52 protein-coding genes (2 of these 52 cut by a window edge) are annotated in these 55,957 nt (G+C 68.6%); 16 read left to right on the top strand and 36 right to left on the bottom strand.

The features are described 5' to 3' along the window. On the bottom strand, positions 1-381 hold the 5' portion of the coding sequence (locus FZ983_RS19010; protein ID WP_149225084.1) for an amino acid ABC transporter substrate-binding protein. It extends 393 nt beyond the left edge of the window; only the first 381 of its 774 coding nucleotides appear in the window; it begins with the start codon at positions 379-381; the stop codon falls past the left edge of the window. Positions 382-724: 343 nt separating this feature from the next. Here FZ983_RS19010 and FZ983_RS19005 point away from each other — a divergent pair, with 343 nt between their 5' ends. From FZ983_RS19005 to FZ983_RS18960, 10 genes are all read left to right on the top strand, one after another. Beyond that, positions 725-1,684 (top strand): ChuX/HutX family heme-like substrate-binding protein, encoded by a 960-nt coding sequence (locus FZ983_RS19005; RefSeq protein ID WP_149225083.1) that lies wholly within the window; start codon positions 725-727, stop codon positions 1,682-1,684. Between the two features lie 19 nt (positions 1,685-1,703). Then, a complete protein-coding gene (locus FZ983_RS19000; protein WP_247883828.1) occupies positions 1,704-2,609 on the top strand; it encodes an ABC transporter substrate-binding protein in 906 nt (301 codons plus the stop codon). Next, positions 2,606-3,691 (top strand): iron ABC transporter permease, encoded by a 1,086-nt coding sequence (locus FZ983_RS18995; protein ID WP_149225081.1) that lies wholly within the window; start codon positions 2,606-2,608, stop codon positions 3,689-3,691. The genes FZ983_RS19000 and FZ983_RS18995 overlap by 4 nt, the downstream gene beginning before the upstream one ends. An 11-nt stretch (positions 3,692-3,702) precedes the next feature. Continuing rightward, on the top strand, positions 3,703-4,536 hold the full coding sequence (locus tag FZ983_RS18990) for an ATP-binding cassette domain-containing protein (RefSeq protein WP_247883827.1): 834 nt from the start codon (positions 3,703-3,705) through the stop codon (positions 4,534-4,536). Between the two features lie 27 nt (positions 4,537-4,563). Beyond that, positions 4,564-5,235, top strand: a complete 672-nt coding sequence (locus FZ983_RS18985; RefSeq protein WP_149225079.1) for a response regulator transcription factor — start codon at positions 4,564-4,566, stop codon at positions 5,233-5,235. Next, positions 5,222-6,649, top strand: a complete 1,428-nt coding sequence (locus FZ983_RS18980; protein ID WP_149225078.1) for a HAMP domain-containing sensor histidine kinase — start codon at positions 5,222-5,224, stop codon at positions 6,647-6,649. The genes FZ983_RS18985 and FZ983_RS18980 overlap by 14 nt, the downstream gene beginning before the upstream one ends. A gap of 141 nt (positions 6,650-6,790) precedes the next feature. Next, positions 6,791-7,333, top strand: coding sequence for a heme utilization cystosolic carrier protein HutX (gene hutX, locus FZ983_RS18975; protein WP_149225077.1), 543 nt, complete (start codon positions 6,791-6,793; stop codon positions 7,331-7,333). A 251-nt stretch (positions 7,334-7,584) separates the two neighbouring features. Beyond that, positions 7,585-9,888 carry a TonB-dependent hemoglobin/transferrin/lactoferrin family receptor gene (locus FZ983_RS18970; RefSeq protein WP_149225076.1) on the top strand — a complete coding sequence of 768 codons (2,304 nt, stop codon included), beginning with the start codon at positions 7,585-7,587 and terminating at the stop codon, positions 9,886-9,888. A 119-nt stretch (positions 9,889-10,007) separates the two neighbouring features. Beyond that, positions 10,008-11,171 (top strand): HlyD family secretion protein, encoded by a 1,164-nt coding sequence (locus FZ983_RS18965; protein WP_247883826.1) that lies wholly within the window; start codon positions 10,008-10,010, stop codon positions 11,169-11,171. Further along, the gene (locus FZ983_RS18960; RefSeq protein ID WP_149225075.1) at positions 11,168-12,763 is read left to right on the top strand and encodes an MFS transporter; all 1,596 of its coding nucleotides are present in this window, start codon (positions 11,168-11,170) and stop codon (positions 12,761-12,763) included. Before FZ983_RS18965 ends, FZ983_RS18960 begins: the two co-directional genes overlap by 4 nt. Before the next feature lie 61 nt (positions 12,764-12,824). On the opposite strand, the gene FZ983_RS18955 is transcribed toward FZ983_RS18960, so the two are convergent. From FZ983_RS18955 to FZ983_RS18925, 7 genes are read right to left on the bottom strand one after another with little or no spacing between them, the layout of a single operon-like run. Continuing rightward, positions 12,825-13,172, bottom strand: coding sequence for a RidA family protein (locus tag FZ983_RS18955; RefSeq protein WP_149225074.1), 348 nt, complete (start codon positions 13,170-13,172; stop codon positions 12,825-12,827). Between the two features lie 30 nt (positions 13,173-13,202). Then, positions 13,203-13,967 (bottom strand): transporter substrate-binding domain-containing protein, encoded by a 765-nt coding sequence (locus FZ983_RS18950; RefSeq protein ID WP_149225073.1) that lies wholly within the window; start codon positions 13,965-13,967, stop codon positions 13,203-13,205. A 33-nt stretch (positions 13,968-14,000) separates the two neighbouring features. Further along, positions 14,001-14,348 (bottom strand): RidA family protein, encoded by a 348-nt coding sequence (locus tag FZ983_RS18945; protein ID WP_149225072.1) that lies wholly within the window; start codon positions 14,346-14,348, stop codon positions 14,001-14,003. A gap of 19 nt (positions 14,349-14,367) precedes the next feature. Next, positions 14,368-15,495 (bottom strand): FAD-binding oxidoreductase, encoded by a 1,128-nt coding sequence (locus tag FZ983_RS18940; protein ID WP_149225071.1) that lies wholly within the window; start codon positions 15,493-15,495, stop codon positions 14,368-14,370. Positions 15,496-15,508: 13 nt separating this feature from the next. Then, positions 15,509-16,972, bottom strand: a complete 1,464-nt coding sequence (locus FZ983_RS18935; RefSeq protein WP_149225070.1) for an NAD(P)/FAD-dependent oxidoreductase — start codon at positions 16,970-16,972, stop codon at positions 15,509-15,511. After that, positions 16,969-17,271 carry a (2Fe-2S)-binding protein gene (locus FZ983_RS18930; RefSeq protein ID WP_149225069.1) on the bottom strand — a complete coding sequence of 101 codons (303 nt, stop codon included), beginning with the start codon at positions 17,269-17,271 and terminating at the stop codon, positions 16,969-16,971. The genes FZ983_RS18935 and FZ983_RS18930 overlap by 4 nt, the downstream gene beginning before the upstream one ends. Next, complete coding sequence (locus FZ983_RS18925) at positions 17,252-18,385, bottom strand: FAD-dependent oxidoreductase (protein WP_149225068.1); 1,134 nt, start codon at positions 18,383-18,385, stop codon at positions 17,252-17,254. The genes FZ983_RS18930 and FZ983_RS18925 overlap by 20 nt, the downstream gene beginning before the upstream one ends. A 339-nt stretch (positions 18,386-18,724) precedes the next feature. Here FZ983_RS18925 and FZ983_RS18920 point away from each other — a divergent pair, with 339 nt between their 5' ends. From FZ983_RS18920 to FZ983_RS18900, 5 genes are all read left to right on the top strand, one after another. Then, positions 18,725-19,678 (top strand): LysR substrate-binding domain-containing protein, encoded by a 954-nt coding sequence (locus FZ983_RS18920; RefSeq protein ID WP_149225067.1) that lies wholly within the window; start codon positions 18,725-18,727, stop codon positions 19,676-19,678. Positions 19,679-19,922: 244 nt separating this feature from the next. After that, positions 19,923-20,978, top strand: a complete 1,056-nt coding sequence (locus FZ983_RS18915; protein ID WP_247883825.1) for an ABC transporter substrate-binding protein — start codon at positions 19,923-19,925, stop codon at positions 20,976-20,978. 170 nt (positions 20,979-21,148) lie between these two features. Next, complete coding sequence (locus tag FZ983_RS18910; protein WP_149225066.1) at positions 21,149-22,234, top strand: ABC transporter ATP-binding protein; 1,086 nt, start codon at positions 21,149-21,151, stop codon at positions 22,232-22,234. Then, positions 22,231-23,169, top strand: a complete 939-nt coding sequence (locus FZ983_RS18905; protein WP_149225065.1) for an ABC transporter permease — start codon at positions 22,231-22,233, stop codon at positions 23,167-23,169. Before FZ983_RS18910 ends, FZ983_RS18905 begins: the two co-directional genes overlap by 4 nt. Then, a complete protein-coding gene (locus tag FZ983_RS18900; RefSeq protein WP_149225064.1) occupies positions 23,166-23,966 on the top strand; it encodes an ABC transporter permease in 801 nt (266 codons plus the stop codon). Before FZ983_RS18905 ends, FZ983_RS18900 begins: the two co-directional genes overlap by 4 nt. On the opposite strand, the gene FZ983_RS18895 is transcribed toward FZ983_RS18900, so the two are convergent. The 13 genes from FZ983_RS18895 to FZ983_RS18835 form a co-directional block, all read right to left on the bottom strand. Then, on the bottom strand, positions 23,924-24,268 hold the full coding sequence (locus tag FZ983_RS18895) for a DUF3325 domain-containing protein (RefSeq protein WP_149225063.1): 345 nt from the start codon (positions 24,266-24,268) through the stop codon (positions 23,924-23,926). The two genes, FZ983_RS18900 and FZ983_RS18895, sit on opposite strands and share 43 nt — an antisense overlap. Then, on the bottom strand, positions 24,265-25,893 hold the full coding sequence (locus FZ983_RS18890; RefSeq protein WP_149225160.1) for a PepSY-associated TM helix domain-containing protein: 1,629 nt from the start codon (positions 25,891-25,893) through the stop codon (positions 24,265-24,267). The genes FZ983_RS18895 and FZ983_RS18890 overlap by 4 nt, the downstream gene beginning before the upstream one ends. Positions 25,894-25,913: 20 nt before the next feature. Further along, positions 25,914-26,195: a DUF3649 domain-containing protein gene (locus FZ983_RS18885; RefSeq protein WP_149225062.1), complete on the bottom strand. Its 282-nt coding sequence runs from the start codon at positions 26,193-26,195 to the stop codon at positions 25,914-25,916. Further along, positions 26,192-26,920 (bottom strand): DUF4198 domain-containing protein, encoded by a 729-nt coding sequence (locus tag FZ983_RS18880; RefSeq protein ID WP_149225061.1) that lies wholly within the window; start codon positions 26,918-26,920, stop codon positions 26,192-26,194. Before FZ983_RS18880 ends, FZ983_RS18885 begins: the two co-directional genes overlap by 4 nt. Positions 26,921-26,951: 31 nt before the next feature. Then, positions 26,952-29,447: a TonB-dependent receptor gene (locus tag FZ983_RS18875; protein ID WP_149225060.1), complete on the bottom strand. Its 2,496-nt coding sequence runs from the start codon at positions 29,445-29,447 to the stop codon at positions 26,952-26,954. A 291-nt stretch (positions 29,448-29,738) separates the two neighbouring features. Continuing rightward, a complete protein-coding gene (locus FZ983_RS18870) occupies positions 29,739-30,530 on the bottom strand; it encodes an SDR family NAD(P)-dependent oxidoreductase (RefSeq protein ID WP_149225059.1) in 792 nt (263 codons plus the stop codon). Between the two features lie 14 nt (positions 30,531-30,544). Next, a complete protein-coding gene (locus FZ983_RS18865) occupies positions 30,545-31,759 on the bottom strand; it encodes an alpha-hydroxy acid oxidase (protein ID WP_149225058.1) in 1,215 nt (404 codons plus the stop codon). Between the two features lie 28 nt (positions 31,760-31,787). Next, a complete protein-coding gene (locus FZ983_RS18860) occupies positions 31,788-32,663 on the bottom strand; it encodes an IclR family transcriptional regulator C-terminal domain-containing protein (RefSeq protein ID WP_149225057.1) in 876 nt (291 codons plus the stop codon). A gap of 110 nt (positions 32,664-32,773) precedes the next feature. Then, on the bottom strand, positions 32,774-33,706 hold the full coding sequence (locus FZ983_RS18855; RefSeq protein ID WP_149225056.1) for a dihydrodipicolinate synthase family protein: 933 nt from the start codon (positions 33,704-33,706) through the stop codon (positions 32,774-32,776). A 50-nt stretch (positions 33,707-33,756) separates the two neighbouring features. Then, positions 33,757-35,544 carry an ABC transporter permease subunit gene (locus FZ983_RS18850; protein WP_149225055.1) on the bottom strand — a complete coding sequence of 596 codons (1,788 nt, stop codon included), beginning with the start codon at positions 35,542-35,544 and terminating at the stop codon, positions 33,757-33,759. 1 nt (position 35,545) lies between these two features. Next, entirely contained in the window at positions 35,546-36,673 is a 1,128-nt protein-coding gene (locus FZ983_RS18845) for an ABC transporter ATP-binding protein (protein WP_149225054.1), read from the bottom strand. A 210-nt stretch (positions 36,674-36,883) separates the two neighbouring features. Further along, the gene (locus tag FZ983_RS18840; RefSeq protein WP_149225053.1) at positions 36,884-37,966 is read right to left on the bottom strand and encodes an ABC transporter substrate-binding protein; all 1,083 of its coding nucleotides are present in this window, start codon (positions 37,964-37,966) and stop codon (positions 36,884-36,886) included. A gap of 54 nt (positions 37,967-38,020) precedes the next feature. Further along, on the bottom strand, positions 38,021-39,442 hold the full coding sequence (locus FZ983_RS18835) for an FAD-binding oxidoreductase (RefSeq protein ID WP_149225052.1): 1,422 nt from the start codon (positions 39,440-39,442) through the stop codon (positions 38,021-38,023). A 299-nt stretch (positions 39,443-39,741) separates the two neighbouring features. On the opposite strand from FZ983_RS18835, the gene FZ983_RS18830 reads away from it, so the two are divergent. Further along, positions 39,742-40,680: an exonuclease domain-containing protein gene (locus tag FZ983_RS18830; RefSeq protein WP_149225051.1), complete on the top strand. Its 939-nt coding sequence runs from the start codon at positions 39,742-39,744 to the stop codon at positions 40,678-40,680. An 85-nt stretch (positions 40,681-40,765) separates the two neighbouring features. On the opposite strand, the gene FZ983_RS18825 is transcribed toward FZ983_RS18830, so the two are convergent. From FZ983_RS18825 to FZ983_RS18755, 15 genes are all read right to left on the bottom strand, one after another. After that, positions 40,766-42,799: an ELWxxDGT repeat protein gene (locus FZ983_RS18825; protein WP_149225050.1), complete on the bottom strand. Its 2,034-nt coding sequence runs from the start codon at positions 42,797-42,799 to the stop codon at positions 40,766-40,768. Between the two features lie 452 nt (positions 42,800-43,251). After that, on the bottom strand, positions 43,252-43,929 hold the full coding sequence (locus tag FZ983_RS18820; protein WP_149225049.1) for a TerC family protein: 678 nt from the start codon (positions 43,927-43,929) through the stop codon (positions 43,252-43,254). A gap of 538 nt (positions 43,930-44,467) precedes the next feature. Beyond that, positions 44,468-46,171: a methyl-accepting chemotaxis protein gene (locus tag FZ983_RS18815; protein ID WP_149225048.1), complete on the bottom strand. Its 1,704-nt coding sequence runs from the start codon at positions 46,169-46,171 to the stop codon at positions 44,468-44,470. A 206-nt stretch (positions 46,172-46,377) separates the two neighbouring features. Then, complete coding sequence (locus FZ983_RS18810; protein WP_149225047.1) at positions 46,378-46,791, bottom strand: hypothetical protein; 414 nt, start codon at positions 46,789-46,791, stop codon at positions 46,378-46,380. A gap of 114 nt (positions 46,792-46,905) precedes the next feature. Then, complete coding sequence (locus tag FZ983_RS18805; RefSeq protein WP_149225046.1) at positions 46,906-47,646, bottom strand: TetR/AcrR family transcriptional regulator; 741 nt, start codon at positions 47,644-47,646, stop codon at positions 46,906-46,908. Between the two features lie 79 nt (positions 47,647-47,725). Further along, complete coding sequence (locus FZ983_RS18800; RefSeq protein ID WP_149225045.1) at positions 47,726-48,340, bottom strand: N-carbamoylsarcosine amidohydrolase; 615 nt, start codon at positions 48,338-48,340, stop codon at positions 47,726-47,728. Then, positions 48,337-49,383, bottom strand: coding sequence for a 2,5-dihydroxypyridine 5,6-dioxygenase (locus FZ983_RS18795; protein WP_149225044.1), 1,047 nt, complete (start codon positions 49,381-49,383; stop codon positions 48,337-48,339). The genes FZ983_RS18800 and FZ983_RS18795 overlap by 4 nt, the downstream gene beginning before the upstream one ends. Positions 49,384-49,409: 26 nt before the next feature. Further along, entirely contained in the window at positions 49,410-50,216 is an 807-nt protein-coding gene (locus FZ983_RS18790; RefSeq protein WP_149225043.1) for an alpha/beta hydrolase, read from the bottom strand. 12 nt (positions 50,217-50,228) lie between these two features. Then, complete coding sequence (locus tag FZ983_RS18785; protein ID WP_149225042.1) at positions 50,229-50,984, bottom strand: Asp/Glu racemase; 756 nt, start codon at positions 50,982-50,984, stop codon at positions 50,229-50,231. Positions 50,985-50,996: 12 nt separating this feature from the next. After that, positions 50,997-52,217, bottom strand: coding sequence for an FAD-dependent monooxygenase (locus FZ983_RS18780; protein ID WP_149225041.1), 1,221 nt, complete (start codon positions 52,215-52,217; stop codon positions 50,997-50,999). Between the two features lie 225 nt (positions 52,218-52,442). After that, positions 52,443-53,147, bottom strand: coding sequence for an ABC transporter ATP-binding protein (locus tag FZ983_RS18775; RefSeq protein ID WP_348771065.1), 705 nt, complete (start codon positions 53,145-53,147; stop codon positions 52,443-52,445). A 50-nt stretch (positions 53,148-53,197) separates the two neighbouring features. After that, positions 53,198-53,986, bottom strand: coding sequence for an ABC transporter ATP-binding protein (locus FZ983_RS18770; protein WP_149225039.1), 789 nt, complete (start codon positions 53,984-53,986; stop codon positions 53,198-53,200). Further along, complete coding sequence (locus tag FZ983_RS18765) at positions 53,983-54,942, bottom strand: branched-chain amino acid ABC transporter permease (protein ID WP_149225038.1); 960 nt, start codon at positions 54,940-54,942, stop codon at positions 53,983-53,985. Before FZ983_RS18765 ends, FZ983_RS18770 begins: the two co-directional genes overlap by 4 nt. Before the next feature lies 1 nt (position 54,943). Next, on the bottom strand, positions 54,944-55,816 hold the full coding sequence (locus tag FZ983_RS18760; RefSeq protein WP_149225037.1) for a branched-chain amino acid ABC transporter permease: 873 nt from the start codon (positions 55,814-55,816) through the stop codon (positions 54,944-54,946). 39 nt (positions 55,817-55,855) lie between these two features. Continuing rightward, positions 55,856-55,957 carry the 3' end of a penicillin-binding protein activator gene (locus tag FZ983_RS18755; RefSeq protein WP_149225036.1) on the bottom strand. It continues 1,050 nt past the right edge of the window, so 102 of the gene's 1,152 nt are visible here — the last part of the coding sequence; the start codon falls outside the window, past its right edge; the stop codon is at positions 55,856-55,858.

Below are 55,957 nucleotides of genomic sequence, written 5' to 3'. Positions count from 1 at the left end.
GCGCACGATCAGCACCGCGCGGCTGGTGATGTAGGGATCGGAGAAGTCGTACTTGGCCTTGCGTGCCTCGGTGATGCCGACCTGATTGATCACGGCATCGTAGCGGCGGGCGTCGAGGCCGGCGATCAGGCCGTCCCACTTGCCTTCCAGGAACTCCGCCTTCACGCCGATGCGTTTGGCGACCTCGCGCCCGATCTCGACGTCGAAGCCGACGAGCGCGCCGGAGGCGTCGTGATAGGTGAAGGGGGCATAGGTGCCCTCGGTCCCGATCTTCATCACGCCGTCCGCCTTGATGCGGTCGAGGTCGCTCTGGGCCTGGGCGGCGGAGACGGCGGCGACCTGCAGAAGGCCGGCGACGAGAAGCGATTTCAGCCAATTCATCGGTTGGTGCCCGGTGTTTATGGAGTGGATCTTGGGTTGGTCCGCCACCTTGGGCGCAGTTTTGCGCTGGACGGTTGCCCTCACGCTACAGGAAAGAATATTCCCTAACAAGGGAATCCAATACCTATTTAGCACATATCAACTGTGCTTTGTGTGTACCGCAAACGGATCCATCTGGGAAATCACGCACCCGTTCGGCTTTCACCGCCATCGGCGTAAACACCTTGGAACCGGAATTAATGCGGGTTAATGAAGCCCGCCTTGTCATTGATAATGACTATCATAATCATCTGGGAAACGTCACCGGCCGGCGCCGCGCCAGCCCTCGCGAGGATTTTCCCCGATGCCCGACACCTCCCTGCCTTCCATCGAGGCGCCCACCGTCTCCAACACCGCGACCGGCCTTCTGCGGCTGGAGGTGGACTGGCCGGCGGTGCTGCCGCGCCTCGACGTCCTCGGTCAGGTCCGGGTCGTCACCACCAACAGCGCCATCACCCATGAGAAGATCGGCCGCTTCGGCAATGTGTCCGGCAACGGCCATGCCGTCATCGTGCTGAACCGTGACGTCGATCTGCGGATCTTCCCCCGTCACTGGCGCCGGACCGCTTACGATCCGGCCGCCGGCGCCATCCTGATCCGCAATGCGGCCGGCCATCTGGTCCACGCCATCCATCGCACGGCGGAATCCGACGCCGCGGCTTGGGACACTTTCCTGGACGAGTACCGGGCGGATGGCGACGTGGCCGACGAGGTCGAACGCGGCGAACCGCCGGTCCGGACGGTCGCCACTGTCCCGGCCGACATCGACGTCGCCGGCCTGCGCACCGCCTGGGCGGCGATGGCCGACGTGCATGAATTCCACGGGATGCTGAAGCGGTTCGGCGTGGCCCGTCTCGACGCCATGCGTCTGGCCGGCGGCGACTTCGCCCGCGAAATTCCGCTGGCCGCAGTGACCGGACTTCTGGAGTCCGCCCGCGACGACCGGATGGAGATCATGATCTTCGTCGGCAATGCCGGCTGCATCCAGATCCACACGGGCACGATCGCCACGCTGCGGACGGATAGGGCTCTGCTCGGAATCGACGATCCCGGCTTCCGCCTGCACTGCGACATGGCGCGCCTGTCCAGCGCCTGGGTGGTGTTCAAGCCGACCGACAAGGGCGGCATCACCACGGTCGAACTCTACAACGCGCAAGGGGAGAACTGCGCCATCCTCTGCGGCCAGCGGGACGAGGACAAGCCGGAACGGACGGAATGGCGAACGCTCGCCCGGTCGATGCCCGACCTGCCGGGCGTCGCCTGAGGTGCGGGAGCCGATGATGATGCGGGCATTCCCCCGCCGACTGCCGGGCCGCCGACTGCTGGCCGCTCTCGCCCTAGGCATCGCCGCCTGTTTGACGGCGCCGGCTGCCGGGGCGGCGGAGGGGATGGCGAAGATGCGCCTCGTCACCATCGGGGCGCCGGTGACCGAACTGGCCTTCGCGCTGGGGGCCGGCGATGCGGTGGTCGGTCGCGACACCGCCAGCCGCCAGCCTGCCGCGGCGGCGGCGAAGCCCGATGTCGGCTACATGCGTACCCTGTCGGCGGAGGGGCTGATGTCGCTCGCCCCCACCCATGTGCTGGCCGTCGAGGGGGCCGGGCCGCAGACCGTCTTCGACCAGCTTCGCGCCATGGGCGTGACGGTGGAGATGGTGCCGGAGGTCTCCGACCCGGCCGGTCTGACCGCCAAGATCGCCGCCGTCGCCCGCGCCCTGGGCCGTGAGGAGGCGGGCCGTCGCCTCGCCGCCGAACTGACCGGCCAGCTGACCGCCCTGTCGGCCGAGGCGCAGCAGGCCGCCGGTTCCGGCAAGGCGGGTGCCCGCATCCTCTGTCTGGTCGGCGGCGGTCCCGGCGGCATGATGGCGGCCGGGCGCGGCACCGTGCCGGATGCCCTGATCGCGCTGGCCGGTGGACGCAACGCCATCGACAGCGACCGCGACTTCCCGCCGCTGTCGGCGGAAGCCGCCCTGGCGGCCGAGCCGCAGATCCTGCTGGTCAGCCGGACGCTGGTGGAACGGTCCGGCGGGCTCGACGGCCTGCTCTCCTTGCCGCAGCTGGCGATGACCCCGGCGGCGCGCGACCGCCGCGTCGTCCAGATCGACGGCGCGCTTCTGGTCGGGCTGGGTCCGCGCACGCCGGAAGCGGTCAAGGCGCTGCTGCGCGCGCAAACTGGGAAGGACGGGCCATGAGCATCGGCATGTCCATCGTCGGCGTGCCCCCGGCCCGCCGCCCCCGCCTCGGTCCTGCCCTCGGGCTGCTGGGCGTTGCGCTGACCGCCGCGGTCCTCATTGCCCTGTCCACCGGCAGCATCGCCCTGCCGCTCGACCGGGTGCTGTCGCATCTGGCGCAGGCAATCGGCCTGCCGGGCGAGCCGCTGGGCGCCCGCGACGCGGCGGTCCTCTACACCCTGCGCCTGCCGCGCATCGTGCTGGCGGCGGCGGTCGGCGTCACGCTGGGCGTCGCAGGGGCTTCGCTGCAGGCGATCTTCCGCAACCCGCTGGCCGATCCCGGTCTGGTCGGGGTGTCGAGCGGTGCCGCCTTCGCCGGGTCGGTCACCATGATGCTGGGGGTTGCCGGGCTGGGGTTGTCGCGCAGCGGCCTGTCGCTGTCCACCCTGCTGCCGGTGACCGCCTTCCTGGGCGCCCTGGCGGCGACGATCCTGATCCTGGCGCTGGCGCGGCGCGACGGGCGCTGTTCGGCCACTGACATGCTGCTGGCCGGCATCGCCGTCAACGCGCTGGGCGGCGCCGGCATCGGCCTGTGCAGCTATCTCGGCGACGACCAAGCGCTGCGGCAGATGACCTTCTGGATGATGGGCGGCTTCGGCGGCGCCGGCTGGACCCAGATCGGGCCGGCGCTGGTCCTGATGCTGGCCGCTATCGCCGGACTGCTCGCCAACGCCCGCCGGCTCGACCTCTATGCGCTGGGCGAGCGCGACGCCTTCCTGCTCGGGCTGGAGCCGCACCGCTTCGCCGTGCGCACCGTTCTGCTGGTGGCGCTGGGGGTGGGGGCGGCGGTCGCCGTCTCCGGCCTGATCGGCTTCGTCGGGCTGGTGGTTCCGCACATGATCCGGCTGTGGCTGGGGCCGGTCCACCGCCGGCTGCTGCCGGCGACAGCCCTGGCGGCGGCGACCCTGCTGGTCCTGGCCGACACCACCGCCCGCAGCATCGCCGCCCCGGCCGACGTGCCGGTCGGGCTGCTGCTCGGCGCCGTCGGTGCCCCCGTCTTCCTGTGGCTGCTGCGCGCCCGCGGCGGACGTTCGTTCGGTTGAGGAGCCCCATCTTGCTGCAGGCCGATCAAGTGTCCTTCGCCGTGGCCGGCCGCCGGCTGGTCGATGGCGTGACCGTCCATCTGGTTCCCGGCCGGCTGCTGGCGATCCTCGGCCCCAACGGTGCCGGCAAATCCACCCTGCTGGCCCTGCTGTCGGGCGAAAGGCGGCCGACCGGCGGCGCCATCCGCCTCGACGGCCGCGACCTGCGCGAGCTGCCGCCGCGGCTTCTCGCCCGCCGCCGGGCGCTGGTCGGCCAGCATCCCGCTGCCGGTTTCGCCTTCTCGGTGGAGGAGGCGATCACCCTGGCGGTCGAAACCGCACCCTGCTCGGCCGCCGACCGGCGGCGGCTGATCGCCGACAGCCTGCATGCCGCCGATGCCGCGGACTTGCGCGACCGCCTGCTGCCCCAGCTGTCGGGCGGCGAGAGCCAGCGCGTCGCCTTCGCCCGCGCGCTGGCCCAGCTCGCGGCCGGAGCTCTCCACCGCGACGGAGCGGACGGAGGCCCCTGCCTGCTGCTCGACGAGCCGACCGCCAGCCTGGATCCGGCGCACCAGCATCACCTGCTGCGGGCGGCGCGGACCTGGATGGAGCGGACCGGCGGCGCCTGCGCCGTGGTGCTGCACGACATGACGCTGGCTGCCCGCTATTGCGACGACGCGCTGGTGCTGGCGGATGGGCGCGAGGCCTGGAGCGGTCCGATGTCCGCCCTGCCGGTTCCGGTGCTGGAACGCGTCTTCGCCACCCGCTTCGTCCGGATGCCGGCGCCGGACGGGCAGGGGGCCGTCTTCGCCACGACAGGGCAGCCGCCATCCGGGCTGGACAGCCAATTTGCGACTGATTATTAATATCACTTTCGGCGAAGGGAGGAGGCGTTGCGCGTTCTGGTCGTCGAGGACGATGCGGCCGTCAGCTATTGGATCGGGGCCAAGCTCAACGGCTCCGGCCATTCCTGCCGCTTCTCCGGCGATGGCGAGGAGGCGCTGCGCCTGCTGGCGGAAGAGGCGTTCGACGTCGTGGTGCTCGACCGCATGCTGCCGAAGCTCGACGGGATGGAGGTGCTGAAGCGGCTGAACGGCACGCGCCATCCGCCGGTGCTGGTGCTGTCGGCGCTGGACGAGACCTCCGACCGGGTCGCCGGGCTGCGCGCCGGGGCCGACGATTATCTGGGCAAGCCCTTCGACTTCGCCGAGCTGCTGGTGCGGCTGGAGCATCTGTCCCGCCGCCACGGGCAGGCGATGGCCGCCCCCGGCGACCTGCTGACCGTCGGCGATCTGGTGATGGACGTGCCCCAGCGGCGGGTGACCCGGCAGGGGGTGCCCATCGAGCTGACCGACAAGGAATTCCGCCTGCTGCACATCCTGATGAGCAACCCCGGCCAGACGGTGACGCGGACCATGCTGCTGGAAAAGGCGTGGGGCTACGGCTTCAACCCGCCGACCAATCTGGTGGAGGTGCATGTCTTCAAGCTGCGCAGCAAGATCGACAAGGATTTCGATCCGCCCCTGCTGCGCACCGTGCGGGCCATCGGCTATGCGCTTGGTTGAGCGGCTTCCCGCCCGCATCCGCCCGCTGCTCGACACCCGCAGCTTCCGCCAGACCATGACCATCGGTGCGGTGTTCGTCGTCGTGACCTCCGGTGCCGTTCTATGGAGCCGCAGCCTGCTGACCGATCTGGTCAAGGACCATGTGGTCGAATTGCTGGAGCGCGACACCGCGACACAGCGCCAGCTCGGGCGGTTCGGCGATGCCCCCGATCTGGCCGCCGACCTGCGCCGGCGTGCGCAGTTCGAAACGGAGACGGCGCGCAGGCGGCTGGTGCTGGATGCCTCGGGACGGCTGCTGTATGGCGACGACGCGACGGCGGCGCGGCTGCTGGACGCGCTGAACTGCGACCCCGCCCGTCTCGCCTCCTGCCCGACGGGGCTGGTCGAACGCCGCGGCAAGGACGCCACAGACGGCTGGAAGATGCAGGCGCTGGTGGTGGCGCTGCCCGACGGCGGACGCTTCATCAACGCCTACGACATCCAGCCGATGCTGAGCCAGATGCGGGCGGTGCCGCTGGCCGCCGGCGTCGGGGTGCTGCTGTTCCTGCTGACCAGCCTGACCTTCGGCGTCTATTTCAGTTCCGGCACCCTGCGCCGGGTCGGCGCGATGAGCGAGGCGCTCGCCGCCTATGCCGGGGGCGACCGCAACCGCCGGATCGACGTCGGCCGCACCGACGACGAGTTCGCCGGCCTCGGCCGCGAGATCAACCGCACGCTCGACCGCGTCAACCGGCTGGTGGAGGAGGTGTCGAGCGTCTCCAGCAGCATCGCGCACGAGCTGCGCACGCCGCTGACCCACCTGCACAACCGGCTGGCCGGCATCGCCGAGGACTGCGCCGACCCGGAGATCCGCCGTGCGCTGGAAGACGGCATCGGGGAGACCCGGCGCATCCAGCAGCTGTTCCGCGCCATCATGCGGCTGGGCGAGATCGAGACCGCCCGCTGCAGCCTGAGCATGGAACCGCTGGAGGCCGAACCGCTGCTGGAGGAGATCCGCGAATCCTACCTGCCGCTGGCCGAGGAGGAGGGAGTCGTCCTGTCGGTCGCGGCCGAACCGGGGCTGCGCATCCGCGGCGACCGTACGCTGCTGTTCCAAGCCATCGCCAACCTCGTGGACAACGCCCTGAAATATGCGCCCCAAGGCCGGGAGATCCGGCTGTCGGCCGGCATCCGCGACGGTTGGGAGGAGCTGTGCGTCGCCGACCGCGGACCGGGCCTCGCCCCCGGCCAGCGGGCGCTGGCGGTCCAGCGCTTCTTCCGGCTCAACCCGCAGGACGGGGTGCCGGGCTACGGGCTTGGCCTGTCCATCGTCGGCGCCATCGCCACGCTGCATGGCGGCGGGCTGCTGCTGGACGACAATGCGCCGGGGCTCCGCGTCACCATCCGGCTCGGCCGCCATGCCCAAATGGAGTGATCGGATGGACCGGACGGCCCCGCCACATTAAGCGGCGTTAAGGGAAGAGCGGTTGAGCGTAAACGCGACTGCGAATTATTCTCATAAATGTCACCGGACATCATGTCCCGTCCCCTCCGTCCTGCCCATTCGGATCCCGCCATGACCACACAGCACACGCCTGCCGCCAGCCAGGATGCGGCATTGGAGCCCCTGCGCGCCCGGCTTCTCGCCGAACCCGGCGGGGTGCTGGAGGCGGTGGCGGCGGAGACCGGCGTCAGCCTGCGCGCCGTCGTCGACTGCCTGCCGGCGGCCATGCGCGGCTTCGCCCCCGGTTCGGCGGCGGAGGCGGCGATGACCGACATCGCCGGCTGGGGGCCGATCACCTTCCTGGTCCACAGCGCCGATCTGGTGCTGGAATGCAAGGGGCCGCTGCCGCTCGGCCAGTTCGGGCGCGGCTTCTACAATCTGGCCGGCGGCAGCCCGATCGGCGGCCATATCCGCCTGGACCGCTGCGCCGATCTCGCCTTCGTCCGCCGCCCCTTCATGGGCAGCGGCGACAGCTGCGCCGTAATCTTCTTCAGCGGCGACGGCGAGGCGATGTTCAAGATCTTCGTCGGCCGCGACGAGAAGCGCCAGCTTCTGGCCGATCAGGTCGACCGCTTCCTGGCCTTGCGCGACCGGCTCTGCCTGCCTGCCGTTTGAGGGTTGAACCGTTCCGCATCCGATCAGACCAGGGCCTCCCTCAGTCGTCCTCCCCGCGAAGGCGGGGATCCAGGGTTTCCTGTGCAAGGGCGGGCGCAAGTCTGGATTCCCGCCTTCGCGGGAATGACGGCCGAAAAAGCAACGTTGCCCATTCTGCGCTCAATAAATGCGAATAATAACCAATATCAAAACTGACATCACCGTGCCGGCCGGGTCCGGCGTGACCCCAAAAAGAGCGAGGAGAGACAGAGATGACCGGAACCCCCAGCATCCCGCAGCGGATTGCAGGGACTGGACGGCTGCGCCGGGCGCTGTGGCTGTCGGTATCGGCGCTGACCCTGGCCGGCGCCGGCACGGCGCTTGCCCAAACGGCGGTGCAGACGGCCGCCGCCCCGCAGGCGGGCCAGCCCGCGACCGTGCTCGACGCCGTGACCGTCTATGGCGAGCGCGGGGAGCGGCGGCTGGACGAGGCGACCTCCACCATCTCCGTGATCGGGGAGGAGCAGATCGAGACGCGCGGCCTGCACCGTCTGCAGGACCTGACGCGCTACGAGCCGGGTGTGACGGTCAGCAACTCGCCCGCCCGTGCCGGTGCCGGCGGCTTCGCCATCCGCGGCATCACCGACAACCGCGTGCTGATGCTGATCGACGGCACCCGCCTGCCGGAAACGCCGAAATCGGCCGGGCCGTCCGCCGGCTACAGCCGTGACGCGGTGGACCTCGATTCCCTGAAGCAGGTGGAAATCGTGCGCGGTCCGTCCTCCGCCCTCTACGGGTCGGATGCGCTGGGCGGCGTCGTCGGCTACGTCACCAAGGACCCGGCCGACTACCTCTATCCCGGCAAGGATTTCTACGCCTCGCTGAAGGGGGCCTACGACAGCGTCGACAGCTCCTTCTCCGAGACCGGCACCGCGGCGATGCGGTCGGGCGAGTTCTCGATCCTCGGCATCTTCACCCGCCGCGACGGTGAGGAGTACAAGTCCAAGGACAAGAGCTTCCGCAATCCGCAGGATTATCAGTCCAACAACGGCCTCGCCAAGCTGGCGTGGGAACGCGGCCCCGACAAGGTCACGCTGACCGGCGAGCATTTCCACCGCGACACCGACACCACCCTGCGCAACGACGTCGGCGCCGCCGCCAGCTACATCTTCTCGATGGCGCCGATGCGGTCCACCCGCGGCACCGTCGCCGATTCCGTCAGCGACGACAAGGCGAGGCGCTGGCGCATCGGGCTGGAGCATTCCCACGACGCCCCCATCGGCTTCGTCGACCATCTCGACTGGCGTCTCTACGCCACCGGCTACGACCACAAGGAGAACCGCACCCGCACCGCCGGCGTCGCCACCTCCACCAACGCATTGTTCCCGGCGCGCTCCACCCTGCGCGAAGAGACCAACAACGAATCCGAACAGCGCATCTTCGGCGGTGCCGTCAACATGCGCACCGATACCAGCTGGTTCGAGCTGCCCAACCGCCTCTCCTACGGCTTCAGCGTCGACCACATCCGCACCGAGCGCATGCGCGACGTGACGCTGTCCAACACGGCGACCGGCGCCACCGCCAAGAGCTACAACGGCGACACCTATCCCAGCCGCACCTTCCCCAACACCAGCACCCTGATGCTGGGCGGCTATCTGCAGGACGAGGTGACCATCGACCGGCTGCGTCTGGTGCCGGCCCTGCGGGTCGATTACTACCGGATGAACCCGGAACTGGACGCGGCCTATCTCGCCTCCAACCCGTCCTCCACCCCGTCGAAGCTGGACAAGCTGGCGCTGTCGCCGAAGTTCGGCGCCACCTACGAGCTGACCCGCGAATATTCGCTGTTCGGCCAGTATGCCCACGGCTTCCGGGCGCCGCCCTATGACGACGCCAACCTCGGCTTCTCCAACCCGGCCTTCGGCTACGAGGTGCTGCCCAACGCCAGCCTGAAGCCGGAGACCAGCAACGGCGTCGAGGCCGGCTTCCGCGCCAAGTACGCCGACGGCTCCAGCTTCCAGGTGTCCAGCTACTACAACCGCTACAGCAACTTCATCGCCCAGCGGGCGGTCGGCCGCAGCGGCGCCGGCCTGCTGCGCTACCAGTCGCAGAACATCTCGAAGGTCGAGATCTTCGGCGTCGAGGGCAAGGGGGAATGGCGCTTCCAGCCGGGCTGGTCTCTGTTCGGCGCGGCGGCCTTCGCCCGCGGCTTCGACCTCGACGCCAAGACCGCCATCGACGAGGTGGCGCCGCTGACCGTGAACGCCGGCCTGTCCTACACCGCGCCTGACAATTTCTGGGGTGCGGAGGTCGTTGCCACCCATGCCTTCGCCAAGAAGGCCGACGACGTCAGCAGCTCCACCTACCTAAAGGCGCCGTCCTACACCACGGTCGACCTGTCGGCCTACCTGAACCCGACCGACCATCTGTCGCTCGGTGCCTCCGTCAAGAACCTGTTCAACCAGGAATACTACAACTACATCAACGTGGTGAGCGTGGCGGAGACTTCCGCCGACCGCCGCCGCTACCTGGAGGCCGGACGCTCCTTCCTCGTCCACGCCACCGTCAAATGGTGAGCTGAGCCGGGGACGGGCGTCTCCGCCGATCCAAGCGAGGCTACACCTAGGTTCAGCGCGCCTTTTCGCCGATCATCGCGTAGGGTCGCTCCGAAGGAACCTGCGACGGAGCACCCCGGATGACCGATGCCGCCACGCCGACCCGGGGATCGGACCTGCAGCCGTCCCCGCCACCCCCTCCGCCGCCCCCGGCCGCGCCGCCGCCGGTGGCCTGGAGCCCGTGGGTGGTGCGGCTGGCGGTGCTGGGGCTGGCGGTCCTGCTGGTGGTGGCCTTCGCCACCCGCTGGGACCGCTGGGTCGGCTCGGCGGTCAGCCAGACCACCAACGACGCCTATCTGCAATCCGACATCACGCCGCTGTCGGCCCAGGTGTCGGGGATCGTCCGCGACATGCCGGTGGGCGATTTCCAGCGGGTCCGGATCGGCGATCCGGTCGCGTTCATCGCCAACGACGACTACCGCGCGCGGGTGGAGCAGGCGGAGGCGGCGCTGGCAGCCGCCGATGCCGCCATCGCCCAGTTCGACATCCAGAAACGCACCCAGCGTGCCCTGGTCGATCAGGCCGAGGCCAACGTCCATGGGCTGGAGGCCGACGCATGGCGGGCGCGGCTGGAGGAATCGCGCCAGCATTCCCTGACCGAACAGGGGCTGGCCGGCACGCTGCAGGCCCTGCAGCAGGCCCAGGCGACCTCCCGACGCGCCCAGGCGTCGCTGGAGGCCGGGCAGGCATTGGTCGATCAGCAGAAGGCGGCGCTGGACGGCATCGACGTGCAGGTCCGTCAGGCCCAGGCCACCCGGCTGCAGCGGCAGGCCGATCTCGATCTTGCCCGCATCACGCTGGACCGCACGACGATCCGCGCGCCGGCCGACGGCATGGTTGGCCAGCGGCAGGTCCGTCCCGGCCAGTATGTCGGGCAGGGCAGCCAGATCATCACCCTGGTGCCGCTGCCGTCGGTGTGGGTGATCGCCAACTACAAGGAAACCCAGATGACCCGCATCCGCCCCGGCCAGCCGGCGACGGTGCGGGTCGACAGCTTCCCCGACACGCCGCTGACCGGCCGTGTGGCCGGCGAGTCCCCGGCCAGCGGCAGCCAGTTCGCCCTGCTGCCGCCCGACAACGCCACCGGCAACTTCACCAAGATCGTCCAGCGCATCCCGGTGAAGATCGTCCTGGACGATCCCAACCCGCTGCGCGACCGGCTGCGGCCGGGCATGTCGGTGGTGGTGACCATCGATACCGCCGGTGCCAGCGAAGGCGGTACGGGCGGGGATCCCGCGAAATGAGCGCCGACCTCGCCGGCGCCCGGCCGCCGGGCCGCTTTCCGCTGCCGCGCTTGCTGCGGGAAGCGGCGCCGGCCATCACCCACCATCCCATCATCGGGCTGCTCGGCGTGCTGCTGGGCGCGCTGATCTCCACCCTGACCGCACGGATCACCGCCTTCGGTCTGGCCGACATCCGCGGCGCCATCGGCGCCGGCTTCGACGAGGGGTCGTGGATCCCCACCGCCTACACGGTGGCGCAGATGCTGGTGGCGCCGGCCGCGGCCTTCCTCGGCGTGGTGTTCGGGCCGCGGCGGGTTCTGCTGGTCTCCTCCGTCACCTACGGGCTGGCGACGCTGGCCCTTCCGCTGACCGGCACGCTGACCGGGGTCCTGACCTTCCAGGTGCTGGCCGGCCTGTCGTCGGGGACCTTCATCCCGCTGACCATCGGCTTCATCGTCCGCAACCTGCCGCCGCGCTATCTGGTCTACGGCATCGCCGTCTATGCGATGAATGTGGAGCTGTCGCTGAACTTCTCCGCTTCCATCGAAGGCTGGGTGATCGAGACCCTCGACTGGCGCTGGCTGTTCTGGGACACCGCACTGCTGGCGCCGCTGATGGCGCTCTGCGTCTATTTCGGCATGCCGGCCGAACCGGTGCGGCGCGATCTGCTGAAGGACGGCGACTGGTGGGGCATCGCCTATGCCAGTTTCGGCTTCGCCCTGCTCTATGCCGGGCTGGACCAGGGCAACCGGCTGGACTGGTTCAACTCCGGCCTCATCACCGGGCTGTTCCTGGCCGGCGGACTGCTGGTCGTCGCCTTCGTCGTGCAGGAACTGACCTGCCCGAAGCCCTGGATCACCTTCAGCGCGCTGTTCCGCGGCAACATCCCGCTTCTGTGCCTGCTGCTGGTGCTGCTGCGGCTGGTGATGCTGTCGACCGCCTTCCTCGTCCCGCAATTCCTGATAACGGTGAACAATTACCGGGCGCTGGAGGTGGGGGACACGCTGCTGCTGATCGCGCTGCCGCAGTTCCTGCTGGCGCCGCTGGTCGGCACGCTGCTGCGCCACGCCGATCCGCGCGTGCTGATGGCGGCCGGCTTCGCCGCGGTGGGCATGGCCTGCTGGCTGGCCTCGCACCTGACGGCCGACTGGATCGGCGCCGACTTCCTGCCGTCGCAGATGCTGCAGGCCTTCGGCCAGTCCTTCGCCATGACCTCGCTGATCTATTTCAACATCAAGAACCTGAACCCCGCCTACATCCTGGCGCTGGGCGCGCTGCTGCAGACCTCGCGCCTGCTCGGCGGCGAGCTGGGTGCCGCCTTCATGCAGACCTTCGTCCGCATGCGCGAGCAGTTCCACAGCTTCCGCCTCGTCTCCGACGTGGTGGCGGGCGATCCCGACACCGTGCACCGGTTGGCGGGCACCGCCGCCGGCATCGCCGCCCGCTCCACCGGCAACGAGGAGGCGACGCTGCGCGCCCTGTCGCTGCTGTCTTCGGCGGTGCGCAAGCAGGCTTATGTGCTGGCCTACATCGACGGCTTCATCGTGATTGGCTGGTTCATCGTCGGCGGGCTTCTGCTGATCGTGCTGCTGCGCCCGACCCCGAAACAGTAGGCCCGAAAACAATGACGCCCCGCGCGTCGGGCACGGGGCGTCACGGTATGAAGGCGGCAGATCAGACCGCAGCGGTGACGACCACCTCGATCAGGATCTCCGGCGCGCCGAGGTCGGCGACACCGATGGTGGCGCGGGCCGGCAGGTCGTTGCCGTCGAGCCAGGCGAGCCACGCCTCGTTCATCTCGTTCTTCAGGCTCATATTGGTGATGAACAGCTGGGCGGACAGCAGCTTGGTCTTGTCGCTGCCGGCCATCGCCAGCACCTGGTCGAGCTTGCCGCAGATCTGCGTGACCTGGCCGCCCATGCCGACGCTGACGTCGTCGGCGATGATGCCGCCGAGATAGGCCGTGCCGTTGTTGACGACGACGCGGTGCATGATCTTGGTCTTCTCGATGCGCTTGATCACTGGAAACTGCTCCTTGGTTTCTAAGAGAACTCAGGGGGTGATGGAGAAATCGACGTAGCGGGCGGCGATGCGCGCCAGCGTGCCGTCCTGCACGACCGCGCGGATCGCCTCGTCGAAGGACTGCTTCAGGCTCTCGTCCTCCTTGCGCAGCCCGACGCCGATGCCGGGGCCGAACACCTCGGCGTCGATCACCGGCTGGCCGACCAACTTGACCGACTTGCCGCCGTCGCCCTTCACCCAGTCCGACGCGGTGGCGCCGGTGGTGATGGCGGCGTCGATCCGCCCGGCCTTCAGGTCGGCCAGCAGGTTGGAGGCGGTGTCGTAGGTCTTCAGAGTCGCCTCGCTGCCGAGATGCTTCTCGACATAGCGGGAATGGGTGGTGGAGACCTGGGCGCCGATGGTCTTGCCGCGCAGGCTGGCCGGCGAGCCGTCGATGCTCGACTTGGCCGGCGCCACGAAATAGGCCGGCACCACCATGTAGGGGGTGGAGAAGCCGATCGCCTTCGCCCGTTCCGGCGTGATGTTCATCGTCGCCATGATGGCGTCGTACTTCTTCGCCAGCAGCCCCGGAATGATGCCGTCCCACTCCTGCGCCACGACGGTGCAGGGGCGCTTCATCCGCTCGCACAGCGCGTTGGCGAGGTCGACCTCCAGCCCCGCCACCTTGCCGTCGGGCTGGGTGAAGTTGAAGGGCGGGTAGGCGCCCTCGGTCGCGATGCGGATGTCCTGCGCAGCGGCGACGCCGTCGGACGCAAGCAGAAGGAGGGCGGCGACGCCCGTGACGAGGCGCTTCATGGCAGGCTCCGGAAATGACGAAGGTTGATTGGGTCAGAGTCCCGCGACGACGACGATCTCGACCAGGATCGACGGGTCGGCCAGCCGGGCTTCCACCGTCGCGCGGGCCGGCGGATTGGCCTTGTCGACCCAGGCGTCCCAGGCGGCGTTCATCTCGGGGAAGGTGGCGATGTCGGCCAGATAGACCGTGGCGGTCAGGATGTTGCTCTTGCTCGTCCCGGCCTCGGCCAGCAGGGCGTCGATCTGGCGCAGCACGTCGCGGGTCTGCGCCTCCACCGTCGTCGATCCGTCATCGACGATCTGGCCGGCGAGATAGACGGTGTCCTTGTGGATGACCATGTCGCAGAGCCGCGGGGTCGGGTGGAAGCGCTGGATCGTCACGGGATGATGCTCCAATGGGTCAGGCGGCGAAGCGGCCGATGCGGAAGGGGGCGATGGGCAGGTCGGTGGCCCCGCCCGTGATCAGGTCGGCGGTGATCCGCCCGACGATGGGACCAAGCTGGAAACCGTGCGCCGAGAAGCCGAAGGAATGGTAGAGATCCGGTTCGGTGCCGCTGGGGCCGATCACCGGGATCTGGTCCGGCATCCGCGCCTCGATCCCCGCCCAAGAGCGGACGATGGTGGCGCCGCGCATGCACGGGAACAGGTCCCACACCGTGCGGGCATTCACCGACACCTGCGAGAAGTCCAGCTCCGTCCGGTTTTCGTCGCGCACCGCCCGGCCCAGCAGCCCGCCGCCGATCAGCACCGTCCCGTTGGGGAACTGCTTGAAGGACAGGGTGCGGCCGGTCGCACCCACCACCGGCTTGATGAAGGGGGCGACGCGCGCCGTGATCATCAGCATCGGCGCGATGACCTCCAGCGGCACCGGCTCCCCCACCTGCGCGGCGATGCGGTCGGCCCAGGCCCCGGCGGCGTTCACCACCACCGGCGCCTCGAACCGGCCACCGTCCGCCGTTTCCACGCTCCACAGCCCGCCCTTGCGGGCCAGCCGCGTCACGGCGCCACCCTCCTGAAAGCGGGCGCCCAGCGCGATGGCCTTGCGGCGGAAGGCGAAGGTGGTGCGGAAGGGGATCGCCGCCCCGTCGCCGCGCGACACCAGCGCACCGACGCAGTGATCGGCGATGGCCGGCACCAGAGAGCGCAGTTCCTCCTGCCCGATCACCTCCTCATGGGTGAAGCCCAGCGCGTTCAGTTCGGCGACGCGGGCGCGCACCGTCTCCAGCTCGGCCTCGGTCTCCGCCACCTTGATCTGGCCGTGGCTTTCGAAGCCGCAATCGTCGTCCACCAGATCGCGGATGCCGTGCCACAGCGCCATCGAGGCGACGGACAGCGGCACCTCCGCGACATGGCGTCCGAGCTGGCGCACGCCACCCGCATTGACGCCGGAGGCATGGCGGGCGACATGGTCCTTCTCCAGAACCAGCACGCGCACGCCGCGCATCGACAGCTGCAGCGCGGCGGAGCAGCCGTGCAGGCCGCCGCCGATGACGATAACGTCGGGACGGGGTAAGGCGGTGGCGGTCATCGGGCGCCTCCGGTCAGTGCTTGAACACGGCGTCGATGTCGGCGTCGGTCTTCGGCAATGCTGCCAGTTCGGCGAGCGTGATCGGCTTCACCGGCGGGCGCAGGCGGTAATAGCCGACCTCCGCCGGGGAGACGCCGCGCTCCGCCGCGATGACCTCGGTCACCGTCGGGCCGCAGAGCCGGCCCTGGCATGGTCCCATGCCGCAGCGCAGGAAGCTCTTGGCCTGGTTGGGGCCGGAGCAGCCGAGCCGCACCGCTTCGCGCACCGCGCCGGCGGTGATCTCCTCGCAGCGGCAGACGATGGTGTCGTCGGCCGGCACGCGGAAGGCTTCCGCCGGAGTGTAGAGCGTGTCGAGGAAGGCGCGGCCGGTCAGCGCGCGGTCCAGCGCGGCGCGGAACGGCGCGGCGGACTGGTCGCGCTGCTCGCGCCCGATGCGGCCCAGCCGGTGCAGCGCGTCGAGCGCCGCCAGCCGCCCCGCCTCTTCCGCCGCGCGGGCGCCACCGATGCCGGCACCGTCGCCGGCCAGCGACACGCCTTCGACGGAGGTCGCACCCCACTCGTCGGTGGTCGGGCGCCAGCAACGCTGCTGCTCGTCCCAACGCTGGGCGCAGCCGGTGGCGTTGGCGAGGTTCAGGTTGGGGACGACGCCCTGGTGCAGCAGGAGCGTGTCGGCCGGCAACCGGTGCTCGGTGCCGTTGCGGGTGTAGACGACGCTCTTCAGCACGCCCTCGCCCGCAAGGCCACCTTCGGCGCGGAGTGCCGTGACGTTGCCGATGACGGTCAGCTTGCGCCGCACCTCCAGCATCAGCTTCATGCCCTTGCCGAGATAGGGCGAGCGCAGGAAGCCCGGCAGCAGCGGCAGTGCGGCGCGCCAGTTCTGCTTCGGCGTGGTGTCGAGGATGGCATCGATGCGGGCGCCAGCCTGCAGATACTGCCAGGCCAGCAGCCACAGCAGCGGCCCGCTGCCCGCCATCACCGTGGCGCCCGACGGCACGAGGCCGGAGGTCTTCAGCAGCACCTGCGCCGCACCGGCGCCCAGCACGCCCGGCAGGGTCCAGCCGGGGATCGGGAAGGGCCGTTCAAGCGCGCCGGTCGCCAGGATGACGTGGCGCACGGTCAGCATCGCCGCCGCACCGTTCCGCGACAGGCCGATCTGGATGCGGCGCTCCCCGTCCGGCCCGTCCTCCCGCGGGCGGGCGACGCTCCACACCGTGCTGCCCGGCCAGTGGACGGCACCGCTGTCGCGCAGCGGACCCAGCAGCTCGGCACCATGCCAATAGTCGGGGCCGAGCACCTTGCGGTCGCGCACCGGCGTCTCGGTGACGGCGCGGTAGATCTGGCCGCCGGGTTCCGTCTGCTCGTCGAGCAGCACCACCGACGCGCCCTTGGACGCGGCGAGCGCCGCGGCGGCGAGGCCGGCCGGACCGGAACCGACGACGGCGATGTCGAAGTCAAACTTGCTCCCCTGGGCGCTCATCGCTCCACCTCGCGCTTGCCGTTCTGGGTCTCCACCGCCATGCCCGGCGCCACGCGCACCTGACAGCCCTGGCGGTTGCCGGTCCCGTCGATGGTGACGAGGCAGTCGAAGCAGACGCCCATCATGCAGTAGGGACCGCGCGCCGCCCCGCTCACGGGCGTGTTGCGGCACGCGGTGACGCCGTTGGCCAGCAGGGCGGCGGCCACGCTGTCGCCGGCCCGCGCCTTGGCCGGACGGCCGTCGATGGTGAAGGAAACCTTTTCAGCCGCGGTCTCGATCTCAGGCAGCCTGCGGAACATGGAACCTCCGGGCGCTGAATGGCGCAAAACGGTCGCCGAGGCCGCCGGCCGCGATCAGCGGCGCCAGCGTCAGCGCATGGTTGGCGGCAAGGGTCACGCCGCTGTGGCAGGTGGCGACGAAGGCGCCGGGGGCCGTCTTCGATTCCTCGTAGATCGGGAAGCCGTCCGGCGTCAGCACGCGCAGCGCCGCCCAGCTCCGCACCACGTTCAGCTTGCCCAGCAGCGGGAAGAAGCGGATGGCGCGCTCTGCGATGGCCGAAGAGATGCCCGGCTGCAGTGTGGTGTCGAAGCCGGTTTCCTCGAAGCTGTCGCCGATCATCACCCCGCCTTCGTCGGTCTGACGGACATAAACGGTGGGGTGGTGCAGGAAGGGTGCGGTCTTCTCGGTGACGATGACATGGCCGCGCTGCGGGCGGACGGGGGCCGACAGCCCCACCATCGGCGACAGCCGCGCACTGTCGTGGCCGGCGGCCAGCACGATCTTGCCGGCCCGGATTTCACCACCGGCGGTGCTCATGCGGAAGCCGCCGTCGCGGTGCTCGATCCGCTCCACCCGATGGTTGGGCCGGTAATCGACGCCCAGCATGCCGATGCCCTTGTGCAGGGTGCGCAGCAGCCGCAGCGAGTTGCAATGGCCGTCCAGCGGGCAATAGGTGCCGCCGACCACGTCGGGTCCGATGAAGGGCAGCTCCTTGCGCAGCGTCTCGCGGTCCATCACCTCGTAGGGGTAGCGGATCATGTCCGGCTGGTTGTGCAGCCGCATCATGGTGTTGGCGCGGGCCTGCAGGTCCTCTTCCGACAGCATCGGCATGAAGCCGCCGGGGCGCCGGTAGGCGACGTCCAGCCCGGTCTGCTCGCGCAGCAGGTCGGCGAAGCCGCTCCAGTCGTCGGAGGACTGCTTGGTCCAGCCGGCATATTCCGGCATGCCCAACCCCTTGCCCTGCACCCAGACCAGGGCGAAGTTGCCGCGCGACGGGCGCACGGCGATGTCGCCCTCGTCCAGCATCGCGACCTTCTGGCCCGACCGGGCGAGGCCCCAGGCCAGCGCCGATCCGACCAGCCCGCCGCCGATCACGGCGACGTCGTACTCTCCGCCCCGACTGGGCTGCGTCATCGTCTCCACTCCTGCCGGCGCCGACACCGTGCGCACCGGCCGCCGCCGTTATCGTGATGCGCGCATCCGCCGGTCCGGCTCCCGCATGCGGTGCCGAATACTTCGCGATGCGTCGCGTAATCTTCCGCGAAGCCCAGGCTGCGCCGGCTTTACGCATGGATGGCTTGCGAACTGCAGGGTTTTCACGGGGCCGACGCCGCGGGATGCTTCCCGGCGACGCTTGGCCGCTCCTCGATCCTTGCGACAGCATCGGCAGCCAACTTATAACTGTCAAATCAGATCGAAGGGGTGTTTCATGACCGAATGTTATGTATGGGCCGACGGGGTGAGACCGGCGCCATGATCAATCCGCGCCAGATCGAAGCCTTCCGCGCCGTGATGCTGACCGGCGGCATCACCGCGGCGGCGGAACTGCTGAACATCTCGCAGCCGGCGGTGAGCCGTCTGATCAGCGACCTGCAATATGCGCTGAAGCTGACGCTGTTCGAACGGCGCGGCCCCCGCATCGCGCCGACCAGCGAGGCGATCTCGCTGTATCAGGTGGTCGACCGCGCCTTCGTCGGGCTGGAACTGATCGAGCAGACCGCGCGCGACCTGACCGCCCGGCGCAGCGGGGCGTTGCGGGTGGCGGCGATGCCGGCGCTGGGCGTGGGATTCCTGCCGCGCTACGTCGCGCGCTTCCTCAGCGAACGGCCGCGGGTGGACATCGCGCTGCGCGGCAGCACCTCGCCCATCATTTTGGACTGGGTGGCGACCGGCCAGTGCGAGCTTGGTTTCGCACATACCCCCATCGATCATGCGGCGGTGCTGACCGAGAAGATCCACGGGATTCCCGCCGTCGCCATCCTGCCGCCCGGCCATCCGCTGGCCGCAAAGGATGTGCTGGTTCCGAAGGATTTCGAGGGGGAGAGCTTCATCTCCACCACCCCGCCGGCCCTGCTGCGCTCCCGCATCGACACCGCTTTTGCCGACCATGACGTGTCGCGGGTGATGCGGGTGGAGGCCCAGCTGACCATGAACGCCTGCGCCATGGTGGCGGCCGGCTACGGCGTGTCGGTCGTCGATCCCTTCACCGCCCAGGATTATGTCCCGCACGGCCTGATCGTCCGCGCCTTCGAACCGCGCATCGGCTTCGACATCGCCATCCTGCGCTCCGCCCAGGTGCCGCTGTCGATGATCGCCGAGGACTTCCTCAACGGCTTCATGGAGGAAGCCACGCGCTTCCGCGACAGCCTGATCGGATCGGGCGGGACCGAGAACGGCCCTGAACTCGTTCGGAACACGGAATTATAACATTATCGGATGAATGATGGCGGTTATTCGATTTGACGGTTATGTGACCACACCAGCACCCTTGGTCCGCGTCCTGACCGCGACCTTCCCGAAAAACAGCCCGCAACAACGGCGGCGGCAAGGTGAGGAACAGTAAAATGGCGATCCGGATCCGCATCGCGGTGCGGTCCGAAGATCAGGCTCAGATGAACCCCCAGGATCGTGAACAGGGACCCCTGAACAGGGACCAAGGCTCAAGAGGAGAATGACGATGCGCTCCGTGATGTGCGGGTTGATGGCGACGGCGGCCCTGTGGTGCGGCATGGCCGTGGTCCAGACGGCAGCCGCTCAGGACAAGACGCTCTATGTCGCCGCCTATGGCGGTTCCTTCGAGCAGACCATGCGCAAGGACATCATCCCGGCCTTCGAGAAGGCGATGGGCGTGAAGGTCGAGTATGTCGCCGGCAACTCCACCGACAACCTCGCCAAGCTGCAGGCCCAGAAGGGCAACCAGCAGATCGACGTCGTCATCCTCGACGACGGCCCGATGTATCAGGCGGTGGCGCTGAATTTCTGCGCCGACCTGGAGAAGGCGCCGGTCTACGACCAACTCTACGATCTGGCGAAAATGCCGTCCGGCAAGGCGATCAACTTCGGCGCCGTCGGCACCGGCATCCTCTACAACAAGGCCTATTTCGACGAGAACAAGATCCCGGCACCGACCTCCTGGAAGGACATCGAGGATCCGCGCTTCAAGAAGAAGCTGGCGATCCCGCCGATCAACAACAGCTATGGCCTGCACGCGCTGGTGATGATGGCCCGCCTGAACGGCGGCGGCGAGACCAACATCGAGCCGGGATTCAAGGAGTTCAAGGACAAGATCAACCAGAACGTGCTCGCCTACGAGCCGTCGCCGGGCAAGATGACCGAGCTGTTCCAGAGCAACCAGGCCGTCATCGCCGTCTGGGGATCGGGCCGGGCCAAGGCGCTGGCCGACACCGGCTTCCCCGCCACCTTCGTCTATCCGAAGGAAGGCGGCATCGTGCTGGGCTCCGCCGCCTGTCAGGTCGCCGGCAGCAAGAATGCGGCCGAGGCGCAGAAGTTCATCCAGCATATGCTGGGCGTCGAGGCGCAGACCGCGCTGGCCGTCAGCGCCGGCTTCGGTCCGGTGAACAAGACGGTGGAGTTGCCCGTCGAGAAGCAGGCCGGCATCCCCTATGGCCCGGAGCAGGTCGGCAAGCTGCTGGTGGTGGACTGGGACACCATCAACAAGAACCGCGAAGCATGGAACAAGCGCTGGACCCGCGAGATCGAGCGCTGAGGTAAGGGCTGCCCCGCGCTGGGCTTATCCCCTCTCCCCCCTGGGGAGAGGGTTAGGGTGAGGGGGACGCGCGGCGAGGATTCTTGAGAATCCACCCTTGTGCATCCCCCTCACCCCGACCCTCTCCCCGGGGGGGAGAGGGGGATGAAGGGGAAGAGGGAGACGACGGCATGACTTATCTGGTTCTCGACCAACTGACCAAGCGCTTCGCCAATTGGACGGCGGTCGATCGCGTCTCGCTGACCGTCGAGAAGGGCGAGCTGATTTCGCTGCTGGGGCCGTCGGGCTGCGGCAAGACCACCACCTTGCAGATGATCGCCGGCTTCCTCGACGCCGACGGCGGCCGCGTGATGCTGAACGGCCAGGATTTGCTGGCGAAGAAGCCGAACGAGCGCGGGCTGGGCATCGTCTTCCAGAGCTACGCTCTGTTCCCACACATGACCGCGGCCGAAAACGTCGCCTTCGGGCTGGAGATGCGCAAGATCAACCGCGCCGACCGCGACCGCATGGTGGCGGACGCGCTGAAGCTGGTCGGGCTGGAGCAGTATGGCGACCGCCACCCCCGCCGCATGTCGGGCGGCCAGCAGCAGCGCGTGGCGCTGGCGCGCGCACTGGTCATCAAGCCGAGCCTTCTGCTTCTCGACGAGCCGTTGTCCAACCTCGACGCCAAGATGCGCGAGGAGATGCAGATCGAGCTGCGCCGCATCCAGCGCACCGTCGGCACCACCATGATCCTCGTCACCCACGACCAGTCGGAGGCGATGGCGCTGTCCGACCGTGTCGTGGTGATGAACAAGGGCCGCATCCAGCAGGTCGCCACCCCGCAGGAGGCCTACGACCGCCCGGCCAACGCCTTCGTCGCCAACTTCCTCGGCCGCACCAACCTGCTGCCGGGCATGGTCGGCAGCGGGGCGGCAGGAACCGTCATCACCGTCGCCGACAGCGTGTGGCCGGTATCGCAGCCGGTGCCGCCGGGACCGGGCGCACTGGCCGTCCGGCCGGAAAAGATCGGCTTCGTCGATGCCGGCGGTCCGGGTGGAGGTTTGGGCGGCACCGTGCTGGCCCGCGTCTTCCAGGGCACGCAATGGCTGTTCGAGATCGAGACCGCCGCCGGCCGCGTGATGGTGATCCGCCAGCATGACGGCTCGCCCCTGCCGGCGGAGCGCGAGCGGGTGATGATCGGCTGGCGGGCACAGGACATGGCGGTGATGCCAGCCGATCCGGAGGCGGACCTGTCCGCTCGGGAGGCGGCATGAGCATGGCGGCCTCCACCGATACCCAACTGCAGGCGACCGGTGCGAACCCGGATACCCACGCACCCCCGCCGCGCCGGCCGCGCCGCTGGCCCTGGGCTCCCTATCTGCTGAGCGCCCCCGGCCTTGCCCTGTTCGCGGTGCTGCTGCTGGTGCCGCTGGTGATGACCTTCCTGTTGTCGCTGAACAGCTTCAGTTTCTACGGCGGCATCGAGAATGTCTGGCAGCTCGGCAACTATGCCGACATCATCGCCGACGACTATTTCCACGAGGTGTTCCTGCGCACCTTCCGCATCGCCGCGGTGGTGACGATTCTCTGCGCGGTGTTCGGCGCGCCGGAGGCCTACATCCTGCGCCGCATGAAGTCGCCCTGGCGTGGGCTTTGCCTGCTGATCGTGCTGGGGCCGCTGCTGATCTCGGTGGTGTCGCGCACGCTGGGCTGGGCGCTGCTGTTCGGCTCGACGGGTCTGGTCAACCAGGGGCTGATGGCGCTGGGGCTGATCGCGACGCCCATCGAGTTCATGTATACGGAGACCGGCGTCATCATCGCGCTGACCCATGTGCTGGTGCCCTTCATGGTGCTGTCGGTCTGGGCCTCTCTCCAGCGGCTCGACCCGCAGGTGGAGAACGCGGCGCTGTCGCTGGGCGCCGGACCGCTGACGGTGATGCGCCGGGTGGTGCTGCCGCAGATCGTGCCGGGCATCCTGTCGGGCTCCATCATCGTCTTCGCGCTGGCGGCCAGCGCCTTCGCCACCCCGGCGATCATCGGCGGGCGGCGGCTGAAGGTGGCGGCGACGCTCGCCTATGACGAGTTCCTGAACACGCTGAACTGGCCGTTGGGCGCCACGGTGGCGGTGCTGCTGCTGATCGCCAACATCGTCATCATCGTCGGCTGCAACCGGCTGGTCGAACGTCGCTACAAACAGGTGTTCGAATGAACCGCAACGGTCCGATCGCGCTGATCTTCCACGTCCTGTTCCTGGGCTTCCTGCTGGCGCCGATCCTGATCGTCTGCGCGGTGGCCTTCACTTCGCAGGGCTATCTGTCCCTGCCGACCGAGGGGCTGTCGCTGCGCTGGTTCCGCGCCATCGGCGACAATCCGGAATTCATCCGCGCCTTCAAGGACAGCCTGCTGCTGGGGGCGGTGTCCTCCACCCTCGCGATTCTGGTGGCGGTGCCGGCCGCACTCGCCATCGCCCGCCACCAGTTCTTCGGGCGCGAGGCGATCCAGGCGCTGTTCCTGTCGCCGCTGATGGTGCCGCACATCGTGCTCGGCATCGCCTTCCTGCGCTTCTTCACCATGATCGGGCTGGGCGGCACCTTCGTCGGGCTGGTTCTGAGCCACGTCATCATCATCCTGCCCTTCGCGCTGCGCCTGATCCTGGCGGCGTCCACCGGCATGGACCGCGCGGTGGAGAATGCGGCGGCATCGCTGGGCGCGTCGTCCTGGACCTGCTTCCGCCGGGTGACTCTGCCGCTGATCCTGCCGGGTGTGGCGAGCGGCTGGGTGCTGGCCTTCATCAACAGCTTCGACGAGGTGACGATGACCGTCTTCATCGCCTCGCCGGAGACGACGACCCTGCCGGTGCGCCTGTTCCTCTACATCCAGGACAACATCGATCCGTTGGTCGCCGCGGTGTCGGCGGTGCTGATCTTCCTGACGGTCGCCGCCATGCTGGTGCTCGACCGCGTCTATGGGCTGGAACGGCTGCTGGTCGGCAAGGGCCGCGACTGAGCCGTCCGCGGCGGCGCGCCCCTCCGGCCGCCGCCGTTCATGATGCGGATGATCGTGCAGAACACGACGCCGGCGGCAAGGCTGGTGTGGCCGCTGAGCATGACGAGGCCAAGGCCCCAACCCTGCCAGTTCACCAGGACCCCCAGCGCCAGCAGCAGGGCGCTGGTTCCCGTCATCCGCAGCGCGCGCGTCAGGGCCGGTTCCAGCGGGCGCCCGAACAGGTCGTGCTGCTGGCGCTCCATCGCCAGGGCCAGCGCCGCGAAGGCGGCAAGGCACAGCGCGAAAGACAGCAGATGCATCATGACCGTCCCTCCTCAAGCGCGCCGCCGATGATCCCGGTTCGCCCTTTCGCGGGAGCGGCGCGCAGCTTCGGCCGGTGGCGGGCGGTGCGGATTGCCAGCACGGCGTGAAGTGCGGCCAGCGCCCAGCACATCAAATCCGTACCGATGAACACCCAATCGCCCTGACCCAGGCTGTGCCACAGCGGCCGGTCGGTCGTGACGGCATTCAGCACCGGCAGCAGGGCCAGCAGCGCCGCCGCCGCCCACAACTGCTCGATCCAGGCCGCCTTGGCCGGGCGCAGCACCGCATGGGCCAGAGTCAGCGCCCAGACCGCGAAGAACAGGTGGATTTCCCAGGCCGCGCGCTCCGCCAGTCCGGCCGGCAACAGGCGGTTGCCCCACAGATAGGCCGTCATGGCGACCGACAGGCCGGCGATGCTGGCGATGTTCAGCCGCTCGACGATGCGGAAGCCGATATGGGGCCGCTCTGGGTCGGCCAGCTTCTGCCGGCGCTTCACCGTCCACATCACCAGCCCGGTCCCGACCATCGCCGTGCCCATCAGGCTGACGAGGAAATACAGCCAGCGCGTCACGCCGTCGCTGAACCGCCCCAGATGCAGGGCATACAGCACGCCACGCGTCTCGGCCGCCGAACCAACGCCCTCGCGGACTTCCAGCAGCCGGCCGGTCGTGCCCTCGAACAGCATGTATTGCGGGCTCATGGAAACGCGGCCTGACTCGCCGCGCGCCACCGCCACGCGGGCGGTGGAATCGCCGGGGTTGGTGGCGGTGACGCGGCCCACATTCTCCCGGCCCCAGCGCTCCTGCGCCTGCCTGACCATCTCCGCGACCGGGGCGAGCGGCACCGCCTGCCCGCTGGGCTTGCCCGGCTGGATGAAGGCGTTCAGTTCGGCTGTCATCTGCTGGCGCTCGGCCTGCGTTTTGATCGCCAACTGCTCGCCCCAGGGCATGTAGAGCGCCATCAGCGTGACCAGCCCGGTGTAGGTGATCATGAAGTGGAAGGGCAGGCCGAACACCGACAGCGCGTTGTGCGCGTCGAGCCACGACCGCTGCCCCTTGCCGCCGCGGAAGGTGAAGAAATCGACGAAGATTTTCTTGTGGGTGATGACGCCGCTGACGATGGCGACCAGCATGAACATCGCCGCCGCCCCGGCGATCCACCGTCCCCACAGCGCCGGCATGTAGTGGAACTGGAAATGGAAGCGATAGAAGAAGTCACCGCCCAGCGTGTCGCGTGCTGTCACCTTGCCGCCGGTGGCGGGATCGAAATTCGCCTCTCCGAAGGCCCGCCGGCCCCCCTCCGCGCTTCCGGGCGCCGTGCGCCAGAAGGCGTAGACGCTGTTGGTGCGCGCGTCCGGCAGGCGCATGCTCCATTGCGGGCTGCCGGGCACGCTGGCGACCAGCTCGTCGGCGATGCGCTGGGCCACCAGCGCCGGGTCGGGCAGTTCCGCCTGATGGGCCAGTTCCGGCCGCATCCATTGCGACAGCTCGTCCTTGAAGTAGGATACCGTCCCGGTCAGGAACATGGCGTACAGGATCCAGCCCATCAGCAGGCCGGCCCAGATGTGCAGGCCGGACATGCTCTGGCGGATGCCGCGGCCGGGGGAACGCTGGTCTTTCTCCATCTTCACGGCCCCTCTCCCCCTCACCAGACCGACCACGCCGCCGCTGCCAGCGGCACCGCCGCCACCAGCAGCCCGGCCCAGGCCCGCAGCGCGTTGCGCGCCGCGAAGACCCAGACCACCGCGCCCGCATAGATCGCGAAGCTCGCCAGCATGCCGGTGAGCACGGCCTGCGGCTTGCTCATCGGCAGGGCCAGCGCCGCCACGCTGCCGAGCGCCGCCAGCGCATAGCCGCCGAACAGCGCGGCGACGATGCGCGAGGCAACCGGTGCGGTGCGGCGGACGCGGTCGATCAGCGGGGTCATTGGTGCGGCGCTGCCGCCGGACCGGCGGGAAGCGGCGCCAGACCGTCGCCATGGGTGTAGGTCACCGTGGTGGCGTAGCTCACGGCGTCATAGCGCTCCGTGCCGTTGGTGCCCGGACGCTCGCCGGGGGTGCGGTCGGTCAGGCTGACCTCCGCCACATAGGTGCCCTTCCACGGCAGGTCGAAGCTGACCACGCCCTGCTCGTCGGTGTAGGCCTCCTTGGCCCAGCCGGACTGGGTCACCAGCGACACCTTGGTCTTCGCCTTGGGCTGGCCCTTGAAGAACAGCTTGAAGCTGCCGGGCTGGCCGGCCGGCACCAGATCCAGGGCCAGCTTCGGCTGCTGCTCCTTGAAGCCGGTGATCAGGCGCGCCGACGGGTGATACCAGTTGGCGGTCTCCTTCCCGTTCTCCTTGCCGGGATAGAGGGGATAGAGCGGGTCGTCGGCGACGATGCTCTCGCCCTCGCCGGCTTTGAAGGGCAGGGTGAAGCCGGTGGCGGTCTTGGCCGCTTCCGACGCCCGTTCCCCCGTGGCGGAGACCAGGGTGCCGGCCGGCTTGACGAACTTGTCGAGCAGGCCGGGCGACGCCTCGCGCAGGTTCTCGCCGAACTCGCCGAAGCGGATCACCGCGTTCTGGCCGTCGGGCTGTTCGATCCAGATCTGGTGGGCGTTGGCGGGCGCCGCGAGACCCAGCAGGGCGACGATGGCGATGGACAGTCTGTTCATGGCTAATCCAACTAGATCGGGGAGAGGGAGGTCAGAAATCGGCGGAGGCGGACAGCAGCACCGTGCGCGGCGCTCCGACGGTCACGTAGGTGCCGGTGGTCAGCCAGTAGTCCTTGTCGAACAGGTTCTCGACATTGGCGCGGAAGGTGACCGGCGTGCCGACGATGGTGGTGGCATAGCGCGCGCCGATGTCGAAGCGGGTCCAGCCGTCGAAGCGCTGGGTGTTGGCGTCGGTCAGGTAGGAGCCGGAGGTGTAGATCACCCGCCCGTTGAGGGCGAGGCCCTGGACCCACGGCGTTTCCCAATCCAGCCCGGCCGAGAATGTCTTGTCCGGCACGCCGGCGGCGTCGTTGCCCTGCACCGCGGCGTTGGCGGTGCGCGTCAGCTGCGGGTCCATGAAGGAGGCGCTGGCCATGCCGCGCAGGCCGGGCAGGATCTCGCCATAGACCGACAGCTCCAGGCCGCGGTTGCGCTGCTCGCCGTCATAGGCCAGCTCGTTGGCGGCGTTGCGGATCGAGTTCGGCCGGGTCAGCTGGAACACCGCCGCCGTGGTGGTGATCGAACCCCAATCGACCTTGACCCCGGCCTCGTACTGCTTCGACTTGTAGGGGGCCAGAACCGCGCCGGTGTTGGCATAGCCGGCGCCGACCACGGTGCCGCGCGTCAGACCCTCGGCATAGTTGGCGTAGAGCGAGACGTTGGACAGCGGCTTGACCACCAATCCTGCCAGCGGCGAGGTCGCGCTGGCATCGTAGGTGCCGGTCTGCAGCCCGGTCGCGGTGCTGAAGCTGTCGACATGCACCTTCTGACGGCGTGCGCCCAGCGTCAGCATCACCCGGTCGTCCAGCACCGACAGGGTGTCGGCCACCGCGAAGCTGGTCAGCGAGGTTTCCGCCGACTTGCGCGCCGAGGTGCGGGCGGCGGTGACGGCGGGCAGCGGCACCGGGTTGTAGATGTTCGACAGGGCGGAGCCGGCCGACTGGATGTAGGCGTTGCCCTCGTCGCGCTTGAAGCCGCTGTAGCCGACATTCAGCGAGTGATGGACCGGACCGGTCTCGAAGCGCCAGTGGACACCCGCGGTGCCGCTGACCGTGCGGGAGTAGGAATCGTAATAGGCGTTGCGGACAGTGAAGTTGCCGAGCGCGTTCACCGCGGTGGTCGAGCTGGGGAAGGTCTGGTCGTTCTCGCCCTTGCGGTAACCGATGCCGGCATAGGCGGTCAGGCTGTCGGTCACGTCCACCTCGACGTTGGAGGCGACGGTGACGTCCTTCTGCACCAGCACCGTGCCGGGATACCAGTTGCTGCGCGCGTCGGGCGGGGAGGGGATGGCGGTGGTGGTGGGAAGGATGCTGATCTGCGGGCGGAAATTGTCGGTGTCGTCGCGCTGGCTGATGGCGTCCATCGACCAGCGCAGCCGCTCGCCGCGGTAATCGACCGCGAGGGCGCCCAGGCCGGAGCGCAGGTTGCCGCCGTCGATCGACGCCTCGCCGTTGCGCATCAGGCCGTTGAAGCGGACGCCCCATTCCTTGTTCTCGCCGAAGCGGCGGCCGACATCCACATGCGCGGTCAGATTGGCGTCGCTGGTGTAGGTGGTGGTGACGCGGGTGAGCGGTTCGTCGCCGGCGCGCTTGGCCAGGATGTTGATGCCGCCGCCGGTGCTGCCGCCGGGGGCGATGCCGTTGACCAGGGCACCCGGACCCTTCAGCAGCTCGATGCGCTCGACGATCTGCGCCGGCACGCGGTTGGACGACACCAGGCCGAACATGCCGTTGAAACCGACATCGCCGGCCCCGACCGCATAGCCGCGGATCTGGAAGGTGTCGTCGAAGCCGTTGCTGCCGGTGGTGAGCCGGACCGAGGCGTCGTTGATCAGCGTGTCGGCCGCGGTGCGCGCCTGCTGGTTCTCGATCAGCTCCGACGTATAGTTGACCGTGCTGAAGGGCGTGTCCATGACGTCGCGGCTGCCCAGCAGACCGACCGATCCGCCGCGCGCCACCTGCCCGCCGGCATAGGGCTGCGCCAGCCCGCCGGGCATCATCCCGTTTGCCGTCACCTGCAGGGCCGGAAGGGTCGTGCTGTCGGCGGATGCTGTCGGGGTGGCGGCCGGAGCCGCGGCGCTCTGCGCGACGATGGCATAGCCGGACCCGGTGCGCGCGACCCCATAGCCGCTGCCCGCCAGCAGGCGGCGGAAGCCGTCTTCCACCGTGGTGGCGCCCTTCAGGCCGGGGGATGTCTTGCCGCGGACCGCCGCCGGGTCGGCCTGCACCGTCACGCCCGCCTGCGCGGCGAAGCGGCTCAGCGCCTCGCCCAGCGGGCCGGCGGGAATGTCGGCGTTGACGGTGGCCGCCGCCGTCTGGGCATGGGCCGCGGGCGCGAGGAACGCGCCACCCGTCAGGACCGCGGCGGCCAGCCCGGCCGCGACGGCGGCGGGACGCAGGCCGGATTTGCGGGCATCAGGCGCGGCTGATCGGTCGCCACACGGATGGGCGGTGTGGCGGACGGCGGCCTTGCCGCGAACTCGTTTCATGCTGTCGGCTCCCCTGCCAAACGATGCCTTCAGCACGACAGCGGTGACCGGCACGGTTCCCCCCACGCCGATCCGGATGTCGATGCTAAATTAGCGAATGCGTATTACTCGCATCGATAATGCGAATCGTTCGCACTATAAGCACCGATTCTTGCTGGGCGCAACAGGTGTCTGGCTTCGTTGATTTTTTTCCGAAACATGCCAGTGGCGGGGATGAAAAAACGGGCGCCGCCGGCTGCAGGTCCGGCGGCGCCCGTCTCAATCGGTGAATGGTGGGCGTTGAACTGCGTGTCAGGCCGGCGTTTCGCGGTGGATCTTGAAGGGCGACCAGGACTGGCTCACCGGCATGATCTCCACGCTGTTGATGTTGACATGCGGTGGCAGCGACACCACCCAGCGCACCGTCTCGGCGATGTCCTCCGGCTGCAGCGGGTTGGCCCCGGCATAGAGCGCATCATAGGCCGCCTTGTCGCCGCCGGTGCGTACCAGGGTGAATTCGCTTTCCGACAGACCCGGCTCGATGGAGGTCACGCGCACGCCCTGCGCCGACAGGTCGCAGCGCAGGCCCAGCGAGAACTGCTTCACGAAGGCCTTGGTGCCGCCATAGACGTTGCCGCCGGGATAGGGCCAGTTGGAGGCGACTGACGCGAGGTTGACGATCAGCCCGCGCCGGGCGATCAGCCGGTCCAGCAGCAGCCGGGTGATCGTCACCAGTCCGGTGACGTTGGTGTCGATCATGGTGCGCCACTGGTCCAGGTCGCAGTCCTGCGCCGCCCCGGTGCCGAGCGCCAGCCCGGCATTGTTGACCAGGACGGAGATGTCGGCGAACTCCGCCGGCAGGGAGGCCAGGGCGGCGCGCGTCGCCTCCTCGTCCCGGATGTCGAAGCACAGCGGATGCACCACCGCCGGCCCGCCCAGCGCCTCGACCAGGGCGTCCAGCCGGTCCTGCCGCCGGCCGGTGGCGACGATCCGCCAGCCTTCCGCCACCAGCCGCCGGGCGATGGCATCGCCGAATCCCGACGTGGCGCCGGTGACCATCGCCGTCTTCGGGTTGGTGGCGGTGTTCGGGGCGATGTTCGACATTGTGCGATCTTTCCTCATGACGTTGGAGGCTTCTGGCCGAAGCGCCACAGTATCATAGCTCCGGGAAGATCTCCCTCTCCCCCGGGAGAGGAGACTGTTCGCAACTCCGCGACCGTCCGACAGCCGAGCAGAGCCATGGTCCGGTCGAGTTCGTCCTGCAGGATCGCCAGCGCATGTTCCGCCCCCGCCTGTCCGCCGGCCGCCAGCCCGAACAGCGGCGCCCGGCCCAGCAGCACCGCCGCGGCACCCGCGGCCAGCAGCTTCGCGGCATCGCTGCCGCGCCGCACGCCGCTGTCGGCCAGCACCGTCATCCGGTCGCCGACCGCGTCCATGATCCGTGGCAGAACCGCAAGCGGCGAGGGCGCGCAGTCGAGGTTGCGCCCGCCATGGTTCGACACCACGATGGCCTCGACCCCCGCATCTGCCGCACGCACCGCATCCTCCGGCGCCAGCAGGCCCTTTATGATGATCCTCCCCCGCCAGCGGCGGCGCAGCTCCGCCACGTCGTCCCAGCTCACCCGGTCGCACAGTCGGATCGGGTCGTGGGCGGCGGCGTCGGTGATGCGGGTGCGGAACTGCGGCGGGTAATGGGCGTATCCCGGCCAGCCGCCGTCCGCCAGCAGGCGCAGCAGCACCCCGCCCGCCCAGGCCGGATGGCGCGCCACGTCCAGCGCCCCGCGCAGCGATGGCGTGACCGGCACGTTGAATCCGTTGTGTCGGTTATACTCGCGTTTCGGCGAAACGGCGGTGTCGACCGTCAGGATCAGCGTGTCCACGCCGCAGGCGGCGACCCGGTCCAGCAGGGCATGGGTCAGGCTGCGGTCGCGCCAGACATAGAGCTGGAACCACAGCTCGGCCCGGGCCTCGGCAATCGCTTCGATGCTGGTGATCGACTGGGTCGAGACGCAGAAGGGAATGCCGGCGGCCCGTGCGGCCCGCGCCAGCAGCACCTCCCCGTCATAGCGGACCAGACCGGCGGCGGCGGTGGGCGCGATGACGAAGGGCAGGGGGCGCTCGCGGCCGAACAGCGTCACGCCGGTGTGGCGCTCGCCGCAATCGACCAGCACCCGCGGCGTCAGTTCGGCCTGCTCGAAGCTGTCGCGCAGGCGGCGCAGCGCCGATTCATCCTCGGTGCCGCGGTCGATGTACTCGAACAGCCCGCGCGGCAGGAAGCGGCGGGCACGCTGGCGCAACTCGTCGATGTTCAGGCATGCCTGATGGGCCGCCATGGTTTCAACCGCCTCCGGCGGGGTGGCGCTATCGGGAATAGCTGCCGAATGGGTGGACGGAGATGGAAGCCGCGGCCACCTGCACATGGCGGGCGAGTTCCTGCTCGACCTGCTCGGACGTCCAGCGCGTGGCCGGCACGGAGATGCTGATACCGGCCACCGCGCGGCCATGCTCGTCGGTGATGGCGGCGCCGACGGAGATGTCGCCCATCACCGTCTCGTTGACCAGCAGGGCATAGCCCTTCTCGCCCGCCTCGCGCACGCGGGCGCGCAGCCGGTCGGGATCACAGACGGTGAAGGGGGTCAGCGGGCGCAGGTCGGTACGGGCCAGGATCTCCTCCCGCTGCTCCTCCGGCAGGCGCGACAGGATGGCGGTGCCGGACGCCGTGTAATAGGCGGGCAGGCGGCTGCCGACCATGAATTCGATGTTGACCAGATGCTTGCCGGGGAAGCGGGCGACGAAGACGATCTCCGCGCCGTCCAGCTCCTGCAGGTTGGCGGTCTCGCCGACGCTGCGGCTGATGTCCAGAAGGTAGGGATAGGCCTTCTCGATCAGCTCGTTGGCGCGCAGGTAATTGTAGGAGAACTGCAGAAGCTTCGGCGTCAGCGCATAGTTGCGCGTGCCGTGGACCCGGCGCAGGTAGCCGAGGACCTCCAGCGTGTAGACCAGCCGCTGCGCGGCGCTGCGGTCCAGGTTGGCGGCCTTGGCGATCTCCGACAGCGGCATCTGCCGGTGCGGCCCGTCGAAGGCGTGCAGGATCTGGAAGGTCTTCTCGGTCGAGCCGACGAACAGCGAGGATTCACGCGGGTCGGCCTTCTTCGTGTCCGGCGCCGCCGCACCCGATCCCGCACCCGTGTCCGTCCCAGCTCCTTCCGCCTTCGTCCGTCCTGCTGTCGGCGCCATCGCCATTCCCCCCCAGGAAATCTTCATCCGGCCGGACTGTCGTCCGGCACCTCCGCACCAACGCATAGCATTCGGCGAACCGAATGCCACGCGCGGCGCGGTGCAACCGATCATGCCGGTTGGGCGGCCGTCATTCCCTCGTAGGTGACGAGCAGGCGCGACAGTTCGCGCCGCAGCGACCGCTTCAGCGGCTCGGCCGGCTCGCGCAGCGGCGCCAGCATCGCCGGGGCATCGACACCGATCAGGTCCATCACCGATTTCATCGGGCCGGGGTTGGTCTCGGCGAAGGCCATGTTCATCATCGGGATCAGCGTGCGGTGGATCTCCAGCGCCTTGTCCAGCTTGCCCGTGGAGGCGAGGTCGTGGATCAGCCGCCATGCCCGCGGCAGCAGGTTGGCCGTCACCACGATGCCGCCCCTGGCACCCGCCGCGACATGCAGCGGGAACAGCGTGTCCTCGCCGCTCAGCACCGCGAAGGACGGGTCGACCCCCGCCACCGTGCGCAGGAAATGGTACATGTCGGTGTTGCAGGCCTTCATGCCGATGATCCGCTCGTGCCGCGACAGCTCGTGCAGGATCTCCGGATCAATGGCGATGCGGGTGCGGTAGGGGATCTCGTAGATCAGGATCGGCACCGGCGATTCGTCGGCGTAGCGCAGGAAATAATCGCGGATGCCGGCCTGCGTCGGGTTGGTGTAGTAGGGGGTCAGCACCAGCAGCCCGTCCACCCCGGCCGCCGCGAAGTCGCGGCCGGCCGACAGCGCGTCGTAATAGCCGGTGTCGAGCACGCCGGCGATCACCGGGCCGCGCTTCTCTCCGGCTCCCGCCATCGCCTCCACCGACAGTTCGGCGAAGCGGATGCGCTGGTCCTTCGCCAGCGCGCCATACTCGCCGGTGCCGCCGAGCGGGACCAGCCCGTCGATCCCCTGGCGGAACAGCCAGGAGAACAGCGCCCTGGAGGCCGTCACGTCGATGGTGCCATCGGCAGTCACCGGCGTCGGGGTGGCGGGCAGAATGCCGCGAAGCTTCGTGGCGTCAAGCATGTCTTGTCCTTGGAAGAAGCGAGTGGTGAAAGGCGGTTCGGGAACCGGGCTCAACTGGCGAGGCTGCGCCGCCGCAGCCGGTCCGCGACGTAGATCAGGGTGGCGACGAACAGCAGCAGCCCGGTCGACACCGCCGCGATGACGGGGGAGACCTGCAGCGTCACCTCGTCCCAGAACTGCTTGGGCAGCGTGGCGCTCAGCCCGCCCGAGGAGAACAGGGAGATGGTCAGCTCGTCGAAGGAGGTGGCGAAGGCGAACAGGAAGGAGGACAGCATGCCGGCCCCCAGGATCGGGAAGGTGACGTGGCGCAGCGCCGCGAGCGGCCGGGCGCCCAGGCTCTGCGCCGCAAGGTCGAGCCGGGTGTCGTAGTTGCGCAGCACCGCCATCATCGTCATCACCACATAGGGCACGGCGACCACCGTGTGGCCGATGACCAGCCCCAGCACGGTGCCGACCAGCCCCATCTGGGCGAAGACGTAGAACATGCCGACGGCGATGATCATGCGCGGCACGACGATGGGCGACAGGATGAAGGCCAGCATCGCGCCCTTGCCCCGCATCTGGCCGCGCACCATCAGGAAGGCGGCGGGAACGCCGATCGCCATCGACAAGAGGCCGGTGCCGAACGCCACCACGATGGACCGCCACAACGCCTGCATCCAGATCGGCGAGTCCAGCAGCTGTTGGTACCATTGCAGCGTGAAGCCCGACGGCGGCCAGGCGAGACCGCCCTTGCCGAAGGACAGCGGGATCATCAGGAAGGCGGGCAGGCTGATCAGCGCCAGCAGCAGCCAGACGAAGACGGTCAGCGCCAGCGGACGCTCCGACCGGCCGCGGATGGGGTGGCGGCGCGGCAGCAGGCCGATCAGCGCGTCGCTGGCCGACCCGAGCGCCGCCAGCACGCGCCCGCCCAGCCGCCGCATGGCGGTGTCGCGGTTGCGCACCACGGCGCTCTCGCCGGTCAGCGAGGCGAAGCCGAAGACCCGGTCGTACAGCACGAAGACCACCAGCACCACCGTCAGCAGCAGGACCGAGATGGCGCCGGCCAGCCCCCAGTTCAGCGTCTGCTGCACCTGATCGATGATCAGCTGGGTGATCATCGTCTCCTTCCGGCCGCCCAGCAGGGCGGGCACGATGAAGAATCCGATGGCCGACACGAAGACCATGATCGCCGATGCGGCGACGCCCGGCAGCGACAGCGGGAAATAGACGGTCCAGAAGGCGGTGCCGGGGCGGGCGCCCAGCGTGCCGGCGGCGCGCGGCAGGGTGCGGTCGATGTTCTCCATCACCGCCAGCATGGTCATCACCGCCAGCGGCAGCATGGCGTGCACCATGCCGACCAGCACCGCGCCGAAGCCGTAGAGCAGGTCGGCCGGGCGGTCGATGATGCCCAGCGACATCAGCGTGCTGTTGATGACGCCGTTGCGGCCGAGGATGACGACCCAGGCGAAGGCGCGCACCAGGAAGCTGGTCCAGAAGGACAGCAGCACCCAGAAGATCAGCCGGCTCTTCGCCGGCCCCTTGGCGATGGAGATCAGGTAGGCGATGGGATAGGCGGCCACCACCGCCACCAGCGTCGTCGCCAGCGAGATCTTCAGCGTGATCCACAGGACGGTGACGTAGAGGCTGGAGGCGAACAGCTGCGCATAGGGCGCCAGCGTGAAACCCTGCCCGTTATGGACGCTGAGCATCAGCAGCTGCCCGACCGGGAAGACCAGGAAGGCGACGAGCAGCAGGACGAGCGGGGCGCCCATCAGCACCGGCTTGCGCCAGGCGGGCGGGGGCGAGTGGCGTTTGGCGCCGAGGGATTGGGTCATGGCCATGGACTGTCCGCTCATCTCACGCCGTCCCGGCCGCGCGGGCGCTGTCGGCGATCTTGTCGGCGATCACCACGGCGTCGCGCCCGCTCCAGGACAGCGTCAGCACGTCGTCGATGCGCACCGCGTCGGCCTCGTTGCGGGTGGGGAAGGCGGCGACCAGCGGCGGCAGCTTGCCGTCCAGCGGCTCCATATAGACCTTGGTCAGGCTGCCGGTGACCATCACCTCCGACACCCGGCCCTGCAGCCCGCCGGCACCGGTTCCGGCCCCGCGCGCGACGGTCAGGTTCTGTGGCCGCACCATCACGCGCACCTCGGTGCCCGGCGGCAGGTCGTTGCCGTTGGCGAGCGCCCGGCCGGGAATGCCCTGCGTGCCCAGCCCGATCTCCACCTCGTCGCCGCTGCGGCTGCGGAGTGCGGCGGGCAGGATGTTGGATTCGCCCAGGAAATCGGCGACGAACAGCGAGCGCGGGCGGAAATACAGGTCGGCCGGCGTGCCCAGCTGTTCGATCCGCCCGGCATTCATCAGGCAGATGCGGTCGGACATCGTCATCGCCTCTTCCTGGTCGTGGGTGACGTAGACGACCGTCGTTCCCATCTCGCGGTGCAGGCGCTTGATCTCCAGCTGCATGTGCTCGCGCAGCTTCTTGTCGAGCGCGCCCAGCGGCTCGTCCATCAGGATGATCGACGGCTTGTAGACCATGCAGCGGGCAAGGGCGACGCGCTGCTGCTGGCCGCCCGACAGCTCGCGCGGGTAGCGGCCGGCGATGTGCGGCAGATGCACCATCTCCAGCGCCTCGCGCGCCCGCCGCTTGGCCTCGGCCGCCGCCACCTTCCGCATCTTCAGCGGGAAGGCGATGTTCTCCTCGACGGTCATGTGCGGGAACAGCGCGTAGTTCTGGAACACCACGCCGATGTCGCGCTCATAGGGCGGGGCATAGGTGACGTCCTGCGACCCGATGCGCACGCTTCCCTCGTCGGGCGGCACCAGCCCGGCCAGCAGGCTGAGCAGCGTCGTCTTGCCGGAGCCCGACGGGCCGAGCAGCGTCAGGAATTCGCCGTCGGCGACGACGAGATCCGTCGGGGCGAGCGCCACGAAGTCGCCGTAGCGCTTGGCAAGGCCCTGGACGGAAAGGCTGGAAGAAGACATGCGCGCCTCCTCGCGAAGGGGGTGGGGCCGAAGGGGGGAATTGGAAGGTGGGCGGTAGAGCCTGTTGCCCCCTCCCTAGCCCTCCCCCGCTCTCGGCCGGCCGTAGGCCGGTCCGATCGCGGGAGAGGGAACTCCGCCGCTCTGCAACGTGCTCCCTCTCCCACCGAAGGTGGGGGAGGGTTGGGGAGGGGGCAAAACGGAGGCCTAGCCTCAGCTCAGCAGCCAGGCATTGTAGCGCTCCAGACCCTTCTGCTGGTTCTTCAGCCAATAGTCGGCGTTGATCTGCACGCCGCGCTCGATGTTGGCCGGGAAGGTCGGGCAGTCGGGGGCGACCTTGGCGTCGATGTGCTTGAAGGCGTCCGGCTGGGTGACGCCGGCCGGGAAATACTTCACCAGCTCGGCCTGCCGCTTGGGGTCGGAGGCGAACTTGATGAACTGGCGGCAGGCGTCGGCATTCGGGGTGCCGGCCAGGATCGCCCAGCTGTCGAGGCCCCAGATGTTCTGGTCCCAGACGATGCCGACCGGCGCGCCGGCGGCGATGGCCGCCTGCGGACGCGACACCCAGGTCGGGACCATGTCGACTTCACCCGACAGCAGCATCTGCTCGACCTGCGCGCCGCTGGTCCAGAACACCGAGACATCCTTCTTGATGCGGTCCAGCGCCTTGAAGGCACGATCGAGGTCGCAGGGATAGACCTGATCCGTCGGCACGCCGTCGGCCATCAGCGCCTGCTCGATGGTGTCGAACGGATGCTTGCGCAGGGCGCGGCGGCCGGGGAAGTTGGCGACGTCGTAGAAGTCCTTCCACGAGGCCGGCGCCTTGCGGTCCTTGAAGGCGTCCGTGCGGTAGGCCAGCACCGTGGTGTAGACGTTGGTGCCGACGCCGTATTCCGACATGTACTGCTTGGGGATCGAGGCGACGGCCGGGTCCGCCTCCAGCCTGTGCTTCTCCAGCAGCGGCTTGTCGCCGCCGGTCAGCATCAGGATGGCCGGCTGGCTGATCTTCGCCATGTCCCAGGTGTAGGACTTGGCTTCGACCATCGAGCGGATCTGCGCGGTCGGCTCCGCATTCGCCTGGACGCCGACCACCTCGATGCCGGTCGCCGCGGTGAAGGGCTTGTAGAACACCTCGCCATAGGCCTTGGTGTAGATGCCGCCGTCGTCGCGCACGACGATCCGCTTGTTCTGCGCGCGCGCCGGGCTCCAGATCGCCGGCATGGCAAGCGCGGAAGCGCCGATGGCGCTGGCTTTCAGCAGGGTACGGCGGGACCAACCGGATTGGCGGATGCTCATGTCGGAACTCCTCTTGGTGGGCCGGAACGGCGAAGAAGGGAAGGAAAGGGGGACTCAGCCCGGCGGCAACAGGCGGCCGGGATTGAACAGGTTCTGCGGGTCGAGCGCCTGCTTCACCGCGCGCATCAGCGCCAGTTCGGCCGCCGGCTTGTAGCGCGCCATCTCGCCCAGTTGGACACGGCCGACGCCGTGTTCGGCGCTGAAGGTGCCGTTCAGGCGGGCGGCCTCGTCGTTCACCGCATGGCGGATGGCGGCGGCCAGCGCTTCACGTTCGGCGACAGCATTCCAGGCGTCGAAGGAGAAGAAGGGGATGAAGTGGACGTTGCCGTCGCCGAGATGGGCGACGACGATGGCCGGCAGGCCGGGCACCAGCGCCTGCACCGCGGCGGTCGCGCCGTCGATGAAGGCGGGCACGGCCGACAGCGGCACCGCGCAATCGGTGGTCAGCCCGACGCCGGCCTTCTTGTTCGCCTCCGAAACGCTGTGGCGCACCTCCCACAGGGCGTGGCGCTGCGCGTCGCTGGCGGCGAGCGCCGCGTCGGTCAGCAGCCCGTCCGCGAAGGCGTCCTCCAGGATTGTCTGAAGCTCGGCGTCCAGCGCGTCGCCGTCGCTGTTGTCCGACAGCTCGATCAGCACATGCCAGTCGGCCGGCGTATCGATCGGGCTGCGGCGGCCCGGAACCTGTTCCACCACCAGATCGAGCTGCAGGCGGTTGATCATCTCGAAGGCCGACAGCCGGGCGCCGCAGCGCTCCTGCACGCGGGTCAGCAGCGTCAGCGCGTCGGCCGGCGACGCCATCCCGACCCAGGCGACGGCATGGCGCGTCGGCAGCGGATGCAGCTTCAGCGTCGCCGCGGTGATGATGCCGAGCGTGCCTTCCGACCCGATGAACAGATGCTTCAGGTCGTAGCCGGTGTTGTTCTTGCGCAGGCCGTACAGGCCGGACCAGATCGTGCCGTCGGCCAACACCACCTCCAGCCCCAGCACATTGTCGCGCGTGTTGCCGTAGCGCAGGACCGAAGTCCCGCCGGCGTTGGTTGCGATGGTCCCGCCGATCTGGCAGGAGCCTTCCGCGCCCAGGCTGACCGGATAGAGCCGTCCCGCCGCCGCCGCCGCTTCCTGCGCGGTGGCGAGCACGCAGCCGGCCTCGACCTCCATCGTGCTGTTGACGGGATCGATGCTGCGGACCGCGCGCATGCGCGCCAGATTGAGGATCACCGGGGCGGGACCCGTCTCCGACGGAACGGCGCCGCCGCACAGGCTGGTGTTGCCGCCCTGCGGCAGCAGCGGAATCCCGTGCCGGGCGCAGCAGCGCACCACCGCGGCCACCTGTTCCGCATTCGCCGGTCGGACAAGGCAGAGCGCCGGACCGCGGTAGCGCCCGCGCCAGTCCTCCGTCGCGCCCTCCAGGTCGATTTTGGATGTCAGAACGGCGTCGGCGCCGATCAGGCCCGACAGCTCAGCGATCACGTCCACACGCGATCTCCTTGATCTGCATGGTGTCTGTCTTAGTAATCGCTATCCGATTACATCAACTGAAATATGATACCTCGTGATTGGTGCTCCAACAATCCACTTTTTGCATAGAGACCGAAATTTTGGTTAGGCACCGAAATATCAGGGGCCGGAGTGATGGATGGCCGGATCGGACGAACCGCCGGCACTGCGACGGCAGGGACTCTCGACCTGCGGTGGCGGACCTGCCTATAGTCCGAAGCCTGTATTCCGGGACTGTGTGACGTGGCAGGGCCTTCCTGCCCCTGGGGCGTGAGTTCATGAGCCGTTTGATCGATGCAGTGTTTGCCCGTCCGTCGACGGTGGCGAAACCCGTCCGGACCCAATCATCCGCCCGCCGTTTCGTCGTCATCGACTGCGAGACCACCGGGCTGTCGCCGGCCGGCGGCGACCGCATGGTCAGCTTCGCCGCGATCGAACTGGCGGAGGCGACGCCGACCGGCCACTGTCTCAGCCTCATCTTCAATCCGGGGCGCAAGTCGAACCCGCATGCGCTGAAGGTGCATGGGCTGCCGGATCACCTGCTGCGCCATCAGGATCCATTCCACAGCGTCGCCCAGGACATCCGCGGCTTCCTGGACGGCGCCGTGCTGGTCGGCCACAATGTCGGATTCGACATCGGGTTCCTCCAGCACGAATTCCGGCTCTGCGGCATTCCCTGGGTGCCGGGCCAGTCGGTCTGCACCATGCAGCATGCCAGGGGGCAGGTGGCGGGGCGCGCGTCGCTGGATGCGGTGGCGACACTGTTCGGCATCGATGTCGGCATCCGGGCGCGCTTCCACGGCGCCTTTGTCGATGCCGAGATCACCAGTCGCCTGTTCCAGAGGATGATCCTCGGCAGCGCCGACATGCTGGCGGTTCCCCATCTGGCGCCGACCAACCAGATCGATCCGCCGGCGGTGGTCCGGCAACCGGCCGCGCCGATCACGCACGGCATCGCCAGTTATGCCTTCGCCGTCACAGGAGAGTTGACCGGCCTGTCGCGCGAAGCCGTCATGGCCCGCATCCTGGCGCTGGGCGGAAGCTGGCATCACAGCGTCCGCAAGGACACCGACTATCTCGTCGTCGGCCACGCCCCCGGCGCCACCAAGCTGGACACCGCCGCCGCCCGGCGCGCCAAATACGGCAAGCCCGATACCATCGACGAGGCGCAGTTCTTCGCCATGGTCGCGGCCTCCGGCGGCGGGCGGCGCAGCTGACGGCAGGTGAGCCGCGCCGGACTCCAAGCTTCTGGTTTTCCGTGTGATTCACGCTTCAAGCGATTCCGCTTGAACCGATCACACTCTAGAAGATCGGGTCGATGACCGTGAAGCGCAGATCCTGCGCCATCGTGTCGAGGACGAGGAGGCTGTCTCCACCGCCGAAATCGATCCGCACGCCGTCTCCCAGTGCGACGACATGCTCCGTTCGCCATGCCGCCGTGCCGATGACCGCCTCGAACCCTTTCAGGATGATGACGTCCAACGACGGATCGAAGGCGGTCAGCACGTCGGCGCCGCTGCCCGGGGCGAAGAAGAACTGGTCGCTCTCGCCGTCCCGTTCGGCCAGCAGCACATCGTCGCCGGTGCCGCCGTCGACGATGTCGCGTCCCGCCCCCGGAACCAGAACGTCCCGGCCGGACATGCCGTACAGGCGGTCGGCGCCATCCGCCCCGTCGATGTAGTCCGCGCCGGCGCCGCCGTTCAGCCGGTCGTCCCCGGCGCCGGCCAGGATCCGGTCGTTGCCGCCCAGGCCATGAATTCTGTCCGCGCCATCCTGCCCCAACAGCGTGTCATCGCCTTCGGTCCCCTTGCGGATGTCGTCCGGTGCCGCGCCACCCGGCGCCGCGATGACGCCCATCAGCTTGGCCGTGTGGTCCCAGTAATCGGACCCGCTTCCGGGGGGAAGCTCAGCCAGCACGATGGTGCCGTCCGTCGTGCCGTCGGACAGGAAGAAGCGATCGATCTGGGCTGAATAGTCGCGGTCGAACCCCAGCACGCCGCCAGCGTACTCCCCGAGCAGCCTGTCGCCGTAGGATCCTCCCGCCGTCTGTCGCAACTGACGTGTGCCTTCGGATGTTCCATCGGTCACCCACAGGCCGGCGGGACCGGCTTCGCTGTGATCCGTCAGGAAGAAGGCGCGGTCGCCGGCAAGCTCGATATCCCCATACATCCAATCGGCCTGATGGAGCTGGGAGGTCCCCTCCGGCGTGCCGTCGGTCACCAGCAGACGTTGGGACCCCGACCAATAGTTCTCGTCGAGGAAAAGCAGGCGATTGCCGTCCCCGCCGGCGCTCCCCCGATCGAGCCAGCCGAGCGGCTGGGCGAGGTCCTGGCCCGGCAGGTAGCCCACCGCGCCAGTGGCGGTGTCCAGCACGCCGATCCTCGAAGCGGCACCCTGTTCGATCCGGTAGGTGTCCATATTGCTCGTGAACATCACCTGGCCTTCGCGCGATCCGACCACGGCGCCGAGGTCCCAGCCCTGCATCGTCAGGTCGCCGAGGTACCGGGTGCCCTGCTGCGTGCCGTCGGTGGCCCAGAAGGTCGAATGCCGGACGGCGGTCGGCCACTCCATGCTGCCGGTCCACTCGGTCACGGTCGTGACCGAGGCCACCAGCCCGTCGGGCGTGGCGGCATAGCGGATGGCCCCGCCGTCGGGAACGAGTTCCGTGAAGGCCGTCGCTGTGCCGTTGGCGTCGACGAAGGTGAGCTTGGACGGCCAGGATGCCGATCCCTCGTGGAAGGCCAGCCCTTCGTCGGGCATGCCGATCAGCGTGATGCCCTGGGACCATGGGGCGAGCGGCGCCATCTCATGGAAAAGGCGGGTTCCCGCAGCGGAGCCGTCGGAGCTCCAGATCCCATCCTGCGCCCCGCCGTCCGCATGCAGGTAGAGCCGGCCATGGGCGGCCGTCAGCGCCGACGGCGAGGCCCCTTGGGGCCCCGGCATGAGGTCCGCCACCATCCGCGTGCCGGCCGCGGTCCCATCGCTCACCCAAAGCTCGCGGCCATGAACGCCGTCGTCGGCGGTGAAGAACAGCCGATCGCCGACCACCGTCAGGTCGTCCGGGGTGCCGGATGCGGCACCGGCCGCGGCATCGAACAGCCGGGTTCCGCCGCCGGTTGCGTCGGTGACCCAAAGCTCGCGGCCATGAACGCCGTCATCTGCGGTGAAGAACAGTTTGCCGCCGGCGACGACGGAATCGCTGGGGGCGCTTCCCTGCTCGCCCACCCTGATGTCGGCGAGCAGGCGGGTCCCCGATGGCGTGCCGTCGGTGATCCAGGGCTCGGTCCCCGTGCTTTGCATCGTGGCCGTGAAAACAGCGATCTTTGCCTGTGCCATGCCCCCTCCAATCGGATGAAGCATTGCCCGGAGCAGACAAAGTCATGCTGTGATAATTTTAGAGCATGCAAACGCAGTTTATATAAATATAAAGACGGTTGATTATTCTGTTCGATTTCTTTCTGATTTGAGACCACAAATGCTGCGGCTTTGGTCTGCTTTGGCAGAACAAATGCTTTAACTGGCTCAGCTTCAACAATCGGAAATGGGGAAGATGTTGGCTTCCCCGAATCATTCCGGTTGACTGGGAGCGTCCGGCAAAGAAAAAGGCCGCTGCCAGGAAGGCGCGGCCTTTAGTTCAGGTTCGGGAGGAAACGATGAACCTGGAGAGACCATAAGGCCCTACAGATTAACGCACTGTGAACAGCCTCACAGGTCTGCACCTATACTACTTTATTGCAATGGCTTCGAATCGGCCGGTGGTTCTCGGCGGTGGGTGCGGAAAGCTGCGGTCAGAGCAACGCCATCTGCCGCAGAACCTCGTTGCTGCCGCGCCAGATCATGTCGAGGGCGACGTAGGTGATGATGAGCAGGCCGACCCAGCCGATCCAGCGGTGCTTGTGCAGCACATGGGCGATCATGTTGGCGGCGGCACCCATCAGCACGACCGACAGCACCAGCCCGATCACCAGGATGGTCGGGTGCTCCTTGGCCGCGCCGGCCACCGCCAAGACGTTGTCCAGCGACATCGACACGTCGGCGACGACGATCTGCCAGATGGCTGCCCCGAATGTGGTGGCGCCGGCCGCCGCGACGGCGGCATTGCCGGCAGAACCGGCGGTCGCGACACCGCCGGCATCGGGCATCGCCATGGCCTCGTCGGGGGCGACCTCGTCCTCGCCATGGCTGCGCAGTTCGCGGAACATCTTCCAGCACACCCACAGCAGCAGCACGCCGCCGGCCAGCGTCAGGCCGATGATCGCCAGCAGCTGCGTGGTGATGAGGGCGAAGAAGATGCGCAGCACGATGGCCGCGGCGATTCCCCAGAAGATGACTTTGCGGCGCTGGGCCAACGGCACCGCGGCGGCGGCCATGCCGACGACGATGGCGTTGTCGCCTGCCAGCACGAGGTCGATGGCGATCACCTGAAACAGCGCGGCCAGCGCGTCGGCCGTGAACAGATCGGTCATATGGTGCTTTCCTCTTACATCGGGCAAGAGAGTGGCACCCAAGGGAGGCCGGTCCGGACATACGGAATGAACGCTGCCGGCAGGCACGGGTCGGGGCCACTCTGAACGTCTTTCCAGTCCGACATCACAGTTCGACGAACTGTCAGAGGGGCCCGGCCTGGCAGGGCCGACCTTTAGACGAAGGGTCCGCACATGACAATTGCGGTTTGGCTGCAACGGCCATGCAGCGGACGGCGTTCGCCGCGGAAAAGCTCCCGGCCGCAAAACAGCTTTTTTCATCCCGTGCTTAGCGGCGGCGGCCGGCGGTGGTAGAACTCGGTTAATCGCCTCGTGTTTCTTCCGGCGGAGGGAAGGCATGGCCCGGTGGCCGCGGTCCACTCGTCCTTCTTCCGAAACAATCGAGCGAAACCGCCGTTCTCGCGGCCTGAACCCGATGTTGCGCATCCATGCGGCCGGCGGATGGAACAATGAAACAGGCCCGGAAAACCGTTCCACGGCGTTTCAAACGTTCCATCCGGGGCCGGTCCGGATCCCCGCGTCAGGCCGCGCGCACCTCGCCGATGAAGGCCTGGATCCGCTCGCGCAGGCGGTCGGAGTCGCGGGACAGGCTGTCGGCGGCGCCCAGAACTTCCCCGGCCGCCTGTCCGACCTGCCCGGCGGAGCTGCTGACCGCGGCGATGTTGCCGGTCACCAGCTGGGTTCCCTGTGCGGCCTGCTGGATGTTGCGGCCGATCTCCTGGGTGGCGGCGGTCTGCTGTTCCACCGCCGCGGCGATGGCGCCGGCGATGGAATCGACGTCGTTGATGGTGCGGCCGATGGTCTGGATCGCCGTCACCGTGCCATCGGTCACCGTCTGGATTTCGGCGATCTGGCTGCCGATCTCCTCGGTCGCCTGGGCGGTCTGGGTGGCGAGCGCCTTTACCTCCTGCGCCACCACGGCGAAGCCCTTGCCGGCCTCGCCGGCACGCGCCGCCTCGATGGTGGCGTTCAGCGCCAGCAGGTTGGTCTGGCTGGCGATGTTCTGGATCAGGCTGACCACGTCGCCGATCTTCTGGGCCGCCTGCACCAGCCGGGCGACCAGCGCGTTGGTCCGCTCGCCCTCCTCCACCGCATTGCGGGCGATGGCGGCGGCGGCGTTGACCTGCCGGCCGATCTCGCCGATGGAGCTGCCCAGCTGTTCCGACGCTGCGGCGACGGTGGCGACGTTGGCGGAGGATTGCGCCGTGGTGACGGCGACGGTGGAGGCCTGCTCCGTCGTCTGCGAGGCGATGGCGGTCATGGTCTCGGCATTGCCGCGCAGGTGGCGGGCGGCCGACGCAACCGCCTGGACCACGTCCTGCACGTCGGCGTCGAAGCGGTCGGCCAGCGCCCGCATGGCGGCCTGCCGGTCGCGCTCGGCCTGCAGCTTCTGCGCCTCGCGCTCTTCCTGCAGGCTGCGCATGGCAAGGCCGTTGCTCTTGAACACCTGCAGCGCGCGGGCGAGCAGCCCGACCTCGTCCCGGCGCGCCGCGCCCTGGATGTCGACAGCGAGGTTGCCATCGGCAATGGCCGTCATGTCGGCGACCAGCCGGTGCAGCGGCCGGACGACGAAGACCACGATGATGGAGCCGAACAGGCCGAAGGCGACCAGCAGGCCGGCACCGGTGACCGCATACAGGCGGGTCATGACGCTGGAGGACAGCGCCAGCGCCCGCTCCTCGGCGCGCTTGGTCTCTTCCAGGCTGTGGTCCACCCGCTCCGACAGCGCCAGGGTCAGTTTCTGCCGGACCGGGCGGCCGACGTCGATCGACACGCGGATCGCGCTGTCGGTGTCGTAGGCCCGTGCCAGATCGACCGCCTTCTGCGACACCCGTTCATACTCGCCGACGATGGACTTGATGCCGGCGATCGCTTCGCGGTCGGCCGGGGCGTCATAGGCCGCGGCCAGCCGGTCGATGGCGGCCGTCGCCTTGCCGATGTTGTCCTTGTAGGTCGCGAAGGCGGCGTCGATGCGCTCGCGCGTTCCGGCGACCAGCGCGTTGGACTCCGCGTCCATCGCGTCGCCCATGGCCGACTGGATCGCCAGCGCCGCCGACAGCCGCCCGGCCACCACGTCGGTCACGCGGCTGGTGGAGGCGGTCAGGTCGATCAGCGCCGACCGGGCGGTCCAGACCACGCTTCCCATGACGGCAAGCAGCAGGACCGCCGGGATCAGCAGCTTGTGGACCAGTTTCCGGTCGGAAAACCAGCGGTGCAGGGCCATGACGTATCTCTTTCCGAGGATAATAGGTGGGCCGAGGGGGGGCTTTCTGCCCAAGGCAACCGGCGGCAGCGGGAGCAGGAAATCCCCGGCCCGAGTAATTGCTATACGATTGCTTTGACCGAAATATGATAGACAATAGTTTGTGTCCGAACAAACAGTTTTTCTTGCCGGCCGTGTGGCCGGCACCGGCGAATTGTGTCCGGGTGCTACTCCAGCGACGCCATGGTGGGCGCGTTCGGACAGATGCGGTCATGATCCTCGCGGGTGCCGCCGGCCAGCAGCCGGGTACAGGCGCGGGACTTGCGGCAATGCATGCACACCCGAGCGAGGTCGTTCATGACGTCGCCCCGCTCGGCCTCCAGCGCGGCGCCGTTCAGGCCGTGCAGGGCGAGCGCCGCCGGCAGCAGGCTTTGCACATGGCCGCCGCGGGCAAGGGCCGGCAGGTCGCTCTCGCTCAGTCCGGCGTCCTGCAGCACCGCCTTGCGGTCCAGCGGTTCCAGTGCCGCCAGCGCCTGCATCTGACGCCCACCGCGCCAGCACGCCAGCAGGGACGCGCACCAGCCGCCGCGGGCGGTGAAACGGGCGGGAGCGGCGGCGGATGTGTGAAGGGAGTTCGGCATGATCGGCACCCTCTAATTGATCGACCGATTAATAAGGCCGCAGCAGGGGGTGGAGATGCCTTGATGCAGATCAGTTTTGCGTGTGACGGGGCAGGCGAGGGGGCCGGAGCCCCCTCACGGTGCCGGAGCCAGCATGCCGGCGGTGACGAAGCTGGTTATGGCCTTCAGGATCTCCTCCGGATCGTCCAGGTTGACGATGCCGGGCGCCATCTCCTCCAGCCGGTGGGTGTCGGAGAAGGCGTAGAGATAGGCGCCGATCATCAGCGTCATCCGCCAGTAGACGTCCTTTTCCGAAAGATGCGGCAGGGCGTCGCGAAGGGTCTCGGTGAACAGGCGGGTGGAGGTCTCGTAGGCCTCGTTGCGCAGCTTGTAGGAGATCTCCGGCGGTTCGGTGTGCAGCCGGGCCTGCAGCCGCATGAAGGTGCGGCCGGCCGCGGTGGAGCGCATCGACAGGGCCGGCATCAGGAAGGCGCGGACGATGTCCGCCACCGCCGGCGGCTTGCCGCTGCGGCGCAGCTCCTCCAGCCGCTGCATGCGGTCGTCCGCGATTTGCCGGCCGCGGCGCAGGAAGACCTCTTCGAACAGGCCGTATTTGGAGCCGAAGTAATAGTTGATCAGCGCCTGCGTCACCTGGGCGGCCTCGGCGACGTTGCGCAGGCTGGTGCCGGCATAGCCGAGGTTGGCGAACTCGATCTCCGCCGCGTCGAGGATCTCGTCGCGTACGTTGCTGACGCCCTCCGGCCGGCCGGGGCCGGCCCGGCGGCGTTGCGCCGGGCGTCCCCGTTTGGCCGCCGTCTCCGGCTGTGCCGTCTCCGGTTCTGGAGCCGCATTGGGCTGTGAACTCGCTGATTTCATGGCTTCCGCGGAGGAATCGTCCCTGTCGCGGACACGTATACCATCCTTGGGCAAGGGCGCATCCACTCCTTTCACCCCGTCACAGAGCCAGCACACGCTCGGCGGGTACGACGTCGCCGTATTTCTGGGCGATGTCGAACAGGTTGGCCTCGTGCGGGGCAATCGCCCGGTCGCCGACGCAGTCGGACAGCACCACCGGCCGGAAGCCGTGGCACATGGCGTCCACCACGCTGGCCCGCACGCATCCCGACGTGGTGCAGCCGGCGACCAGCAGCGTCTCCACCCCCATCCGCGTCAGCCAGGGGGCGAGGCTGGTGCCGAAGAAGGCCGACGGGTTGGTCTTGCGCACCACCAGCTCGCCCGCGGCCGGCGTCAGTTCCGGGACGATGGCGCTGGCCGGGGCGTCCTCCGTCAGCGTCAGCATGCCCGGCACCTTGATCGAGAAGACCGTGGCGTCCGACCCGTCGTCGGCATAGACGATGCGGCTGTGGGCGACCGGCCAGCCGCGTTTGCGCGCCTCCTCCAGCACCGTCACCGTGCGGGCGATGGCGGCGGGGATGTTGCCGCCGCCGAACACCGCCGGGTCGGCGAAGCCGTTGACGAAATCGACGATCAGCAGGCCGATCCGCCCCTGGATGCCCAGCGATTGGCCGAAGCCCTGACGCTCGTAGACCTCTTGCGTCGGCTCGCTCATGCTACCGGCTCCTCTTCCAGAAGGCGGCCGGCGCGGACCACCTCGCGATCGTCCAGCCGGACGGTGCAGTTGCGCATGGGGATGTCGATATGGCAGGCGGTGGTGCGCGATCCGCCTCCCTCGTTGTTCGGCCCCATGGAGAACAGGAAGTTGCCGGCGAAGGCGCGGGCGTCCATGCCGATGGTGTTCTCGCGGTCGTACAGGCCGAGCGTCGACCAGCGCGCCCGCTTCTGCAGGCCCCAGCCGATATGAGAGACGGCATAGGCCTCCGGATCGTCGAAGACCTCCATGTAGTCGTTCAGCAGATCGGCATCCATGCCGCCGGTGATCGCGGTGACATAGCCCTTCTCCACAATCATCTCGATGCGGTCGGCGACATAGGACTTCATCGGCAGCAGGATGTCGCCGCGCTCCAGCACGACGCGGCCCTCCGCCTTGCCCTCGTTGGGGAAGGTCAGCCCGAAGCCGCTCGGCCAGTGATCCCAGCGGCCGGGCTCATCGACGAAGCCGTATTCCTGGATCGCCGGGAACTCGCCCAGCGGCAGGCGCAGCTCGGTGCCGGCGGCCGAGGTGACGGTCATCTCCTTCGCCCCCGCCAGCAGGGCGGCGGCCTCGCCGACGCGGGCCTTGTCCTCCAGGCTGGGCAGCAGGCGGACCAGCACCTCCGGCGGTTCGACGGCCAGCAGGATGCGGGTGCCGCTCTCCAGGATTTCCGCCTGTTCGGGCGAGAACAGCAGCGTCATCAGGTCGAGAACGATGTCGCTTTCCTTCAGCGCCGCGATGGCGGCGCGGTTCCCGGTCAGCGGCGTGGTGCCGAGATAGGCCAGGCTGTCGCGGCTGTGCGCGAACTCGGCGTTCATCGGCGGCAGGTCCAGCCGGTTCACCACCGCCCCCATCATCCCGGCGGCGATCCACGCGGTCTGCAGGGTCTGCGGGTGGGTGTCGGCGCTGGTCAGCAGGGTGACCGTGTCACCGGCCTTCAGGTTGGACAGGGTGAGGACATGGGTCCAGGCGCGGACCATGTCGGCATCACTGACGGACATCGCGGGGGTCCTTTCTTTTGTGGGGTTCAGACCGGCTTGCCGAGGAAATCGCCGAACGCGCGGTAGAAGCCGTCCTCGTCGTCCCAGGGGATCATGTGTCCGGCGTTCTCCACGCGAACCACGCCGATGGCGGGGTTGAGGTTGCGGATCTCCGCCTCCTCGTCCGGCAGGATCACGTCGCCGCGGCCGGCGGCGATCAGCAGGGACGGGCAGCAGACGCGTGGGATATCGGCGTGGATGTCGTCGGTCCGGAAGCCCTCATAGGCGGTGACGATGGCGCGCTCGTCGCAGGTGTGCAGCCATTCCGCGCGCAGGCGCAGCTGCTCGTCGGTCCAGGTCGGGCAGAAGGGGCGCATTGCCTCCAGATCGGCGCCCTGCGCCATCAGGCGAATGGAATCGACATACCAGGGAAGCTGCGCCGGATAGGGGCGTCGGCCCGGTCCCGACACCGGCGGATCGACCATGACGAGACAGCCGGGCTCGGCCCCATGACGGCTGACCGCGCGCAGCCCGATACGCGCACCCATGGAGTGCCCGACCAGCGCATAGTCCATCAGCCCCAGCGCCGCCGCGAAGGCGGCCACGTCGGCGGCCATGGCATCCAGCCCGTAGTCGAGCCTGTCCGAAGCTTCCGACAGGCCGCGGCCGCGGACGTCCAGCACATAGGTGTCGAAGTTGCGGCCGAAGCGTTCGGCGACGAAGCCCCAGGTCGGCGCCGGGCTGGTGATGCCCGGCACGATCACCAGCGGACGGCCGGCGCCGCCATAGCGCAGGTAATGCTGGCGGATGCCGTTGGCGCGGACATTCGCGCCGTATTGGAAGGTGCTCTCCATGCCGTCCCCTCCTCAATAGGCGCCGGACAGCAGCGCACCGGCGCCGGGCACCGCCGTCTTCAGGTCCAGCGCCTTCAGCATGGCGTAGGTGGTGGCGACGGCGGCCGTGATCACGGGCTTACCGGTCATCGCCTCGACCTTCGCGATCACCGGCAGCGACGGCATCTGCACGCAGGCCGACAGCACGATTGCATCGACGTTGCGGGTGTCCATGCCGGCGACGATTTCCGGCAGGCGTTCGGGGTCGTGGCGGCCGACGGCGATGTTGTCGGGGATCTCCAGCGCCCGCCAGTCGGCGACCTCCACCCCTTCATGCTCGATGTAGTCGATGACCAGCTTGGTCAGCGGCTTCATGTAAGGGGCGACCAGCGCGATGCGCCTGGCGCCGATGACGGGGAGCGCATCGACCAGAGCGCCGGCGCTGGTGATGACCGGGGCCGGCGCGCCGTTCTCCACCGTGCGGCCCTGCAGCCGCTCCTGCGAGACGCGGTGATAGCCGCGGCCCATGCTCATGATCGCGACGAGGCAGGCATAGCCCAGTACGTCGACACGGGCGTCGGTGAGTTCCAGCGCGCAACGGTCGGATTCGCCGTCCATCGCCGCCAGCTCTTCCTTGGCGACCGTCTTCATGCGCATGCGGCTGGAATGGAAGGTGAAGCGGGTGCCGTGCGCCAGCGCGTGGGCGGTCAGCATCGCCGGGATCTCCGTCTCCATCGTGGTGTTGGAGCTGGGGACGATCTGGCCGATGCGATAGGTGCGGGTGGTCATTGCGGGCATCCCTCAGGCGGCGAGTTCGGAAGCGGCGGCGACGCTGGGGCGGAACTTGCGGGCGTCGTATTCGTAGACCCAGTTGGCCTGGATGCCGGTGGCCTGCGGGTTGATCAGGCCGCGCAGCCAATAGACGAAGTCGCGCTTGGCCTGGGCGAGGGGCGAGGGCAGGTGGTAGGTCCGCCCGCGCTCCCGCGCCTCCAACTGGACCCGGCTGGTGCGGGGCAGCCGCTCGCGCTCATAGTCGCGCAGGGCGGCGGGCACGTCGCGGCCGTGACCCTCCAGCGAGGCGGCCAGCACATAGGCGTCCTCGATCGCCATGGCGGCACCCTGCGACAGGAAGGGCAGCATCGGGTGGGCGGCGTCGCCCATCAGCGTCACCCGGCCCTTCGACCAGCTCGTCATCGGATCGCGGTCGAACAGGCCCCATTTGTAGACGGTGTCCACCCGCTGGAAGAGCGTCTCGACATTGCGGTGCCAGCCCTGGAAGGCGTTCAGCAATTCGCTGCGGCTGCTCGGCGCGTTCCAGCTTTCCTCCACCCACTCGCTGGTCTCGGCAACCGCGACGATGTTCACCGCCTTGCCGCCGCGGACATAGTAGGTGACGACATGGCTCTTCGGGCCGAACCAGAAGGACGCCTCCGGCGCCACGAAATCCACCGGTCCGTCGACCGGCACCACGGCGCGGTAGCACATGTGGCCGGTGAAGCGCGGCGCCTCCGGTCCGAACAGCGCGGCGCGCACGGCGGAGCGCACGCCGTCGGCACCGACGATCAGGTCGGCCTCGAATTCGCTGCCGTCGTCGAAGGTGGCGACGGCGCCGTTCGGCTCCTGCCGGACGCCGGTGCAGCCGACGCCAAAGGTTGCGATCGACTCCGGCACCACCGAGGCGAGGATGGAATGCAGGTCGGCGCGGTGGATGTGGATGAAGGGCGCATCGTACAGGGTCGGGCAGTCGGTCAGCGGCGTGCGGAAATTCTCCCGCGCCGTGCGCCAGTTGCGCCCGACCAGCGCCTGCGGCAGGAAGCCCGCCTCCAGCATCCTGTCCAGCAGCCCCAGGGTCTTGATGACCTTGACGGCGTTCGGCGTCATCTGGATGCCGGCGCCGATCTCGCCGAAGCCGGCGGCGCGTTCGAACAGGCGCACCTCGAAGCCCCGTTGCAGCAGGCAGCCGGCCAGCGCCACGCCGCCGATGCCGCCGCCGACGATTCCAATCCGCGGTTTGCTTCTCACTCTATCCCTCCTTCAGGGAGACGCCGACAATTAATCGGCCGGCTGTTTAATTACTGTTTGCGCTTGGCGCCAGCGGTTTGACGGCGGGCGATCTGGTGGCGGGCTTGCCCCCTCCCTAACCCTCCCCCGCTTTCGCGGGAGAGGGAACTCCGCCGCTTCGACACCTGACTCCCTCTCCCGCAAAGCGGGGGAGGGTCGGGGAGGGGGCGACCCACGCCCGCACCGTCACCCGCCCAGATACGCCTTCAGCAGTTCCGGGTCGCCGCGCAGTTCCGCGGCCGGGCGGGCGGCGGCGATGCGGCCGGTCTTCACCACATAGGCGCGGCTGGCGACCGCCAGAGCGTTGTGGATGTTCTGTTCGACCAGCAGCACCGTGACGCCATGGGCGTTGATGGCGCGCACCACGTCGAACACCTCCTCGGCCATGCGTGGGCTGAGGCCCAGGCTGGGCTCGTCCAGCATCAGCAGGCGGGGTTCCGACATCAGCGCGCGGGCGATGGCCAGCATCTGCTGCTCGCCGCCGCTGAGCGTGCCCGCCATCTGCCGGGCCCGCTCGCGCAGGCGCGGGAAGCGGTGGAAGGCCATGCCCATGCGGGTCTTGACCTCATCCTTCGAGCGGCAGAGATAGGCGCCGAGCGCGATGTTCTCCTCCACCGTCATGCCGGGCCAGACGTGGCGTTCCTCCGGGCAATGGGCGATGCCGGCGGCGACGATCTCCTCCGGCGGGCGGTTGGCGATCGGCTTGCCGTTCCAGGCGATGCTGCCCGACCGCGCCTTCAGCAGGCCGGAGATGGCGCGCAACGTGGTGCTCTTGCCGGCGCCGTTGGCGCCGATCAGCGCCACCGTCTCCCCGGCATGGACGTCGAGCGAGATGCCGTGCAGCGCCGCGGTGCTGCCGTAGGAGACATGCAGGTCCCGCACCCGCAGCACCGGCTCCGCCGCGCTTGCGGCTGCGTCCGGGACGTCCATCGTGATCGTATTCATGCCGCCGCCTTGCCGAGATAGGCCTCGGCGACCTTCGGGTTGTTCAGGATTTCGCGCGGTTCGCCTTCAGCCAGCATCTGGCCGAAATTCAGCACGACGATGCGACCGCACACGCCCATCACCAGTTCCATGTTGTGTTCGACGATCAGCAACGACTGCACCGCCTTGCCGACCAGCGTCTTCAGCGTTTCGCCGAACTGCATGGCCTCGTGGCTGTTCAGCCCGGCCGCCGGCTCGTCCAGCATCAGCAGGGTCGGCTTGGCGGCCAGCGCCACGGCGACCTCCAGAAGGCGGAGCTCGCCGCAGGACAGCAGATGCGCCGGGGCGTTCATGCGGCGCGACAGGCCCATGGTCTCGACGATGGCGGCCGCACTCTCCCGCGCCTCGCGTTCGGCACGGCGGACCTTCTCGCCGGGGAAGAAGGTGGCGAGCAGTGACTGGCGGCCTTCCATGTAATGGCCGGTCAGCACATTCTCGAACACCGTCAGCCGCTTCATCACATTGGTCTTCTGGAAGCTGCGGATCAGGCCGAGCCGCGCGATGGCGTGCGGCTTGTGGCTGGTGATGTCGGTGCCCCTGAAGAAGACCCGGCCCTCGGTCGGCGTGTAGAAGCCGGTCAGCATGTTGAAGCAGGTGGTCTTGCCGGCGCCGTTGGGGCCGATCAGTCCGACGATCTCGCCGGGACCGACCGCGAAGCCCACCTGCTTCACCGCGGTGATGCCACCGAAGCGCATCGTCAGGTTCTCGGCCCGCAGAAGCGGCTCGCTGTTGCGGAGGGCGGTCATACGGTGCGCTCCTCGATGGCGGGGGAGAGGGACGGGGCGTCGCCGCGCTGTTCGCGGCGCCGGGCGACGAAACCCATCAGGCCGTTGGGCAGGAACAGAACGATCGCCATCACGATCAGCCCGAACAGCGACAGGCGCAGCTCCTGCAGTTCGCGCAGATATTCCTCCAGCAGGGTGACGATGACCGCCCCCACCACCGGGCCCAGCAGCGTGCCCTTGCCGCCCATCAGCACCATGATGATGATCGTCGCCATGAAGGCGAAGCGGAACACCTCCGGCCCGACGAAGGAGATGTAGAAGGCATAGAATCCGCCGGCCAATCCGGCCAGGAAGGCGCCCAGGACGAAGGCCTGCATGGCGGTGCCGAAGGGGTTCACGCCGATGGACTGCGCGACGTAGCGGTTCTCGCGCACCGCCACCGCGGCGCGGCCGGCGTTGGAATAGACGAAGCGGTAGGACAGGTAGAAGGTCAGCGCCGCCAGCCCCAGCACGATGGCGAGGAAGGCGCTCTTGTCGGAAACCCCGCCCTGGCCGACCCCCGCCAAGCCCATCGGACCGTTGGTCACGGCGATCCAGTTGTTGGCGACGATGCGCAGCACCTCGGCGAAGGACAGGGTGACGATGACGAAATAGGGTCCCTGCAGCCGCAGCGTGATGGCGCCGATTGCAAGCCCGAACAGCGCGGCCACCACGCCCGCCGCCGGTACCGCCGCCCACATCGGCCAGCCGGCATTCACCGACAGCAGCGCCGCGGTGTAGGCGCCGGTGCCGAGGAAGGCGGTATGGCCGAGCGAGAATTCGCCGACATAGCCGACCACCAGATTCAGGCTGTTGGCGAGGATGGCGTAGAAGATCGCCATGATGGCGAGGTGCAGGACGTACTGGTCGGTGATCGCGAAGGGCAGCAGCGCCGCCAGGACCCCGAGGCCGAGGAGGATGTTGCGTTCGAGCGTCATGTCAGGCCCTCTCCGCCCGGATCGAGAAGAGACCCTGCGGCCGCAGCACCAGGATCAGGATGACCAGCAGGAAGCCGATGATGTCGACCATGCCGGTGGCGACATAGCCGCCCCACAGCGCCTCTGCCACGCCCAGCAGCAGGCCGCCGGCGATGGCGCCGGGGAAGCTGCCCATGCCGCCCAGGATCACCACGACGAAGCTCTTCAGGCTGACCAGCCCGCCGACCGACGCCTGCGCCGAATAGATGCTGGCCAGCAGCATGCCCGACAGCGCCGACAGGGTGCAGCCCAGCGCGAAGGTCGCGGCGTAGACCTGCTTGGTGCGGATGCCGGCGAGGCTGGCGGCCATCGGGTCCTGGAAGGTGGCGCGCATGGCGCTGCCCAGCCGGGTGCGGTGGATGATGGCATGCGCGCCGACGATCAGCGCGATGCCGATGACCATCGCGAGCAGCCGCATCTTGGTAATGGTGACGGGGCCGAGGAAGATCGGCCCTTCGGTGATGGCGCGGGCGACCTTCAGCGGCGCCGGGCCGATGGCGAGCAGGGTGATGTTGACCAGGAAGATCGACAGGCCGATGGTCAGCAGGATGCCCGGCTCCTCGCCCTGGCCGCGGACGCGCTCGATCAGGAAGCGGTCCACCAGCCAGCCGAAGCTGCCGATCGCCAGCGCCACCAGCACCAGCCCTGAGAAGAAATCGAGCCCGAGGTAGGTGGTGACGAACCACCCCACCACGCCGCCCAGCATGTAGAATTCGCCATGGGCGAAGTTGACCACCCGCATCAGGCCGAAGATCAGCGTCAGCCCCAGCGCCGACAGCGCATAGAAGACGCCGACCACCAGCCCGTTGGTCAGGAATTGCAGGAACAGATCCATTGCAGTCTCAGCCTCGCTGTGGCGTGGGGCCGTGCCGGCTTACTGCGGCGCTTCGACGGGGGAGGATGCGACGACCTTGGGCGTGCCGCCTTCGATGCGGACCAGCACGGCGTCGAAGCCATAGGCCTGGCCCTTGGCGGT

It is taken from the genome of Azospirillum sp. B21 (assembly GCF_008364825.1).
Classification (GTDB): Bacteria; Pseudomonadota; Alphaproteobacteria; order Azospirillales; family Azospirillaceae; genus Azospirillum.
The sequence above is the reverse complement of the archived record's forward strand: the minus strand, read 5'-3'. Positions and strand labels throughout refer to the sequence as shown.

What these genes read in the sequence shown, in the direction of transcription:
- FZ983_RS19005 (WP_149225083.1), top strand. Translation starts at nt 725, where the DNA reads ATGCCCGACACCTCCCTGCCTTCCATCGAGGCGCCCACCGTCTCCAAC.
- FZ983_RS19000 (WP_247883828.1), top strand. Translation starts at nt 1,704, where the DNA reads ATGCGGGCATTCCCCCGCCGACTGCCGGGCCGCCGACTGCTGGCCGCT.
- FZ983_RS18995 (WP_149225081.1), top strand. Translation starts at nt 2,606, where the DNA reads ATGAGCATCGGCATGTCCATCGTCGGCGTGCCCCCGGCCCGCCGCCCC.
- FZ983_RS18980 (WP_149225078.1), top strand. Translation starts at nt 5,222, where the DNA reads ATGCGCTTGGTTGAGCGGCTTCCCGCCCGCATCCGCCCGCTGCTCGAC.
- hutX (WP_149225077.1), top strand. Translation starts at nt 6,791, where the DNA reads ATGACCACACAGCACACGCCTGCCGCCAGCCAGGATGCGGCATTGGAG.
- FZ983_RS18970 (WP_149225076.1), top strand. Translation starts at nt 7,585, where the DNA reads ATGACCGGAACCCCCAGCATCCCGCAGCGGATTGCAGGGACTGGACGG.
- FZ983_RS18965 (WP_247883826.1), top strand. Translation starts at nt 10,008, where the DNA reads ATGACCGATGCCGCCACGCCGACCCGGGGATCGGACCTGCAGCCGTCC.
- FZ983_RS18960 (WP_149225075.1), top strand. Translation starts at nt 11,168, where the DNA reads ATGAGCGCCGACCTCGCCGGCGCCCGGCCGCCGGGCCGCTTTCCGCTG.
- FZ983_RS18950 (WP_149225073.1), bottom strand. Translation starts at nt 13,967, where the DNA reads ATGAAGCGCCTCGTCACGGGCGTCGCCGCCCTCCTTCTGCTTGCGTCC.
- FZ983_RS18940 (WP_149225071.1), bottom strand. Translation starts at nt 15,495, where the DNA reads ATGACCGCCACCGCCTTACCCCGTCCCGACGTTATCGTCATCGGCGGC.
- FZ983_RS18935 (WP_149225070.1), bottom strand. Translation starts at nt 16,972, where the DNA reads ATGAGCGCCCAGGGGAGCAAGTTTGACTTCGACATCGCCGTCGTCGGT.
- FZ983_RS18930 (WP_149225069.1), bottom strand. Translation starts at nt 17,271, where the DNA reads ATGTTCCGCAGGCTGCCTGAGATCGAGACCGCGGCTGAAAAGGTTTCC.
- FZ983_RS18925 (WP_149225068.1), bottom strand. Translation starts at nt 18,385, where the DNA reads ATGACGCAGCCCAGTCGGGGCGGAGAGTACGACGTCGCCGTGATCGGC.
- FZ983_RS18920 (WP_149225067.1), top strand. Translation starts at nt 18,725, where the DNA reads ATGATCAATCCGCGCCAGATCGAAGCCTTCCGCGCCGTGATGCTGACC.
- FZ983_RS18915 (WP_247883825.1), top strand. Translation starts at nt 19,923, where the DNA reads ATGACGATGCGCTCCGTGATGTGCGGGTTGATGGCGACGGCGGCCCTG.
- FZ983_RS18910 (WP_149225066.1), top strand. Translation starts at nt 21,149, where the DNA reads ATGACTTATCTGGTTCTCGACCAACTGACCAAGCGCTTCGCCAATTGG.
- FZ983_RS18905 (WP_149225065.1), top strand. Translation starts at nt 22,231, where the DNA reads ATGAGCATGGCGGCCTCCACCGATACCCAACTGCAGGCGACCGGTGCG.
- FZ983_RS18900 (WP_149225064.1), top strand. Translation starts at nt 23,166, where the DNA reads ATGAACCGCAACGGTCCGATCGCGCTGATCTTCCACGTCCTGTTCCTG.
- FZ983_RS18895 (WP_149225063.1), bottom strand. Translation starts at nt 24,268, where the DNA reads ATGATGCATCTGCTGTCTTTCGCGCTGTGCCTTGCCGCCTTCGCGGCG.
- FZ983_RS18890 (WP_149225160.1), bottom strand. Translation starts at nt 25,893, where the DNA reads ATGGAGAAAGACCAGCGTTCCCCCGGCCGCGGCATCCGCCAGAGCATG.
- FZ983_RS18885 (WP_149225062.1), bottom strand. Translation starts at nt 26,195, where the DNA reads ATGACCCCGCTGATCGACCGCGTCCGCCGCACCGCACCGGTTGCCTCG.
- FZ983_RS18880 (WP_149225061.1), bottom strand. Translation starts at nt 26,920, where the DNA reads ATGAACAGACTGTCCATCGCCATCGTCGCCCTGCTGGGTCTCGCGGCG.
- FZ983_RS18875 (WP_149225060.1), bottom strand. Translation starts at nt 29,447, where the DNA reads ATGAAACGAGTTCGCGGCAAGGCCGCCGTCCGCCACACCGCCCATCCG.
- FZ983_RS18870 (WP_149225059.1), bottom strand. Translation starts at nt 30,530, where the DNA reads ATGTCGAACATCGCCCCGAACACCGCCACCAACCCGAAGACGGCGATG.
- FZ983_RS18865 (WP_149225058.1), bottom strand. Translation starts at nt 31,759, where the DNA reads ATGGCGGCCCATCAGGCATGCCTGAACATCGACGAGTTGCGCCAGCGT.
- FZ983_RS18860 (WP_149225057.1), bottom strand. Translation starts at nt 32,663, where the DNA reads ATGGCGCCGACAGCAGGACGGACGAAGGCGGAAGGAGCTGGGACGGAC.
- FZ983_RS18855 (WP_149225056.1), bottom strand. Translation starts at nt 33,706, where the DNA reads ATGCTTGACGCCACGAAGCTTCGCGGCATTCTGCCCGCCACCCCGACG.
- FZ983_RS18850 (WP_149225055.1), bottom strand. Translation starts at nt 35,544, where the DNA reads ATGAGCGGACAGTCCATGGCCATGACCCAATCCCTCGGCGCCAAACGC.
- FZ983_RS18845 (WP_149225054.1), bottom strand. Translation starts at nt 36,673, where the DNA reads ATGTCTTCTTCCAGCCTTTCCGTCCAGGGCCTTGCCAAGCGCTACGGC.
- FZ983_RS18840 (WP_149225053.1), bottom strand. Translation starts at nt 37,966, where the DNA reads ATGAGCATCCGCCAATCCGGTTGGTCCCGCCGTACCCTGCTGAAAGCC.
- FZ983_RS18830 (WP_149225051.1), top strand. Translation starts at nt 39,742, where the DNA reads ATGAGCCGTTTGATCGATGCAGTGTTTGCCCGTCCGTCGACGGTGGCG.
- FZ983_RS18825 (WP_149225050.1), bottom strand. Translation starts at nt 42,799, where the DNA reads ATGGCACAGGCAAAGATCGCTGTTTTCACGGCCACGATGCAAAGCACG.
- FZ983_RS18820 (WP_149225049.1), bottom strand. Translation starts at nt 43,929, where the DNA reads ATGACCGATCTGTTCACGGCCGACGCGCTGGCCGCGCTGTTTCAGGTG.
- FZ983_RS18815 (WP_149225048.1), bottom strand. Translation starts at nt 46,171, where the DNA reads ATGGCCCTGCACCGCTGGTTTTCCGACCGGAAACTGGTCCACAAGCTG.
- FZ983_RS18810 (WP_149225047.1), bottom strand. Translation starts at nt 46,791, where the DNA reads ATGCCGAACTCCCTTCACACATCCGCCGCCGCTCCCGCCCGTTTCACC.
- FZ983_RS18805 (WP_149225046.1), bottom strand. Translation starts at nt 47,646, where the DNA reads ATGAAATCAGCGAGTTCACAGCCCAATGCGGCTCCAGAACCGGAGACG.
- FZ983_RS18800 (WP_149225045.1), bottom strand. Translation starts at nt 48,340, where the DNA reads ATGAGCGAGCCGACGCAAGAGGTCTACGAGCGTCAGGGCTTCGGCCAA.
- FZ983_RS18795 (WP_149225044.1), bottom strand. Translation starts at nt 49,383, where the DNA reads ATGTCCGTCAGTGATGCCGACATGGTCCGCGCCTGGACCCATGTCCTC.
- FZ983_RS18790 (WP_149225043.1), bottom strand. Translation starts at nt 50,216, where the DNA reads ATGGAGAGCACCTTCCAATACGGCGCGAATGTCCGCGCCAACGGCATC.
- FZ983_RS18785 (WP_149225042.1), bottom strand. Translation starts at nt 50,984, where the DNA reads ATGACCACCCGCACCTATCGCATCGGCCAGATCGTCCCCAGCTCCAAC.
- FZ983_RS18770 (WP_149225039.1), bottom strand. Translation starts at nt 53,986, where the DNA reads ATGACCGCCCTCCGCAACAGCGAGCCGCTTCTGCGGGCCGAGAACCTG.
- FZ983_RS18765 (WP_149225038.1), bottom strand. Translation starts at nt 54,942, where the DNA reads ATGACGCTCGAACGCAACATCCTCCTCGGCCTCGGGGTCCTGGCGGCG.
- FZ983_RS18760 (WP_149225037.1), bottom strand. Translation starts at nt 55,816, where the DNA reads ATGGATCTGTTCCTGCAATTCCTGACCAACGGGCTGGTGGTCGGCGTC.